Origin of the sequence: Deefgea chitinilytica, assembly GCF_016881405.1 — a bacterium.
In the GTDB taxonomy this organism is placed as follows: Bacteria; Pseudomonadota; Gammaproteobacteria; order Burkholderiales; family Chitinibacteraceae; genus Deefgea; species Deefgea chitinilytica.
Genome location: NZ_WOFE01000001.1, coordinates 1,095,761 through 1,153,431, shown reverse-complemented (window position 1 = coordinate 1,153,431; position 57,671 = coordinate 1,095,761). Strand labels below are relative to the sequence as shown.

51 protein-coding genes (2 of these 51 running past the window's edge) are annotated in these 57,671 nt (G+C 49.3%); 26 read left to right on the top strand and 25 right to left on the bottom strand.

Annotated features, from left to right (window positions below):
• The 7 genes in view from GM173_RS05155 to GM173_RS05125 are tightly spaced (at most 20 nt apart) and all read right to left on the bottom strand, a layout consistent with a single transcriptional unit that may run on beyond the window.
• On the bottom strand, positions 1 to 769 hold the 5' portion of the coding sequence (locus GM173_RS05155) for a respiratory chain complex I subunit 1 family protein (RefSeq protein ID WP_203570232.1). Its footprint begins 155 nt before the window's first position; the window shows 769 of its 924 coding nt (coding positions 1-769); the start codon lies at positions 767 to 769; the stop codon falls past the left edge of the window.
• Positions 766 to 2,451, bottom strand: a complete 1,686-nt coding sequence (locus GM173_RS05150; RefSeq protein ID WP_239078258.1) for an NADH-quinone oxidoreductase subunit D-related protein — start codon at positions 2,449 to 2,451, stop codon at positions 766 to 768. The genes GM173_RS05155 and GM173_RS05150 overlap by 4 nt, the downstream gene beginning before the upstream one ends.
• A gap of 17 nt (positions 2,452 to 2,468) precedes the next feature.
• Positions 2,469 to 4,331 carry a proton-conducting transporter transmembrane domain-containing protein gene (locus GM173_RS05145; RefSeq protein ID WP_203570231.1) on the bottom strand — a complete coding sequence of 621 codons (1,863 nt, stop codon included), beginning with the start codon at positions 4,329 to 4,331 and terminating at the stop codon, positions 2,469 to 2,471.
• A complete protein-coding gene (locus tag GM173_RS05140) occupies positions 4,331 to 4,819 on the bottom strand; it encodes a hydrogenase maturation protease (protein ID WP_203570230.1) in 489 nt (162 codons plus the stop codon). The genes GM173_RS05145 and GM173_RS05140 overlap by 1 nt, the downstream gene beginning before the upstream one ends.
• Positions 4,816 to 5,694: an FAD/NAD(P)-binding protein gene (locus GM173_RS05135; protein ID WP_203570229.1), complete on the bottom strand. Its 879-nt coding sequence runs from the start codon at positions 5,692 to 5,694 to the stop codon at positions 4,816 to 4,818. The genes GM173_RS05140 and GM173_RS05135 overlap by 4 nt, the downstream gene beginning before the upstream one ends.
• Entirely contained in the window at positions 5,694 to 6,764 is a 1,071-nt protein-coding gene (locus GM173_RS05130; RefSeq protein WP_239078256.1) for a 4Fe-4S dicluster domain-containing protein, read from the bottom strand. The genes GM173_RS05135 and GM173_RS05130 overlap by 1 nt, the downstream gene beginning before the upstream one ends.
• Before the next feature lie 20 nt (positions 6,765 to 6,784).
• Positions 6,785 to 8,695, bottom strand: a complete 1,911-nt coding sequence (locus tag GM173_RS05125; protein WP_203570228.1) for a molybdopterin oxidoreductase family protein — start codon at positions 8,693 to 8,695, stop codon at positions 6,785 to 6,787.
• A 545-nt stretch (positions 8,696 to 9,240) separates the two neighbouring features.
• On the opposite strand from GM173_RS05125, the gene hypA reads away from it, so the two are divergent.
• The 7 genes from hypA to hypE all read left to right on the top strand — a co-directional run bounded on the left by hypA (position 9,241) and on the right by hypE (position 16,529).
• Positions 9,241 to 9,582: a hydrogenase maturation nickel metallochaperone HypA gene (gene hypA / locus GM173_RS05120; protein WP_203570227.1), complete on the top strand. Its 342-nt coding sequence runs from the start codon at positions 9,241 to 9,243 to the stop codon at positions 9,580 to 9,582.
• Between the two features lie 365 nt (positions 9,583 to 9,947).
• Positions 9,948 to 10,796 carry a hydrogenase nickel incorporation protein HypB gene (gene hypB, locus GM173_RS05115; RefSeq protein WP_203570226.1) on the top strand — a complete coding sequence of 283 codons (849 nt, stop codon included), beginning with the start codon at positions 9,948 to 9,950 and terminating at the stop codon, positions 10,794 to 10,796.
• 6 nt (positions 10,797 to 10,802) lie between these two features.
• On the top strand, positions 10,803 to 13,130 hold the full coding sequence (gene hypF, locus GM173_RS05110; protein ID WP_203570225.1) for a carbamoyltransferase HypF: 2,328 nt from the start codon (positions 10,803 to 10,805) through the stop codon (positions 13,128 to 13,130).
• Between the two features lie 157 nt (positions 13,131 to 13,287).
• Complete coding sequence (locus tag GM173_RS05105; protein WP_203570224.1) at positions 13,288 to 13,527, top strand: HypC/HybG/HupF family hydrogenase formation chaperone; 240 nt, start codon at positions 13,288 to 13,290, stop codon at positions 13,525 to 13,527.
• 9 nt (positions 13,528 to 13,536) lie between these two features.
• Complete coding sequence (gene hypD, locus GM173_RS05100; protein ID WP_203570223.1) at positions 13,537 to 14,667, top strand: hydrogenase formation protein HypD; 1,131 nt, start codon at positions 13,537 to 13,539, stop codon at positions 14,665 to 14,667.
• Positions 14,668 to 14,764: 97 nt separating this feature from the next.
• Positions 14,765 to 15,466 carry a hypothetical protein gene (locus GM173_RS05095; protein ID WP_203570222.1) on the top strand — a complete coding sequence of 234 codons (702 nt, stop codon included), beginning with the start codon at positions 14,765 to 14,767 and terminating at the stop codon, positions 15,464 to 15,466.
• Between the two features lie 19 nt (positions 15,467 to 15,485).
• Positions 15,486 to 16,529, top strand: coding sequence for a hydrogenase expression/formation protein HypE (hypE, locus tag GM173_RS05090; RefSeq protein ID WP_203570221.1), 1,044 nt, complete (start codon positions 15,486 to 15,488; stop codon positions 16,527 to 16,529).
• 109 nt (positions 16,530 to 16,638) lie between these two features.
• Here hypE and GM173_RS05085 read toward each other — a convergent pair whose 3' ends face one another.
• The 4 genes from GM173_RS05085 to GM173_RS05070 form a co-directional block, all read right to left on the bottom strand.
• Entirely contained in the window at positions 16,639 to 18,864 is a 2,226-nt protein-coding gene (locus GM173_RS05085) for a two-component system response regulator (RefSeq protein ID WP_203570220.1), read from the bottom strand.
• 117 nt (positions 18,865 to 18,981) lie between these two features.
• The gene (locus GM173_RS05080) at positions 18,982 to 19,452 is read right to left on the bottom strand and encodes a regulatory protein RecX (RefSeq protein WP_203570219.1); all 471 of its coding nucleotides are present in this window, start codon (positions 19,450 to 19,452) and stop codon (positions 18,982 to 18,984) included.
• 44 nt (positions 19,453 to 19,496) lie between these two features.
• Positions 19,497 to 20,540, bottom strand: a complete 1,044-nt coding sequence (gene recA, locus GM173_RS05075) for a recombinase RecA (RefSeq protein WP_203570218.1) — start codon at positions 20,538 to 20,540, stop codon at positions 19,497 to 19,499.
• A gap of 66 nt (positions 20,541 to 20,606) precedes the next feature.
• Entirely contained in the window at positions 20,607 to 22,451 is a 1,845-nt protein-coding gene (locus tag GM173_RS05070; protein ID WP_203570217.1) for a sensor histidine kinase, read from the bottom strand.
• A gap of 201 nt (positions 22,452 to 22,652) precedes the next feature.
• Between GM173_RS05070 and GM173_RS05065 the strand changes: the two genes are divergently transcribed.
• Positions 22,653 to 23,912: a D-amino acid dehydrogenase gene (locus GM173_RS05065; RefSeq protein WP_203570216.1), complete on the top strand. Its 1,260-nt coding sequence runs from the start codon at positions 22,653 to 22,655 to the stop codon at positions 23,910 to 23,912.
• 108 nt (positions 23,913 to 24,020) lie between these two features.
• Here GM173_RS05065 and GM173_RS05060 read toward each other — a convergent pair whose 3' ends face one another.
• The 9 genes from GM173_RS05060 to fliW all read right to left on the bottom strand — a co-directional run bounded on the left by GM173_RS05060 (position 24,021) and on the right by fliW (position 35,228).
• Positions 24,021 to 24,842, bottom strand: coding sequence for a thymidylate synthase (locus GM173_RS05060; RefSeq protein WP_203570215.1), 822 nt, complete (start codon positions 24,840 to 24,842; stop codon positions 24,021 to 24,023).
• Between the two features lie 63 nt (positions 24,843 to 24,905).
• Complete coding sequence (locus GM173_RS05055) at positions 24,906 to 26,990, bottom strand: ATP-binding response regulator (RefSeq protein WP_203570214.1); 2,085 nt, start codon at positions 26,988 to 26,990, stop codon at positions 24,906 to 24,908.
• A gap of 81 nt (positions 26,991 to 27,071) precedes the next feature.
• Positions 27,072 to 27,632 (bottom strand): transcription elongation factor GreB, encoded by a 561-nt coding sequence (gene greB, locus GM173_RS05050; RefSeq protein WP_203570213.1) that lies wholly within the window; start codon positions 27,630 to 27,632, stop codon positions 27,072 to 27,074.
• Positions 27,633 to 27,690: 58 nt separating this feature from the next.
• A complete protein-coding gene (locus tag GM173_RS05045; RefSeq protein WP_239078254.1) occupies positions 27,691 to 28,962 on the bottom strand; it encodes a pseudouridine synthase in 1,272 nt (423 codons plus the stop codon).
• 112 nt (positions 28,963 to 29,074) lie between these two features.
• Complete coding sequence (locus tag GM173_RS05040) at positions 29,075 to 29,536, bottom strand: hypothetical protein (RefSeq protein WP_203570212.1); 462 nt, start codon at positions 29,534 to 29,536, stop codon at positions 29,075 to 29,077.
• 153 nt (positions 29,537 to 29,689) lie between these two features.
• On the bottom strand, positions 29,690 to 32,257 hold the full coding sequence (gene mutS, locus GM173_RS05035) for a DNA mismatch repair protein MutS (protein WP_239078252.1): 2,568 nt from the start codon (positions 32,255 to 32,257) through the stop codon (positions 29,690 to 29,692).
• Between the two features lie 53 nt (positions 32,258 to 32,310).
• Entirely contained in the window at positions 32,311 to 33,723 is a 1,413-nt protein-coding gene (tilS, locus tag GM173_RS05030) for a tRNA lysidine(34) synthetase TilS (RefSeq protein WP_203570211.1), read from the bottom strand.
• Positions 33,692 to 34,660 carry an acetyl-CoA carboxylase carboxyltransferase subunit alpha gene (locus GM173_RS05025; protein ID WP_203570210.1) on the bottom strand — a complete coding sequence of 323 codons (969 nt, stop codon included), beginning with the start codon at positions 34,658 to 34,660 and terminating at the stop codon, positions 33,692 to 33,694. Before GM173_RS05025 ends, tilS begins: the two co-directional genes overlap by 32 nt.
• Positions 34,661 to 34,814: 154 nt before the next feature.
• Positions 34,815 to 35,228 (bottom strand): flagellar assembly protein FliW, encoded by a 414-nt coding sequence (gene fliW, locus GM173_RS05020; RefSeq protein WP_203570209.1) that lies wholly within the window; start codon positions 35,226 to 35,228, stop codon positions 34,815 to 34,817.
• Positions 35,229 to 35,447: 219 nt separating this feature from the next.
• Here fliW and flgM point away from each other — a divergent pair, with 219 nt between their 5' ends.
• The 9 genes from flgM (at position 35,448) to GM173_RS04975 (ending at position 42,971) form a co-directional block, all read left to right on the top strand.
• Complete coding sequence (gene flgM, locus GM173_RS05015; RefSeq protein WP_203570208.1) at positions 35,448 to 35,735, top strand: flagellar biosynthesis anti-sigma factor FlgM; 288 nt, start codon at positions 35,448 to 35,450, stop codon at positions 35,733 to 35,735.
• Positions 35,735 to 36,205, top strand: a complete 471-nt coding sequence (locus GM173_RS05010) for a flagella synthesis protein FlgN (RefSeq protein ID WP_203570207.1) — start codon at positions 35,735 to 35,737, stop codon at positions 36,203 to 36,205. Before flgM ends, GM173_RS05010 begins: the two co-directional genes overlap by 1 nt.
• A 633-nt stretch (positions 36,206 to 36,838) precedes the next feature.
• Positions 36,839 to 37,534 (top strand): ABC transporter ATP-binding protein, encoded by a 696-nt coding sequence (locus GM173_RS05005; protein WP_203570206.1) that lies wholly within the window; start codon positions 36,839 to 36,841, stop codon positions 37,532 to 37,534.
• On the top strand, positions 37,531 to 38,934 hold the full coding sequence (locus tag GM173_RS05000; protein ID WP_203570205.1) for an ABC transporter permease: 1,404 nt from the start codon (positions 37,531 to 37,533) through the stop codon (positions 38,932 to 38,934). Before GM173_RS05005 ends, GM173_RS05000 begins: the two co-directional genes overlap by 4 nt.
• 23 nt (positions 38,935 to 38,957) lie before the next feature.
• Positions 38,958 to 39,149 carry a LiaI-LiaF-like domain-containing protein gene (locus tag GM173_RS04995; RefSeq protein ID WP_203570204.1) on the top strand — a complete coding sequence of 64 codons (192 nt, stop codon included), beginning with the start codon at positions 38,958 to 38,960 and terminating at the stop codon, positions 39,147 to 39,149.
• Positions 39,142 to 39,921, top strand: coding sequence for an outer membrane lipoprotein-sorting protein (locus GM173_RS04990; protein WP_239078250.1), 780 nt, complete (start codon positions 39,142 to 39,144; stop codon positions 39,919 to 39,921). The genes GM173_RS04995 and GM173_RS04990 overlap by 8 nt, the downstream gene beginning before the upstream one ends.
• Positions 39,921 to 41,162 carry a hypothetical protein gene (locus tag GM173_RS04985; protein WP_203570203.1) on the top strand — a complete coding sequence of 414 codons (1,242 nt, stop codon included), beginning with the start codon at positions 39,921 to 39,923 and terminating at the stop codon, positions 41,160 to 41,162. Before GM173_RS04990 ends, GM173_RS04985 begins: the two co-directional genes overlap by 1 nt.
• A 13-nt stretch (positions 41,163 to 41,175) precedes the next feature.
• The gene (locus GM173_RS04980) at positions 41,176 to 42,231 is read left to right on the top strand and encodes a sensor histidine kinase (RefSeq protein WP_203570202.1); all 1,056 of its coding nucleotides are present in this window, start codon (positions 41,176 to 41,178) and stop codon (positions 42,229 to 42,231) included.
• Positions 42,232 to 42,236: 5 nt separating this feature from the next.
• The gene (locus GM173_RS04975) at positions 42,237 to 42,971 is read left to right on the top strand and encodes a LytR/AlgR family response regulator transcription factor (protein WP_203570201.1); all 735 of its coding nucleotides are present in this window, start codon (positions 42,237 to 42,239) and stop codon (positions 42,969 to 42,971) included.
• Positions 42,972 to 43,025: 54 nt separating this feature from the next.
• Here the strand turns inward: GM173_RS04975 and pssA are convergent, their stop codons facing one another.
• From pssA to xseA, 4 genes are all read right to left on the bottom strand, one after another.
• The gene (pssA, locus tag GM173_RS04970) at positions 43,026 to 44,369 is read right to left on the bottom strand and encodes a CDP-diacylglycerol--serine O-phosphatidyltransferase (protein ID WP_203570200.1); all 1,344 of its coding nucleotides are present in this window, start codon (positions 44,367 to 44,369) and stop codon (positions 43,026 to 43,028) included.
• 159 nt (positions 44,370 to 44,528) lie between these two features.
• The gene (locus GM173_RS16180) at positions 44,529 to 46,577 is read right to left on the bottom strand and encodes a glycosyl hydrolase family 18 protein (RefSeq protein WP_275412322.1); all 2,049 of its coding nucleotides are present in this window, start codon (positions 46,575 to 46,577) and stop codon (positions 44,529 to 44,531) included.
• Positions 46,578 to 47,297: 720 nt separating this feature from the next.
• Positions 47,298 to 47,594, bottom strand: a complete 297-nt coding sequence (locus GM173_RS04960; RefSeq protein WP_203570199.1) for a hypothetical protein — start codon at positions 47,592 to 47,594, stop codon at positions 47,298 to 47,300.
• 383 nt (positions 47,595 to 47,977) lie between these two features.
• A complete protein-coding gene (gene xseA / locus GM173_RS04955; protein ID WP_203570198.1) occupies positions 47,978 to 49,339 on the bottom strand; it encodes an exodeoxyribonuclease VII large subunit in 1,362 nt (453 codons plus the stop codon).
• A 401-nt stretch (positions 49,340 to 49,740) separates the two neighbouring features.
• Between xseA and GM173_RS04950 the strand changes: the two genes are divergently transcribed.
• From GM173_RS04950 to GM173_RS04910, 9 genes are all read left to right on the top strand, one after another.
• Positions 49,741 to 50,349 carry a MotA/TolQ/ExbB proton channel family protein gene (locus tag GM173_RS04950; RefSeq protein WP_203570197.1) on the top strand — a complete coding sequence of 203 codons (609 nt, stop codon included), beginning with the start codon at positions 49,741 to 49,743 and terminating at the stop codon, positions 50,347 to 50,349.
• Between the two features lie 158 nt (positions 50,350 to 50,507).
• Entirely contained in the window at positions 50,508 to 50,933 is a 426-nt protein-coding gene (locus tag GM173_RS04945) for an ExbD/TolR family protein (protein WP_203570196.1), read from the top strand.
• An 82-nt stretch (positions 50,934 to 51,015) separates the two neighbouring features.
• Positions 51,016 to 51,513, top strand: coding sequence for a hypothetical protein (locus GM173_RS04940; RefSeq protein WP_203570195.1), 498 nt, complete (start codon positions 51,016 to 51,018; stop codon positions 51,511 to 51,513).
• Between the two features lie 458 nt (positions 51,514 to 51,971).
• Entirely contained in the window at positions 51,972 to 52,997 is a 1,026-nt protein-coding gene (gene lpxK / locus GM173_RS04935) for a tetraacyldisaccharide 4'-kinase (RefSeq protein ID WP_203570194.1), read from the top strand.
• Positions 52,998 to 53,177 carry a Trm112 family protein gene (locus GM173_RS04930; protein WP_203570193.1) on the top strand — a complete coding sequence of 60 codons (180 nt, stop codon included), beginning with the start codon at positions 52,998 to 53,000 and terminating at the stop codon, positions 53,175 to 53,177.
• Positions 53,178 to 53,179: 2 nt separating this feature from the next.
• A complete protein-coding gene (gene kdsB / locus GM173_RS04925; RefSeq protein ID WP_203570192.1) occupies positions 53,180 to 53,956 on the top strand; it encodes a 3-deoxy-manno-octulosonate cytidylyltransferase in 777 nt (258 codons plus the stop codon).
• A gap of 176 nt (positions 53,957 to 54,132) precedes the next feature.
• Entirely contained in the window at positions 54,133 to 54,789 is a 657-nt protein-coding gene (adk, locus tag GM173_RS04920; RefSeq protein ID WP_203570191.1) for an adenylate kinase, read from the top strand.
• 122 nt (positions 54,790 to 54,911) lie between these two features.
• Entirely contained in the window at positions 54,912 to 55,343 is a 432-nt protein-coding gene (locus GM173_RS04915) for a BLUF domain-containing protein (RefSeq protein WP_203570190.1), read from the top strand.
• Between the two features lie 98 nt (positions 55,344 to 55,441).
• The gene (locus tag GM173_RS04910; RefSeq protein ID WP_203570189.1) at positions 55,442 to 56,686 is read left to right on the top strand and encodes a 6-phosphofructokinase; all 1,245 of its coding nucleotides are present in this window, start codon (positions 55,442 to 55,444) and stop codon (positions 56,684 to 56,686) included.
• A gap of 49 nt (positions 56,687 to 56,735) precedes the next feature.
• Here GM173_RS04910 and miaA read toward each other — a convergent pair whose 3' ends face one another.
• Positions 56,736 to 57,671, bottom strand: partial view of a tRNA (adenosine(37)-N6)-dimethylallyltransferase MiaA gene (gene miaA / locus GM173_RS04905; protein WP_203570188.1) — the 3' portion only. It continues 6 nt past the right edge of the window; only the last 936 of its 942 coding nucleotides appear in the window; its start codon lies off the right edge, out of view; it ends in the stop codon at positions 56,736 to 56,738.

The following is a 57,671-nucleotide window of genomic DNA, read 5'->3' as shown; positions in this document are numbered from 1 at the left end:
GATCGACTAAATAAAACCCTGAGCCCAGTAGTGGCACAAACATCGCAATGGGCAGATAGGCATAAAACATTTGCTTGAGCATCATGTAGTACTTGAACAGCGCATAATTTGGGCCGCTGTACTCGATGAAAGGGCCACCGAGTAGTTCTTGTTCGGCTTCAGCAATATCAAAGGGCTGTCGAGCGACAAAAGCTTGTAGGGCAAACAAGCTGACTGCGATCATGACTAGACCGGGCAAACCAAAAGCGGCCATTGGTGTGCCGTAGATGACGGCGGTTAAATCAAGGCTGCCTGTTTTCAATACGCCAAGTAGCAACACCATGAAAAGAATCGGTTCGACCATGATCATCGTGGTCATTTCGCGACTGGCACCAATCAGCGCGTAAATGTTCTTGCTAGCAAAAGCACCGAGCAGGACCGCCACTCCGCCCAGTGTTAGCAAATAGACTAGCGAGATTGCATCGGCATATGGGGTCAAGGCTGTCGCGCGGCCAGCGATAGGTAGGATCGCGATCACACACAAAATCGACGCAAACGCGATCAATGGTGCTAATCGAAATGGCAAAATACCCGCCGAATCAATATTCTCCTTGCCCAGCAACTTGAACATATCGTAATACGACTGTGCCAGCGGCGGTCCTTGGCGACTTTGTACGCGCGCCATCACGCGGCGTACCACGCCATCGAAAAAGGGAGCAACGGCAAGAAAGAGCACCAGATTGCCGATGACCTGTAGGATGCCGATGAGGATTTCGGTAAATGGGCTCATTTTTTCATGCTCTCCAGATGTTTTCTCGACATGGCATCGAGCTCGGTCTTGCTGATCGAGCTGGATTTACCGGTTTGTAAATCCACAACTGCAACGCGATCGGTACAAGAGAAGCAAGGGTCGATACTGCCCATAATGATGGGGAAGTCTGCAAACTGCTCATCCAATAGCATCAGTGGTACGGCTTGCAAATTGGTGAAGGTTGGGGCACGTACGCGCCAGCGCTCGGGGCGATTGTTTTCACCGGTAATGACGTAATGCACCGATTCACCGCGAGGTGCTTCAACTACGGTGATGGCATGGCGTTGGGCAGGGATGTGGTCTTTGATTTCAACAAAAGTCTCACCGCCCGGCATTTTATCGAGACATTGACGGATAATTTTGATTGCTTCAAAGGTTTCCACCACTCGCACCACTAAGGTCGACCACACATCGCAGCCATCGAGTACCGGTACTTCGAATTTCATTTCATCATAAGCGGCATACGGGTGATCACGGCGAGCATCAATATCAACGCCACGCGCGCGGGCGACCGGGCCGATCAAATTCCAATCAATCGCTTGTTGCTTGGTAATCGTGCCGACGCCCTTGGTACGTTTATGAATTGAGCTATCATTTTCGATGGCACGATAGATGACTAGTAGTTCTTCTTCGATTTTTTTGACGACATTCAGAATATCTTCGGCGATATCTGGCGTGATGTCGCGCCGTACGCCACCCACTAAAATCATGCCGTAGGTTTTGCGATTACCAGTCAGCCGCTCGCACAGCCACATGATTTGTTCACGCACGCGCCACGCTTGCATAAAGACGGTGTCAAACCCGATCAAGTGACCGGCAACGCCAAGCCACAGCAAATTGGAATGGATGCGCTCGATTTCGAGCATCAAGGTGCGGATAAATTCGGCGCGGCGTGGGATGACAATCCCAGCTGCCGACTCGACGGCCTGCGAAAATGCGGTGGCATGCACCGAGCCGCAGATACCGCAAATGCGCTCAGCGATGTATGGCACTTCGTTGTAGCTGACTTGCGTTTGGCAGAGTTTTTCAATGCCGCGATGGGTCATAAAGCCACGGTAATCGCAGCCTTTGATCGTTTCGCCATCGACATAAACTGCAAAATGTTCGGGCTCATGCAAGCTGGGGTGGAAGGGGCCGACCGGAACAATCGTGGTTCCTGGCGGCGCTTCGTCCAGTTGATAGGCAACGTCTTCTGCGCCCTGTGGGACGAAATCATGCGGCACGTCTTTGCGTAGCGGATAGATGCCTTCCGGCCAGTCATCGGCTAAAACTAATTTTTTGGGTTTAGGGTGACCCGCAAAGCGTAACCCCAACAGGTCGGTGACTTCGCGTTCAGACCAGCCTGCAGAGGGCAAATCAGGTGTAACCGATTCCAATACAGGATCATCAGCGGGGGCAGCAGCGCGGCAGCAAATAAAGCGGTTACTATCATCAAGTGCAAAGGTATGTACCATAACCAGAGTATTATCAAGGCTTATATTGTCATACCCAACACTGCATAGGTAGCGAGCCCCAGCATTACTAATGATCTGACAGGCTTCGCGAAATACCGAGCGTTTCACATCAATGTAAATGGTGCGCTCATCGGTTTTTTCGACGCAGACCACCTCATCGCGCAGACGGGCGAGGAGTTTGGCTTCCAGTTCTTTTCTTATCGACATGGTATTACTCCGAAAAATCAGACGCCGCGCACATTGCCGCCAGTCCATTTCATGAATTTCTTAAACGCGTCAAAGATATGGCTGCTGCGATAGCGATTCATATTGTTTTGCACTTGATAGCCACACAGCCAAACCGGCGCGGTACGCGTTTCGGCACCGCCTGCTTTGCGCAGCCACACTGCAAACAGCAGAGCCACACCCAACATCGCCATCATGATCAGTGGTAGCGAGAACGCGACTGCGGAACCATGAGTCGAAAAATTAATCCCTGAATAGCTTTGTGATAGGGAAGCGAAAACTTGAGGCGTGCCGAGCGTGTGAGTGAGAACGCCCTCTGACGTCGCCAGAACTCGCGCAAACAGTTGCACAAAGAGCCAAGGAAAGAAACCCTGCGCAAGGCAAATTGCGGCCAGCAGCAATTTTGGAGCCAACATGATTTTGCTGACTTCATGGATATCGTTTTTCTCATTCCATTGCACGCCGACCGAGGTAAAGGTCATGCCGTAGAGCTTCACATAGGTTGCCAGCGTCATTGCGCTGGTAACGAGCGCGATCACGCCGAAGATCACGAAAATACCCGCGGCTTTACCTGATAATAGCGCCGAGCCAACAATCGCCCATTTGCTGGTGAAACCAGAAAATGCTGGTACGCCTGAGACTGCAATCGCCGCAACCCCTGCGATGATGGCGGTGATCGGCATTAGGGCAAACAGACCGCCGAGCTTGTCTAAATCTTTGGTTCCTGTGGTGTATTGCACACTGCCAACGCAGAGAAAGAGCAGACTTTTGAAGATGGCGTGATTCAAAACATGCAAGAAGGCTCCGAGCATCGCCAGCAGCGCTAGAGTGTGCAGCGCATTATTGGCACCCAGATAAAATCGAGCGCAACCGATGGCCAAAATGATGTAACCGATTTGGCCTATCGAGCTATACGCATTCAGGCGCTTGGCGTCGACTTGCTTGAGCGATTGCGACGTACCGATAAACAGCGTGATCACGCCGATGACGGCGACGAGCATGCCCCACGCTTGCACTTCCTGCGCAGGCATTGAATCAGGCATCATCCAAAACAGCGTGCGGATCATGCCAAAGATGCCTGTTTTGAGCATTAAGCCGGAGAGCAGCGCGCTAATCGGTGACGGTGCTACCGAATGCGCATCAGGCAACCAAAGTTGACCCAGCGGAAACATACCGGCTTTCATGCCAAAGCCCAGCAAGGTCAGCGCTAGCACCAGCGTACGTAGACCTGCATCGGCCATACCCAGTTGCTCAGCGATGTGGTGCACAGGCGTACCCCACCCGCAGTCCGGCACGATTAGCCCTGCAGTCAACACGGCCAGCCATGCTAATTGCATCAAAATCAGATATTTATTGGCGCTTTTGACAATAACGGGATCTTTATAATCGAAGCGAATCAAGAAAAACGATGCAATGGTCATCATCTGCCAAGCCACCGTAAATCCTGTACTTAAATCATCCACACTCACCAGCGCGATCATGCCAGCGATGAAAATGGGGTAGCAGAAAAAGAAACTACGCAGGCTGTAATGGCGATAGTGATCCATTTCCATATAGCCGATGCAGTAAAAAGCGGTGATCGTAGCGACTATCGAAATCAGCGCCATAAAGACGGCAGAAAAACCGTCAACCATCAAAGGAATGGCCAATCCGCCTAAATGAAGATCAAACATCGCAGGTGCAGCGCCACTGCCGAGTACTTGTACCGCGACGCTAGTCAATACGATCGCAGCAGCCAGCGTAGCCAGAAAATTCAGCATGCCAGCCCATTGCCGCTTGCTCGCGAGCATCGGGGTGACTACGGCCGAGCACAGCAAAATGAGGATGCCAATTTGCAAGTTTTGGTAGATGTGGTGATCCATTACTGACTCCCTCCTGCGTGCTTGGCGACCAGTGCAATGACGGCCGCGGCGCTATCTTGAATGTTTTGAGTCATTTGTAAGCCAAAGTCGATGTTTTCTGCTGCGATACCGAGTAGGTAGACTGGTTTGCCATGGCGCTCAAGCAACTCGCCCGCCATCGCGAGAGCCAATTTGTGGGTGGAATAACCGCCACTGGCCTCCATATCAGCGAGCCGCCCTAGTACCAAGGAGCCTGTCTCTTGCCCGCTGCCCTGTACGGCATCGATTAACAACACATGTTTTGCTGCGCTGTCGGCAATGCGGAACACGTGGTTTTCGATGACATCTTCGACATTGATGACCTGGTGTGTGGTGTTGTGTGGCAAAGTGGCGGCGAGCTGATCGGCAATAAAACAGCCGACCGCATCATCGCCGCGCAAGGTATTACCAATGCCAACAATGCTGGTGGGCTGCGCCAAAATTTGGGCAAGATCGGAAGCGAAGCTCATATCTGCTCACCCAAGGTTTTAATTTGCCGATAGGTGTAAACCGGGCCATCGGTGCAGACGAGTGTTCTGCCTACGGCGCAGTGCTGGCACTTGCCGATGCCACATTTCATTTGGCGTTCGAGCGTAGAGATAATCGAGTCCTCGCTCATGCCGCGCTTTAAAAATTCGCCGATCACGCTGTTAAACATTACCGGTGGGCCGCAAACAAAGGCCACGCTATTGTCGACGGGCACATTGGCTTTTTCGATCAACTGATTGACGTAACCGACTTCGCCTGACCAGTTATCTTCGGGGCGGTCGATGGTGATGAAGGTTTCAAACCCTGCGTTTTGTTGCCAAATTTTGATGTCTTCTTGGTACATCAAATCTTTTGCGCTTCTTGCGCCGTAGAGCAAAATAATGCGGCCAAAATCTTCGCGGTGTTGCAGAGCGTGAACAATCGAACTGCGCAGCGGAATCAAGCCGATCCCGCCAGCGACGTAGATAATGTTTTTGCCTTTAATGTCTTCAAATGGAAAGCCATTGCCGAATGGACCACGGACGCCAAGTTTGTCGCCCACACGCAGTGCGTGTAGTGCATTGGTGACCTTGCCGACGGCGCGTACTGAGATATGGAAACGGTCGTTTTCGGGGCTTGGCGGTAGCGAAACGGCAAACTCACCCGCGCCAAATACCGTGCACATAATGAATTGGCCCGACTTGATGCGAAATTCACGTTCGACGTCTTTATTGGGGAAGGACAGATAAAAAGTCTTCACCTCCGGAATTTCATCGCGGATTTCATCGATATTGACGACTTCAGGGATCGTGACGATGGGGCAGAGACCTGTCGTTTTGCAGTTGCCGTGCTCGTGATTGCCATGGCAGTTAGACATCAGATTTCCCCTCCGGTGATTTCGCGGCGGATGTATTGCACGACATTGGGCAAACCAATATCTCCCGGGCAGACCCATTGGCAGCGACCGCAGCCAACACAGCCGGGGCGTAGGTATTTTTTCGATTGTGAGTAAGATAATTTGCAGAAAAAACGCTTATTGCGGCGATCTTCTACGGGTTGGCGCGGATTATGGTCGCCGGCCATTCGGGCGTAGCCTTCAAACGAACAGGAGTCACGCATCCTTAGCCGCTCGCACTCGCCACAGGCTGTTTGCGTGTCTTCGATATTGAAGCAGCTACAGGTCGGGCAAACGAATGAACATGCGCCGCATTCCAAACATTGGTCACCAATGTATTCCCAGGTTTCCTGTTTCACAAAACCGGTCGTGATACGGTTCATCACACGTGAAACCCACGCTTTATTGTCGGTTGCCATTTCTGGAAATAGATCGATGCAGCGCTCAACGACTGCTTTTTGTTCGACGAGGTGTTGCGCGTTGGCGGCTTTCCAGTGGTGTGCATCAGCTAGCGCTTGGCCTTTTTCACTGCCCACTTTCAGTAGGTAGCCTTCTTGCAGCTTGGTTAAATCCAAGTCGTAACCTTCCTCGGCATCAGGCCCAGAGTGCGTACAGACGCAAAAACATTGGGGGAAGGGGTGAAGGCAAGTATTGCTAATGAGTAGACATTGCCGACGATGCGTCAGATACACATCATCGACAAATTCTTGCCCTAGAAAGAAACGATCTAGCGCTTGAATTCCGGCTAAATCACACGGTCTGAGCCCAAATAATACTTTGGGTTTTTCAAAATACTGCTTTGCCATGTCGACGCTTTGCGTTTGTGCGTCGTATTTGTATTTCAGGATGCGTTCCATTTGTGGGAACAGAATTTCTTTCACCGGCATGGACGGAATCGGCGCTTCCAGATTCAGAGCCGCGATGTCACCGAGCTGATCGAAAAAGACTTGCTGGCTGTGTGGCTCAACTTGCGGGCCATAGACATCGTAGGTGGCCTGTAGCTCGGTAGCGAGCTGCCTGATTTCCTGCGCTGATAAAATATACATAGACATCTTGGATTCCTCGCCGCGCTTTATTCTTGAATCTGGATCGGGATCACGCTTTCTTCGCCGGCTGCGTAGGCGTTTTCATACGGCAGCAGGAAGTCGGAAATCATGTTCTTGATGAAATAAGGAATGTAGGCGGTGCCGTTTTGCACATCGGGCGAAATCTTGACCGCAATTTTCATCTGTGTACCGATGCTGGAACGCACATTCACGATCCATTTGTCTTTGACTTTGAGTTGGCTGGCGTCTTCGGGAGAAATTTCGATATAGCCTTGCGGGTAAAGCCACAGCGTCTGGTCGTATTCGCGGCGCGGTACGATGGTTTTGCGCATTAGATTATTTTGATGCCAGTAGTGCTGCGCCTTGCCGATCATCAGCGCAAAGGGGAATTCGGCGGTGGTAGGCGATTCCCAGTATTCGACATTGATCGCGTTAAACTTGCGTTTGCGCGAATTGGGAAACGCTTTCGGATTCCAGTGTTGACCAAAGCCTTTGCTTAATCCCGCATGGCTCAATTCAGCGTAGCCTTTGGTATGTGCTGCTAGGTCATTAAATACATTGGCTGTATCGCTATACCCAAATTCAATTCCTGAGGCTGCGGCAATTTGTTGGAATAGCGCCCAGCCCGGCAACACGCCATGTGGGTTGTTCACATTCTGGTGCGTGATTTGTACGCGGCGGTCTGATGCGGTGTAGGTGCCGTCGGTTTCGTTGTAAGCGGGCAGCGGGAAAATCACATCGGCCAAATCCATAAATGCGCTTTTGTAGGCACAGGCATAAGCCACGAAATCCAGATTGGCGATGCGCTCTTTATCGCGGATGATGCCGTCGTCGTGATCGATGACAAATAGCACCTTGATTGGCGAATCGGGCGTGGCCAGCGCTTTAAACACGCTATTACCGAGTTCGCCCGACATACCCATATCAAAGCTGCCTTGTAAATTGCTAATCCCTGCGACCGGAATCACCGCTGAGTGTTCGTGATCCATGCGGTCGGTCAATAGCGCTAGATTGGTAATCGCGTCGATGGTTGGGCGATCCAAACCCGAAATCCCACTGGAAAATAAAATCACAATCGATTTGGCGTGCTCGAGATGTTTGGCTTCTTCTTCGATGTCTTCATAGCGAATGCCGCTGGCGCGTTCGAGCGCCACTGACGAGATACTGCGTAGCGAGGCCACATATTCGGCGTAGCCCGGTAATTGGTCGATATTGGCTTTGCGATCATGGTTGATGGTGCGAATCGCTAGCAATGCTTTGGCCAGCGCATTGACCAGCAAGCCTTTGGTGCCCGGTTTTTGTTGGTAGTGTTTCGTTGATAGTTTGGCGATTTGAGTTCGTGAGCTGCACAAGGTCACTACCCGAGCGCCACGGCGCTGTGCCGCATGGATATTGCCACCGATCACGGGATTTTGCCGTGTGATATCAGTGCCGACGACCAAAATATAATCGGCTTTGTCGATACTCGTTAGGCTGCCATGTGCGCCTGGATAGCCAAAAGCGTGTTCCAGCGAAGCCATACTCTTACGATGCCCAGCTTCAGCACCAATACCGCGTAAGTCGGTTTTGAATACTTCACGGCACAGTCGATTCAGTGCATAGCCATCTTCATTAGAGGAGCGCGCTGAGGCCAGCACGCCAATCTCGCCTGCAGTGCCGTCAAATTGCTGCATGCGCTCGGTGACGAGGGCAATCGCTTCGGCATAGCTTGCTGGGCGCAATTGGCCGTTTTCACGGATCATCGGCTCGGTGATGCGCTCATTGGTACTGAGCAATTCATTCGAGTGCCAGCCGCGAATACAGAGCTTGCCCTTGCTGACTGGATGCGCAATCAGCGGAGCTACGCCATAGACCTTCTGACCATCCGTCTTTAGGAATTGCCCACAACCTGTGCCGCACAGATTGCAGACACAAGGTTTATAGTTAGCGAGATTCATAAGTCAACGAGCCTTTACGTAGAAAGATTGTCGTTATTTCTCTTGTAGGAAAAGCCAAGTGCAGTCGCCGCGTTGCGGTGCGTATGGCTGCTGTCAAGTCGATCAAATATCGTTTGATTACAAGTACTTTTGCTTTTCCACTGATACCTTATTCAACTGGGCGAGGGGTGTGATCGGTACCAGCTGTAGTGAAAAAGTTTAGTGCTACATTTTTTTCAGAGCTTGTGCGAAGTCAAATAAAGTGCGGTTCGACTTTTAAAAAACTCACAACTTGCGCTTTATTACAATTGGACTTATTACCACTGAGCCTACCTCGTTGGTGGTAATCCCAAATAGGCTGTGCTGTGCAGGCCGATTTGCGGGTTAAGGGATTGGTGGTGCAAGTGTCTGTCGCAATTAAGCAACTCTTTCCGTAATTAGAGTGCATGCTGTAGCGAGATCGGCCTGCGGGTGATGCTGATGGCCAATCAATGATTTGGCGCAACGATTTCTCAGTAAGGACTTGCTAGGCTGTTGAAATCGCGCGTTGAGTCAAAGGCAAATCCATGCATGAATTGAGTCTGGCTGAAAACGTCATTCGTATTGTTGAATCCGCCGCGAAACAGTCGCGCGCTCAGCGGGTTACGCGGGTGCGGTTGGCGATTGGTGTCTTGGCGCATGTTGATGCCGATACCTTGCAATTTTGTTGTGGACTGGCTGCACGGCAAACGATGCTGGAGGGAGCAGAATTTAGCGTCGAACGCACACAGGGGCAGGCGCATTGCAATGGTTGCGAACAAAACGTTGTGTTGGAACGTGTGGGTATCCCGTGTCCGCGGTGTGGTAGTTTTGATTTACAGGTGATTGCGGGTGAAGAAATGCAGGTGTTAGATATTTCTATTTCTTAGTCTGGTTTTGTTTAGTTTATGTGTTGAGGGTTTTAAGTGCCTTCGGCACGATGTTTTACAGTCGCAGTCCGCGACGGGGACACCCTTTTCTTTGCGTCGCCAAAGAAAAGGGTGGAAAAGAAAGGCGACCCGGGCGCGCATCGGTCCCCGATGCCCTCGATCGATCGTGAGCCAAACGATAAAACTGTTTGTCTCTCTCCTCACTCGGTGCGCTTAAACGGGATTTGAAGCTCCAGCCCGACGAGCGCGATTTATTATCAACACGGATTAGAAGTATTGCCATTTTGTTGTTGGTATGTGGTTGTAGAAATTAATTAATAAAGCTTATATCTATATACCTACTGTATTTGTATGAGGGCTTGAATATGTGTACCACTTGCGGTTGTGGACATGGCGAAACGACGATCAATGGCATTGCTCCGGTGCGGCGTAAGCGCGCAGCTGGTGCAGCTGTGTTTGGTTACCGCGTGCCAACTCATGCTGAGCACGCTGAACCGACTGTTGGCCCGCTGGGTGCCGCGCATGCTCCAGAGGTCGATCCCGAGCGCACCATCCGGCTTGAGCACGATATTTTAGCGAGCAATGACGCGCTGGCTGAACAAAATCGTCAGCGTTTTGCAGCGCAAGGCATCTTCGCGCTCAATCTGGTTTCCAGCCCCGGCTCGGGCAAAACGACTTTGCTGGTTGAAACGATTAAGCAATGGCAAGGGCACACTGCGGTTGCGGTGATCGAGGGCGATCAGCAGACCGCCAACGACGCCGATCGCATCCGCGCGACGGGCGCACCAGCGGTGCAGATCAATACCGGTAAAGGTTGCCACCTCGATGCGCATATGGTGGCGGGCGCGATTGATACTTTGGCAGATGAACAAGCGCTGATGGATAACAGCCTGCTACTGATCGAAAACGTCGGCAATTTGGTTTGCCCTGCGGCATTTGATTTGGGCGAAGCGCATAAAGTGGCCATTTTGTCGGTGACTGAAGGCGAAGACAAACCGCTGAAATACCCCGATATGTTCCGTGCGGCCGATTTAATGATTTTGAGCAAAACCGATTTGCTGCCCTATCTGGATTTTAACGTCGATGCGGCAATCAGCATGGCACGACAAGTGCGGCCAAATCTCGAAGTAATTTGCCTCTCGACCAAAACGGGCGAGGGCATGGATCAATGGCTAGCGTGGCTGAAAGCCGGTTGCCGCCAAGCTCAGCAATAATTGATCATGCGCCAGCAAATCAGAATACGCGGTATAGTGCAGGGGGTGGGGTTTCGCCCCTTTGTGTATCGCTTGGCGCTTGAGCTGGGCGTAACCGGCTGGGTGCGTAATGACGGGCAAGGCGTTACGATAGCAATCGACGCTGCGCCTGATTTGCAAGCTGAGTTTGCGCGCCGTTTGCGCTTTGATGCGCCGCCGCTGGCTGCAATCGACGATCTTCAGATTACGCCGCTTGCACTCAACGAGCCATTCCCCGATTTTCGTATTCTGGATAGCGGCCTTGATGGTGAAGCTAACACCGCCGCGACCATCGGTGCAGATAGCACAATTTGCCCCGCCTGCCTTGCCGAGCTGTTTGACCCCTGCAATCGCCGTTATCGCTACGCGTTTATCAATTGCACCGACTGCGGCCCGCGCTATACGCTGGTGTCGCGCCTGCCGTACGACAGAGCCAATACCAGCATGGCGGGCTTTGCCCAATGTACGCCATGCCTGAGTGAATATACCAACCCACTACATCTGCGCTTTCACGCTGAACCCAATGCCTGCCCCGATTGCGGGCCACAACTGCAATTGCTTGATGCGCACGGCGAGGTCATTGCAGGTGATGCGATTGAGCAAACCTTGGCCTTGCTGACTGCAGGCAAGATCGTCGCGATTAAAGGCTTAGGCGGTTTTCATCTGGTGTGCGATGCACGTAATCTAAAAGCCATCGCTACGCTGCGCGAGCGTAAAAATCGTGAAGAAAAACCGCTGGCGATGATGGTGGCTAATATCGCTTCGCTGGCGGGCATAGCCAATGTGACTCAGGCCGAGCAAGCGTGGCTAGAAAGCGGGGCTAGGCCGATTGTGTTGCTGGAAAAAGCGGCTGGCGTGGATGAAATACTTGAGGGTATAGCGCCGCAGTTCAATTCAATTGGCGTGTTACTACCCTATACACCAATCCAGTATCTACTCTTTCACGAAGCCGCAGGCCGCCCGGCGGGTGTGGCGTGGTTGCAGCAGCCTCAACCGCTCGCGCTGGTAATGACCAGTGCCAATCCGCATGGCGAGCCCTTGGTGATTGCCAATGATGAAGCAATCACTCATCTGAGCGGTATTGCCGATGCCTTTTTGATTCATAACCGCGATATTGTGATTCGTTGCGATGACAGCGTTTTGCGCGTTGATGCACACGGTGCGCCGCAGTTTATCCGCCGTGCCCGTGGCTATACGCCACGCGCAATTTCTCTAGCGAGTCCGTTTGCGAACACTGCTGAACCCGTGCTGGCGCTGGGCGGATTTTTCAAAAATACGCTGTGCGTGACGCGAGGCGAGCAAGCGTATTTATCGCAATACATCGGCGATATGGATCGTGTCGCCAATTGTTTGGCACTGGAAGCCGCGAGTGATCATCTACTGCATTTACTGCAAGTGCAGCCGCGCCGCATCGCACATGATCAACACCCCGATTTTTTCAGCACCCAGCTCGCGCAATGCTTGGCCGCAAAATGGGAAACCCCGTGTATTGCCGTTCAGCATCATCACGCACATATCGCGGCGGTGCTGGCAGAATATCATTTGAATGAACCCGTGCTTGGCCTTGCGCTCGATGGGGTTGGCCTTGGCGAAGATGGCACGGCGTGGGGTGGTGAATTATTATTGGTCGATGGCGCTGATTTTCAACGCCTCGGCCATTTGCGCCCGATAGCAATGCCCGGTGGCGATAAAGCAGCGCGCGAGCCGTGGCGAATGGCCGCAGCGGCGCTGGCGATGCTGGGGCGGGGCGACGAGATTGCGACGCGCTTTGCTGCGCAGACGGGAGCAGAATTGATCGCGCAACTGCTGGCGCGCAAACCAGCTGTCACAACAAGTATGGGGCGCTATTTTGACGCCGCCGCAGGTTTGCTGGGCATCACGCCGGTAATGAGTTTTGAGGCGCAAGCGGCGATGCAGCTGGAAGGGTTGGCGACCCAATACGGTGACTGTCCGACAGAAGATGGATTATTTGAGCTGGCCGACATCACAACGCCAACGGATACCTACTCACAATTAGATGTGTCAGCGTTGCTGGCGCGGCTGGCCGATTGTCGCGATGTCGTCTACGGTGCGGCAATCTTTCATGCTGTGCTAATTGAAGCACTGGCCGATTGGGTGACGCTCGCTGCCGAGCGAACCGGCATCCGAGTGGTCGCGGGTGGTGGTGGCTGCTTTCTCAATGTAGTGTTAATGCGCGGCCTGCAAGCAGCGCTAGCAAAGCGTGGTTTATGTTTGCATACCAATCAGAGCGTGCCGTGCGGTGATGGAGGCTTGGCATTGGGGCAAGCTTGGGTGGCGCAACGTACAGTGCTGTAAAAACAGTGGCGATACTGACAGCCCCGTGAGGCTGTTCGAGCACTTAGCGTACTGTTGCTTTCGTGTTGGTATTGATGTTTTTTGAATTTGCATCAAACTTTTTGAATGATTGCTGTGCTTCAATCATTTGAGAACGCTATTTCAGCAAGGAATTGCCATGTGTCTAGCTATCCCCGCACGTGTGACCGAATTACTCGACGGCGATCAGGCACGGATCGAGTTGGGCGGCGTGCATAAAGTGGTGTCGATTGCGCTGGTCGAAGAGGTTGCCGTTGGCGATTATCTGATCGTGCATGTCGGCTTTGCCATCGGCAAGCTCGACCCTAACGAAGCGGCGCAAACACTGGCGCTGTTTGCCCAGATGGGCTCGTACGTCGCCCCAGCAACCCTGATTTGAGTGGCCGCGATGAAATATGTAGACGAATTTCGTGATGGTGAGCTAGCGCGTGGTTTGGCCAATGCAATTGCCAAAGCCACCGATCCGGCGCGCACCTATCGTCTGATGGAGTTTTGCGGCGGGCATACGCATGCGATTTCGCGTTATGGCCTGCTCGATTTGCTGCCCGACAATGTGCGAATGATTCACGGCCCCGGTTGCCCCGTGTGCGTGCTGCCGATCGGCCGCATTGATAGCGCGATTGCGCTGGCGACGCAGCATGAGGTGATTTTGTGCACCTACGCCGACACAATGCGCGTACCAGCTAGCGGCGGCTTGTCGCTATTTAAAGCCAAAGCGCAGGGCGCGGATATTCGGATGGTGTATTCGTGCGATGACGCGTTGCGCATTGCGCAAGAAAACCCAAGCCGCGAAGTTGTGTTTTTTGCGATTGGTTTTGAGACGACCACACCGCCAACCGCCGCGATTATCTTGCAAGCGGCGCAGCTCAATCTGACGAACTTCAGCGTGTTCTGCAATCACGTGCTCACGCCGGCGGCGATGGTGCACATTATGGAATCCGAAAAAGACCCCGCAGCCGTGGCCATCGATGGTTTCGTCGGCCCCGCGCACGTCAGCACCGTGATCGGCTCGGCGCCGTACGAAGCGTTTGTTGAGCGCTATCAGCGCCCCGTGGTGATCGCCGGATTTGAGCCTCTCGATGTGATTCAAGCCATCCTGATGCTGGTGCTGCAAATCAACGAGGGCAGGGCGGCGGTTGAAAACGAATTCACCCGCGCCGTGACGCGCGAAGGCAATCGTAAAGCGCAGGCCATGTGCGCGCAGGTGTTTGAAATGCGCGAGAGTTTCGATTGGCGCGGGTTGGGCGAAGTACCGCACAGCGCGCTAAAAATCCGCCCCGAATTTGCCCAATTCGACGCTGAACTGCGCTACCAAATTGCGTATCTGCAAGTGCCCGATCACAAAGCCTGTGAATGCGCTGCGATATTGCGCGGCCATAAACGTCCGGCGGATTGCAAAGTGTTTGGTACAGTTTGCACACCCGATCATCCAATTGGCGCATGTATGGTGTCGTCAGAAGGCGCATGCGCGGCGCATTATACTTATGGGCGTTTTAGGACTCAGGTGGTGACGGTGTAATTCGCTCTGTGTAATCACCGAGCCTCATATTGAAATGCGCTCGAAAATATTAGAACCGCTATTTTATTCATCATGCTGAATGCTCGAGAGGGTTGAGATGCTATTGAAAGAATGGAGTGCGCAACTTCAGCAGTTGCGTGAGTTAATAAAAGACCCCGCACAGCACCTGCAAGCAATTGAGTGTGCACAAGTACTCCATGCGCAGGTTTTTACTAGCGAAATGTCTGGAAATGTAGAATTGACCTTCGAAGATCAACTTTGGAATGGTTTGACTGATTGGGCAGCAAGGCATGGTGTTAATTCAAAAGGCCGAACGGTGGTCTACGGCATATGGCACTGCACTCGTATTGAAGACATCACGATGAATCTTTTACTTGCAGATGCTCCGCAAGTCTTTCATGTTGGATCCTGGGGGCAAAGGATGAATTTTTCCCTTGCTAATACGGGGAATCAGTTGAGTTCTGCAGAGATTCTGCAGATGAGCGATGACATTGATCTGGTGCAGTTGCGTGAATATCGGCAAGCGGTGGGCAGAAATACGCAACAAATTATAAGCAGATTACCGCTTGGAAGTTTGAAACAAAAAATACCAGCAAACAAGATCGAACGATTACGGCAAGAGAAGACTGTATCAACAGATCCAAGTGCAAGTTGGCTGATTGAGTATTGGTCTTCAAAAACAGTTGGTGGTTTGTTGTTGATGCCTGCTACAAGACACCATGTGATCCATCTTAATGAGTCGGTTGCAGCAAAAAAAGAAGGATTACGCCGGGAAAAAGCGTTAGCCAAATCCATTTAGTAATACCACTAGGCCCATTATGAAAACCTACACCCGACCCCTCGATTTCAAGCATGGCCGTGTTGATATGACGCATGGCAGTGGTGGCCGCGCGATGGCGCAGTTGATTGATGAATTATTTGTCAAACACTTCGCTAACGATATGCTGGCCGAGCAGGGCGATGGGGCGTGTTTTGCCTTGCCAGCGGGTGCTGGGCGCATGGTGATGGCGACCGATAGCCATGTGGTGTCGCCGCTGTTTTTTGCGGGGGGCGATATTGGTTGTTTGTCGGTGCACGGCACGATTAATGACGTGGCGATGATGGGTGCCAAGCCCTTGTATCTGAGTGCGAGCTTTATCTTAGAAGAAGGTTTTCCGCTCGCGGATTTGCAGCGCATCGTGATCTCGATGGCCAACGCGGCGCGTGAGGCGGGCGTGGCGATTATTACGGGTGACACCAAGGTGGTCGAAGAAGGTAAGGGCGATGGTGTCTTTATTACGACGACGGGGATTGGTATTGTGCCTGAGGGTATTGCCCTGAGTGCATCAAATATCAAGGTTGGCGATAAGATACTTGTCTCAGGTATGCTCGGTGATCACGGAGTGGCGATTATGTCGCAGCGCGAAAACTTGACTTTCGAGACGACGATTCAATCCGACACCGCAGCGCTGCACGAGCTGGTCGCTGCAATGCTGGATGCCGTACCGAATCTGCATGTCTTACGCGACCCAACGCGTGGCGGGCTGGCGACGGTATTGAATGAATTTGCCAAAGCCAGCGGCCATGGCATGGTAATTCATGAAAAATCTATTCCTGTTCGTGCTGAAGTCGCCGCAGCCTGCGAGCTGCTGGGGCTTGATCCTTTGTACGTTGCTAACGAAGGCAAGTTGGTCGCGTTTTGTGCCGCAGAAGACGCCGAGGCCTTGCTGGCCGCAATGCGCTCCCACCCGCTTGGGTGTAATGCGGCGATGATTGGTGAAGCAATTGCCGACGAGCACGCCTTTGTACAAATGAACACCGCTTTCGGTGGTCGTCGCATGGTTGACTGGCTCAATGGCGAACAATTACCGCGGATATGTTAATTACATGAATCATACGGTTTATTGTCACGACTTGAGTCTAATCATAGGGCTGAATGCTTATTGCTCTCGATGCAATCCATGATTTTTAAATGGATTAGTTAACTACCTGTCATACAGCAACATAGCGCCCGGTTTCTTTGAACCAGAGTGTTAATGAGTTGGCGGGAGCAGGTTTGGCAAACATGAAGCCTTGTGCTTCATCGCAACCTAAAGTGCGCAAAATACTTGCTTGCTGGGGAAATTCGACCCCTTCGGCGATGACACTAATGCCTAATTTATGGCCTAGATTGATTACCATTTCAGCAATACTGCTATCGCTATTATTTAGTGCCATATTTCGAACGAATGCACGGTCAATTTTTAAGCGATCAGCGTTGAGTTTTTGCAAATAAGCCAATGAAGAAAATCCGGTGCCAAAATCATCAATTGCCAGTTTAATGCCTAGTTTTTTGAGTTTTTCAATGGTTTGAATCACCGCATCTGGATTTTTCATTGCAACCGATTCGGTGATTTCAACTTCCAGTAAACCTGTAGGTATGTTGTATTGTTGAATTGCGTTTGCCAATTGATTAATTAAGCCCGGATGATTAAATTGAATCATTGAAACATTGACAGCCATACTGAGGTCATCCAGTCCATCTTTGCGCCAAGCATTTAATTGTTTGCATACAGTTTCTAGAACAAAAGTGCCTAGTTCAATAATTAAGCCAGATTGTTCGGCTAATGGAATAAATTGATCAGGCGGAATGAAACCGCCATCGGGTTGAGGCCAGCGTACTAACGCCTCAACACCAATCACATAGCCCGTCGCTAAATTGATTTGTGGTTGGTAGTACACCGTTAGTTGTTCATTTTTTATTGCTTTTTCAAGATCATGAAGCAAATCAAGTCGTTGCTTCGAAGCCCTGCTCATCGCTGGTGAATACCATAGTAATTCACCACGATTAAATTTTTTCGCTTGGTTGAGCGCAATAGTTACATCTTTTAAGCAACCAATACCAGAAGGGTCGGTGTCCCAAATGTTAGCGGCAGCAACGGTGACGTGGATACGTAATAAATGCGATGCAACAGAAAAAGGCTGAATAAAAATATCTAGAATCGATTGTATTTCTTCTTCTGAAATCGCTCCTGCGATTGCAAATACATCAATTGCGACTCGCGCTAGTAAAAGCGAATCTTTTAAATTGGCTTTGATACGTTGAACAATGCTTTGCAGCAATTGATCGCCAATTAAATGACCAAGCGCATCATTGATTTGTGAAAAATGATCAATATCTACTAATAAGACTGTTTGAGCTTGCTTTTCTGAATATAGTTGACTGAGTTGCGCGACAAATTGAGTTCGGTTTGCGATGTGACAAAGTGGATCTATATATGCTAAGTCTTGCATTTGTTTAAATAATGTCAGATTTTCAAACCCAACCGAAATATTGGTCGAAAAAACTTCGATTAATTGGATTTCTGTATTGCTTAGCGCTCGATTGGTTTCTAGATAAATAGCAGTGTCTTCATCTGCTGGTCGTGGCAAATAAATAATTATGAAGTTATTTTCAAATAGTGATGTTTTTGAGCGGAGTGTGTGTTCAATCGTGTTTGCAATTTCTAGATTTTGAGTTGTCGTTAAGGTTTCGGTTGTGAAATGGGTAAAGTGCCCCGTGCTAGCGAGAATTTGCCATTCGTATTGCGGTTTTTTCCCTTTACGTTTCAAAATCCGATTGCAGATTATGCCTGCTGAAGGTAGTGCTAATAAGCCAGCTAGTTGATTTAAGATTGCATATGCAAATGAATCAATAGATCGTCGCTCAAAAAGAGAAGCTGATGCTTCAATAATCATCTCTAGCCCACGGCGGCTGGTATTGATTGCTCTAATTTGCTGATAAGAACGTATTGCTGTGGTCATCATCGTTAGTAAACGATTTTGAGTTAGTTCTGCTTTGTTTTTGTAGTCATTGATTGCGTAGTCTCTAATGACTTGAAATTCTGGTGCGTAACCGGGATGCCCAGTTCTGAGGATAATCCGTACATCTTGTAGATTAAGCTGATTTCGTACTTGTTTTGCAACTTCTAAGCCTTCTTCATCATTTTCCATAACGACATCGAGCAAAATAACAGCAATATCATGCTCTTGGCTTAGGATTTTGATCGCTTCTTTCCCGCTGTACGCGTGTAAAAACTCAATTTTTCGTTCAACAATAATTGAATTTTTTAAGGCAAATTCTGTCGTGAGATGTACATCAGGCTCATCATCGACGATTAATACACGCCATGTTAAGTCGTTTTCAGCATCATTGTTATTTTCATCAGCAAACAGGATTTGTTCATCATCAACGATCATACGTAAGGTCCCGCTATTTTTTGCTTGGAGATGTCTCAAGATTGAGTGGCATACACTTGATTAAGTTACCTTTCTTCATAGCAGTAAATATAGGCTTTTACTAGACGATCCCGGTGTTTATCCTTCGTCGGTTATCGGCTGAATCTCACCGACTACTTGGTAGACTATGTCTAAACTAAAGCCTTTATTGGCTAAATATCGCAATTGCTTACTTCGTTCGGCGATGTTTTTGGGAGGAGATGGAAATTTTTTGCCTAGCACAGTTTGAGCTTTACTCGCTTCATCTTCACTGATTGCTGATAGCACTTGGTTAATGATCTCACTAGCAACTCCTTTCTCTAGCAGTTCATACTTTAGGCGTTGTGGGCCATAACGTTGACTTCTAAAATACACCCATTGTTCAGCAAAACGCTCATCAGACACCCAGCCCAGTTGTTTGAATTCATCCAATACACTTTTGATTTCTTCGATTGGCGTGTCGGGAAATGCGATTGCTATTTTTGTTTGCAACTCATGTATGGCATGGTCGCGACGGCTGAGTAATTGCAGTGCTTTGTTGCGAATAGATATCATTGTTTTAACATTCAAAAAAAATGGCCACGTCGTGGCCATTGTGGTGTTTGAAAATGAGTTTATTCAGCTAAACCGTCGCTACCTTGTTCCATTTCAATTGGCAAAGTAGCACCAGTCATTTTTTCACGTACTTTACGTGCAATTTCTTCTGCAACTTCTGGATTGTCTTTTAAATATTGACGAGAGTTTTCAAGACCTTGACCTATTTTATTGCCGTTGTAGCTATACCAAGCACCGGCTTTTTCGACGATTTTATGCGTTACACCTTGTTCGATAATCTCGCCTTCACGAGAAATACCTTCACCATACATAATGTCAAATGTAATCACTCGGAAAGGGGGCGCAACTTTGTTTTTGGCTACCTTCACTTTGGTTTGGTTACCAATGACCTCTTCCCCTTTTTTAACAGCGCCGATACGACGAATATCAAGACGTACTGAGGCATAAAATTTGAGGGCGTTGCCGCCTGTAGTGGTTTCAGGGCTTTGGCCTGGCATCATATTGCCGATTTTCATACGCAATTGGTTAATAAAAATAACCAGTGTATTCGTGCGCTTGATATTGGCGGTCAATTTACGAAGCGCCTGACTCATTAATCGTGCTTGCAAGCCCACATGTACATCGCCCATTTCACCCTCGATTTCTGCTTTAGGGGTCAATGCAGCTACAGAGTCGACAACAATAATATCAACGCCGCCTGAGCGAACTAGCATGTCGCAGATCTCTAGCCCTTGTTCGCCAGTATCAGGCTGTGAAATTAGCATGTCAGATACATTAACCCCCAATTTTTGGGCATAAATTGGGTCTAATGCATTTTCTGCATCGATATAAGCGGCGACGCCTCCCAGTTTTTGAATTTCGGCGACTACGTGCAAGCAGAGTGTTGTTTTACCGGACGATTCAGGTCCAAAAATTTCAACGATACGACCGCGAGGTAATCCGCCAACGCCAAGTGCTAAATCTAGGCCTAGTGAACCTGTTGAAACCACTTGAAGGTCGTTTTCAATTTGGTTGTCGCCCATTTTCATGATGGCACCTTTACCAAATTGGCGTTCGATTTGCGCTAATGCGGCGGCGAGTGCTTTGCTTTTATTGTCGTCCATGAAATTTTATTCCAGTGTGTAAAGGGATGAAATCAATTATAGAACATTCGTTCTTTTTTGCAAGCGTCAATTAGTGAGTAATGCATTTGGCAGGGTGAAGTAAAAGGTGGCATTTTCACCTGGTGTTGATTTTGCCCAAACATGGCCACTGTGTCGGCTAATGATCCGCTGGGCTACAGTTAAGCCAATCCCGCTGCCGCTGTGTTGCTCAATCGCATGTAGGCGTAGAAATGGCGTAAAAAGCCGTTTTGCTTGCTCAGGTGCAAATCCAATACCGTGGTCGGAGACAAAAAAGACTTGTTGGCCATTAATTTTTGTATCGCCAAATTCAATGTAGGTAGCTTGGTCTGGCTTGGCGAATTTCCATGCGTTTTCAAGTAGGTTGTAAAGGGCAATTCGGATTAAATGGGCGTCGGCGTTGGCGTAAACGGACTCTTTGATGTTCAGTTCTAAATGACGTTCAGGTTGAAGTAGTGTGATTTCTTCTATGATGTCGTGCACCATCGCGCTCAGATTGATGTTTTCCCTGCGTAGTTCACTCCGAGATAAATCATGCAGCATCAAAAGATCTTCGATCCGATTTGCCATTGCTAAAACGCTGCTGCGAATCCGTAGTAGATAATTACGTGCATTACCATCTAATTTTTCACGGTAATCGTCTAATAGAACTTGGCTAAACCCTTCAATCGTCTTGAGTGGTGAGCGAAGGTCTTGTGTGATTGATCCTGTGAGTATTTCGAGCTCATGATTGCTTGCAACCAGTGCACGTGATCGACTTTCTACGACGTCTTCAAGATGGTGACGATATTGTTCGAGTTGCAGTTCATTTTGTTTGCGAGCACTGATATCAAATAAAAAGCCTTGTAAGTGCGCTCGATTGTTTTCGTCTTTACCCACGGTGGCCAAAAAATGAACCCAAACTTCTTTGCCATTAGCTGATAATAAGCGACATTCAAATTCATGAGCTTGCCCAACAGCAATTTGCTCAGCAAACAATGGATAGGCTAAATGTCTATCGTCTGGGTGTAGATAATTACTTAAAAAAGCTTCGCTGTACCAAACTGAAATAGGAAATCCCAGTAAATGCTCCGCTTGTGGCCCCACATAGGTAAAGCGCCATTCTTCTGGGCGGGCGTCCCATGGAATAAGGCGCGTTGATTCTACTAAGCGCCGGAAGCGGTCTTGACTGACGCGTAGTGCCGACTCAATTTGCTGGCGGCTGATTAAGTCAGCTTCTAGTTGCACATTTTTTTGTTCTAGAGTGCTGACCAAGTGATGAAGCGCTTGTCGGGTTGATTCTAATGAATGGCCCAATTGACCGAGTTCATCATTTCTTTGCCAAATAAAAGCTTGGTTAAGTTGGCGTTTGGCCAAAAGTTGTGATTGTTCGGTGAGTTTTTCCAGTGGGCGTAGTACCCGCGAATTGAGCAAAAATATAATCAGGCCTAGGCTAAAGATGACCTGGATTACTACCGCAAATAGATAAATTCGTAGTTTTTTTGTGATGTTTTGTATGCTAAGGCCATCGGCAAAATTAACTGTAACAATCCCTATCGTATTGCCTTGTTTGATCACAGGGCGTGAAAGCGCCGCAACATTCCCTAATGCACGTTCAGGGTGCTGAATTGCTAAAAATACGCCGAGATTATTGTCATTAATCGTGATGCCCACAATTCGATCGTCGCTCATTAAAGATTCAAGCAGCGGCCGGCCTGATTCAGGAGACAGATTCCACAGCGGCTCTTGCATGCCGAGTGCGAGTACATCACTAAGACGTTGGTGGTCACGGCTAATTTGATTTTTTGTAGTTTGTAATTCGTATTGCAGGCTGATGTAGCCCAAAATCGTGGCTGGGAGGCAAAGTCCAATTAAAATGGCCAAAATAACGGCAGAGCGAAGAGATAGTTTCATTAATGCTTTTCTATATTTGAGCTTTCATCAGCGTACAGTTTAAAACATAGTGCGCTGATTACACACCGCTGTTTATTGCTTTGTTTTTTCATCCAACACATTGAGTTTGATCTGTCGCATTAAAAATCGACAATCCGAAGTCGATACGCGTATTTGCAAGGCATAATGTCAGCATAATAATGGCCTTGGGAGGGCAGTTAAATGCGGATTATTATTCTTGGCGCGGGGGTGATTGGGGTGACTAGCGCGTGGTTTTTAGCGCAAGAAGGCCATTCTGTGACCGTGATTGAACGGGCCCAAGAGCCAGCGCGTGAAACGAGCTACGCCAATGGGGGGCAAGTGTCTGTTTGTCATGCCGAGCCTTGGGCAAATCCTAAAGCACCGTGGAAGACCTTGCAATGGTTGGGTGAGGAAGATGCGCCTTTGCTGTTTCGTTTGAAAATGGATTGGAACCAATGGCGCTGGGGCTTGCGCTTTTTGCAGCAATGCACGAAAGACAAGGCAAAAGCTAATTTGCAAAATTTGGTGCGTTTGGGGTTGTATAGTCGCGATACTTTACAGGATTTGCGGGCTAAGACTGGGGTGGTTTATCAGCAGCGCACCGAGGGGATTTTACACTATTACACCGATCCTGCTGAGTTTGCTGCGGCCATTCCTGCTGCAGCCTTGATGCGCGATGTCGGTTTAGACCGGCAGGTGAAAAGTGCGAGCGAGTGTTTGGCGATCGAACCGGCTTTAGCGAAGTCACGCTATCCGATTGTCGGTGGGACTTATACGCCGAGTGATGAGTCTGGCGACGCGCGTGAATTTACCAATCAACTGGCTGAGCGATGTGTGGCTTTAGGGGTTGAGTTTCGCTACGATTGTCAAATCGAGGCTTTGGAAAAAGTTGGGGATGACGTAAAAGTCGTTCGAGTATCTAGTGCTGCAGAAGGCGTGGAGCGCCTTGCTGCGGATGCCATCGTGGTGTGTTTGGGTAGTTATAGTCCACTGCATTTGCAGCCCTTGGGTATAACGCTGGATATTTATCCGGCAAAAGGCTACTCAGCGACAATTCCTGTGATTGATCCGCAGCATGCACCCACAGTGAGTTTGACTGATGATGGTTATAAATTGGTTTTTTCGCGGCTAGGGGATCGCTTGCGCGTGGCAGGAACTGCGGAGTTCAATGGGTATAATTTGGATCTGAACCCGATTCGTTGCAAGGCTTTGATTGATCGAACCAGTCAGATTTTTCCAGAAGGCATGGATTATGCTGCGGCAGAGTTTTGGACTGGTTTACGTCCGGCAACTCCGGGTAATTTACCGTATATTGGTCAAACTCGTTATCCAAGCTTATGGTTGAATACGGGACATGGCACATTAGGTTGGACAGAATGTTGTGGCTCAGCGCAGGCGATTGCTGATTTGATTGCAGGGCGAAAGCCTGCTGTTGATTATCCATTCGTTAAAGGGATTTAAATCGAAGGGTATCTTCTGCTGTTCTTTGATTATGAAGCTCTAGGTAGATATACCTAATAAATAATAAAGCCGGCAAACGCCGGCTTTTTATTACGCGTGCTAATTTGCTTACACTGCGACGGGCGCTTTAATAGCAGGGTGAGGGTCGTAGTTTTCTAAGGTAAAGTCTTCAAACTCGAATGAAAATAAATCCATTTTTTCTGGGTTGAGCTTCAGTGTCGGTAGTGGCCGTAGTTCACGACTGAGTTGCTCTTTGACCTGCGCAAAATGATTGCTATAAATGTGGCAGTCGCCACCTGTCCATACGAAATCACCTGCTCGCAAATTACACACTTGAGCCAACATCAGTACTAGCGTGGCGTACGAGGCAATATTAAATGGCACACCAAGGAATAAGTCGGCGCTGCGTTGATAAAGTTGGCAAGATAGTTTTCCGCGTTGATCAAGTTCACCCGGCTGTGCCGGTGCTACATAAAATTGGAAAAACGCATGGCAGGGCGGCAGTGCCATGTTTTCAATTTCACCTACATTCCACGCCGAAACGATAATCCGGCGTGAATCTGGGTTGTTTTTAAGTGTTTGAATGACTTCGCTGATTTGATCGATGTGGCGACCGTCCTGAGTGGGCCAGCTGCGCCATTGCGAACCATAGACTGGGCCTAGCTCACCGTTAGCATCTGCCCATTCATCCCAAATGGTGACACCGCGCTCTTGCAGCCATTTTACATTGGTTTCGCCACGTAAAAACCACAGCAATTCGTTGATGATTGATTTTAAATGCGTTTTTTTGGTGGTAACTAAAGGGAAGCCTTCGGCCAAATTAAAACGCATTTGATGACCAAAAATCGATACGGTGCCGGTGCCGGTGCGATCTTCTTTGACGACACCATGATCAAGCACGTGTTGTAGTAAATCGTGGTATTGGCGCATGGGAACTCCAGTAATAAACCCTGCTATAAGCAGGGTTTTGTATTGTCTTAATCGACGCTTATTTTACAGTACGACCGAAGCAGCGTCTTTAGCTTCTGCTGGAGGGAGCGAAATAATAAAGGTCGAGCCATGACCAAATTGGCTTTCGCAGCGAATATGGCCATTCATTGCTTCAATTAGCCGCTTGGCAATAGATAAGCCTAATCCTGTGGTGTGCTCTCCACCCGTTGGTCGAGCAGAGAGGCGGCTAAATTTCTTGAATAGCATCGAGGTTTCGTGCGGCGCAATGCCCGGGCCTTGATCTTTAACGCTGATTTCTATATCGCAATCACGTTGCGTGACGGTCAGGGTGATTTCTTTTTCGTGTGGTGAGTATTTGACTGCATTTGAAATCAAATTGTCCAAAACTTGCCATAAGGCTTGTCGATCAGCAATGACGCTCAGCCCTGAGCGGGTAAAAGTGCATGTTTGGTTTTTATTTCTCAGTCGCTCTTCCCATTCTGCGATTGCTAATTCAATTAAATTGTCGATCTGAATGGTTTCTAAATTAAGGCGAATTGATCCCGTTTCTAGCGCATTATGATCAATTAGATTGCTGATAATGTTTTGTATGCGTCCTGCCAGCTGATTAATTCCATTGAGGCGGTCTTGAACTTTCTCGGTTGGCCATTCATTGAGGCGAGCTTTTAATAGTACCGACATGCCTTGAATGCTGGCCACTGGGTTTTTAAGGTCATGCGCAGCAATCGTTAGTAGTTCGTTTTTCTCGTGATTCAGGTATTTAAGTGCTTCGTTCGCAGCTTCCAGTTGCAAGTTGCGCGTAGCAAGTTCCTGCGTTCGGTCACTGACCAAGTCTTCTAAATGATGGCGATGAGTTTGTACTGTATGCGCCATTTCTTCAAAAGTGCGGGCGAGCTCACCGATTTCATCATCGCGATGTGTATCAAGTTCTTTGGTCTTGCGTCCAGCGGCTAGGTCTTTAATGGCGTTTTTGAGGCGGCTGAGCGGACGAATGACGTCAGTCTTGAGTACCCAAGCCAATAGTCCTAATTCAATTGCCAGTGCAATTAAGCCCAAAAACAGCACCATGCTGGCTGCAATTGCGGCTTTGATTTGCAGTAGATTTTTTGGATAAACCGTTACGAACATCCAGTTCGTGCTTTTGATGGGGGCGATGCCGAGCCAATAGTTGCCATCGCTGCTTTCAACGAAACGATCTAGCGGTTGAGCTTTGATCAAGGCGGTATAAAAAGCCTTGAGAGGCGTATCCGATGTCGCAATATTGAATGCGCCTTGCTTGCTTTGAATTTGCTGCATGTAGTTTGGATGGGAAATTAAATTGCCATCACGAGTGACAATAAAATTATAGGTACCAGGGATATTAACGGTATTGGTGCGGGCAATCAGTTGAGATAGCAATACATCTTGGCCAACGCTGCCGATGTATTTGCCGAGGTAGTCAATCGGCGTAACTACTGAAACCATCCATTCGAGCGCTTGCTTGTCGTAATAGATGCCACTCCATTTACTGGTTCGTTGTGGATTGGCGGCAGGGGTGGCGAGCATTTCGGGTTCGAGCGTCTCTGCAAAATCTGCCACTGAGCCATTACGTGCATAGTTGAGTTGTGGCAAGAACATCAGGCTCGCGTCTGAAACATTTAAATCAATGAATGTATCGTAGTAGCGATTTGAGTACGCAGGGCCATATTGCGAGAGCAGATGGTAGCCGAGGACGACTTGGCGTTTGAATTCGGGGGTGAGCTTGGTAGTCGGCAAAATTGCGACGGTGGCGCGATGTTCGAAATCATCGTATTCATACTTGATGCGCCACATGCCATCTTTATCTTGACGTAATAACTGATTGAATTCGGTATCTGCGTCGACGCCTTGCGCTAAGGTGTAACGGCGAATAAATTCATCGCGAATCAGTCGCGTATTATCTTCTGCATTGAGAAAAAGCTCACTTTCAATTTGGCTTCGGGCATCAATATATTTGGCTAGACTAGCCAGAGCTTCTTCTTGTAGCCGTGTGTAACTGTAGTAATAACTAATCGCAGAAACTGCGAGCGCTGCCAGTGTGATGCGCAAAGCCATATTGCGCAGCACTCGCCGATAAAAACTGCCCGTTTTAGATTGAAATAAGCTCATAAGCCCTACAATACAATAGTCTGATAATGCAGGGCAAAGATTCGACAGCCTTGGCTAAGGATTGTTGGGTTTTTTACCCGTTTATTCTGTTGGTGTAATGATTTCGCAATACTGGATTTCGATGACTTCGAGTTCTTGTATTCCAGCGGGAGTACGCAGTAAAACCACGTCGCCTTCACGCGCTTTTAGCAGGGCGCGAGCAACGGGGGAGGTCCAGCTGATGTGATTGAGTGTCGCATTGGTTTCATCAACGCCGACGATGCTAACGGTTTCGCGTTCACCATTGTCTCGTTCAAACGTGACTGTGCCGCTAAAAAAAACTTGATCGGTAATTTCGCGGCTACAAGGGTCAACCACCTCGGCAATTTCGAGTCGTTTAGTTAGAAAATGAATTCGTCGGTCGATTTCACGCAAACGGCGTTTGCCGTATTGATAGTCTGCGTTTTCAGAACGGTCGCCATTGCTGGCCGCCCAATTAATCATTACGGTCAGTTCTGGTCGCTCTTTATTGACGAGTTGGAATAATTCGTTTTTAAGTCGCTGCCAGCCATGTGGTGTGATGTAATTTTTGCTGCCGGAAGGAATGATGAGGTCGGCGGGAATCACTTCATCATCAAAATGAGAGTCAGGTTTGTTATGCATGGTTTTGGTGGGTATTGCTCGCTAGGTATTTTGTATCAAAGTCTAGCGGGCAATACGTTTAGTCTTTGATTTGTCCCATGATGGTCAGGCCAGCCCAGCGCATTGCGGCTAAAACTTCTGTTTCAGTCAATTCGTAGAACTCACCTCGTTTGAGGCGACCCGGTAGGCTAAACATACCAAACCGCACCCGAGTAAGACGGCTTACCATGATGCTGAAGTGCTCAAACATCCGGCGCACTTCACGATTTCGGCCTTCTTTGATAATCACGTGATACCAGTGGTTGCTGCCTTCTCCACCGCGGTCTTCGATGCGGGTAAAGTGCGCTTCGCCATCATCAAGCATCACGCCTTGCGTGAGTTCTTTCATTTGCTCGGGCGTCAGTTGACCGTGGACGCGAACGGCGTATTCACGTTCTACTTGGAAGCTCGGGTGTGTCATACGGTTAGCAAGTTCGCCGGATGTGGTAAATAGCAATAAGCCGCTGGTGTTAAAGTCTAAACGGCCAATTGCAATCCATTTGCTTGAATGGACGCGGCGTAAGCGATCAAATACGGTGACCCGGCCTTCAGGGTCATCGCGGCTGACGAGTTCGCCTTCTTGTTTGTGGTACATGATGATACGCGCCATGCGGTCTGGCCATTTTAAGGCGACGCGTTTTCCGTCAATCCGAACTTCGTCACCTGGGGCAACTTTGCTACCGAGTGTGGCAATTTTTCCGCCTATCGTTACGCGCTCAGCTTCGATGATTTCTTCCATGTCGCGGCGTGAGCCTAGGCCGGAGTAAGCCAGTACTTTTTGCAGGCGATCTTCATCGATTTCACTGCTGGCAAGGCGTTTTTCACGCAGAATTTGTTGGAATGCAAGTTCTTGTTGCGATCCTTGGCGCTGCTTCATTCGCTTGGCGCGTTTGACGTTCTTAGGTCCCTTGTCGCTGTGATGCACGATGCTTGTTTGTGTTGTCGCTTCCGTTTTGTCGACGGTTTTAATCCCTTGAACTTCGCGAGCGCCAGCCGTTTTCGCAATCGCTTGGGCAATCATCCGGCTCATGCCAACGGTTGAGTTGCCGCGTTTGCGAGTACCTGTCGCTGGTGTTGATGAGCGGCCGGTGTCGGGTAGGTTTTGCGCCCGATTACGCGCGGCTTCACTGGCAGAAACGACTTTTTTCTTTGCTGCGCCGAGTTTGCTTGTGGGGGATTGCATCGATTGCGCTGCCGTTTTTTTTACAACGGCGTTACCACGACTGCCCGCCTTATTGGCGCTACGGAGTTGGTCGCTTGCACGGCCTTCACGGATAGCGGGCTGCGGACGGCGGGCTTTTACTGTTTTCATCGGGTATTCTTCTTTGTTCTATAAGCATTAATTATAACTGTTTTGGCTTGACGCTGCTTAGAAATGCAAATAGCCGCTGCGCGCGGCTATTGTTTCGGTGATATGGCTGGTTTCAGTGTGACGGGTTGGTTTTTAAGGTGAAAAAAGCAATACCGCCCAAGCTGGTTAAACCAAAATTAAAAACTTGGGTCGACATATCGTCATTATCTGGACCCAGCTCGAGTTTTCTTTGGATTTCGAATAAAACTTCTAATTCTTTAAACCATTTGAGCAACCGCGTATTTTCGTTTAAATAAGCTTCAATTGCGGCTTTGTTGGGATGATCACCGACGACTTGAATTTTGCCTTCCGCAGCGCTTTGTAATTGAAAGGCGGGTGGGACTTTGATTTGGGTATAAGCCAGCAAATGACTGGCTAGATCTTCGCCAAATCGGCGTACCTCGCTGGTGGCGCTGTTTTTTAAATCAGAAAGTTGAATTCCCGCTGATTCATCCGGATTGTTGCTTAGACGAGCTACGTCTAACAATGCAGTGCCAAGGTTGTCGCGGTGCGGTTGGGTGGTATCGGTGGCCACAGTCATTTCCTTTAGTCAGCAATATTTTGATGATTTAATCTAGATGTTTTGCAGTGTTTTTGCTTGGTAAATTTTACATTTATTGATTAGGATCTAGCGGCGTTAGGTTTAACGGTCGCATTTGCGCGGCGGGAAAACAAATGCCAATAGCTCCTAAATGAGTTCTTGTAAGCGATAAATGAGTAGCAGCGCATCGCGTGGGCTGAGTTCATCAATGTTGACTGCTTCAAGCGCCTCAATAACGGGATGAATTTCAGTATCAATCTCATTTGCATAATTATTAGCAGCAAATAGATCGGCTTGCGGACCATTTGATAGACTGTTTTGTTCTAAGTCTAGCAATTTTCGCTTGGCAAGTCGCACAACGTCGCGTGGCACGCCTGCTAGGCTTGCCACGGCGATGCCGTAGCTTTGCGAAGCAGGGCCGTCTTGCACTACGTGTAAAAATACAATTCGGTCTTTGTGTTCCACCGCATCCAAATGCACGTTACTCACTTGCGGGTAGTCTTGGGCGAGTCGGGTGAGTTCGAAATAGTGCGTCGCAAACAACGTGTAGCTCCGATTTTTCTCGATCAGCGAACGCGCGATGGACCAAGCGAGCGCCAAACCGTCGAACGTTGACGTGCCGCGGCCGACTTCGTCCATTAGCACCAAGCTGTATTCATTGGCGTTGTTAAGGATATTTGCCGTTTCGGTCATTTCAACCATAAAGGTTGAGCGACCACCGGCTAAGTCGTCGCTCGCGCCAATTCGCGTGAAAATACGATCGATGCGACCAATTTTGGCGCTTTGGGCGGGTACATAGCTGCCGATATGCGCCAGCAACACAATCAACGCCACCTGCCGCATATACGTTGATTTACCGCCCATATTGGGGCCGGTGATTAGAAGTAATTTACGGGCGAAGTGAAAATCGGCGCTATTAGGAATGAAATCATCAATTTGCTCTTCAACCACTGGATGGCGACCTGCTTCGATATTCAGTACGGCTTCATTGCAAAATGTAGGAGGGGTATAGGCTGCAAGCTGAGCACGTTGGGTGAGGCAGACTAATACATCTAATGTCGCTACGGCTTGCCCAGCGAGACGCAGCGTCGCTAAATGCGCTTGCAGTGATTCAATCACCCCGTCGTAGAGTTGTTTTTCTAAGGCGAGTGCGCGCTCATTCGCTGAGAGTGCTTTTTCTTCAAACGCTTTGAGTTCTGGTGTGATATAGCGCTCGGCATTTTTCATCGTTTGGCGACGACGGTAATCATCGGGTACTTGGTCGAGGTATGAGTTGGTAATCTCAATAAAAAAGCCAGCTACACGATTATACTCCACCCGCAAGTTGGCGATGCCGGTGCGTTCGCGTTCGCGCTGTTCGAGTGCAGTCAGAAAATCACCGCAATTACTTTGGATATTGCGCAGCTCGTCCAGTTCCGCCGAGAAGCCATCGGCAATGACGCCGCCTTCACGAATTAAGACGCCGGGTTCGGTTTGAATTGCTGCGCTGAGTAAAGTTGCGACAGCGGGTTCTGCTTGCAGCGCCGCAGCCAGTCCACGAAATAGCCCGCTGTGCGGTAGTTGCTCGGCAATATTGGGCAAAATTAATAAGCTGCTGCGTAAACTCGCCAAATCGCGTGGGCGGGCGCTTCGCAATGCAATGCGCGATACGATGCGCTCAATATCGGCGATTTCGCGCAAATTGTGCTGCAACTGTTCGCTATTACCTTGTTCGAGCAAGGTAGTGATCGCGTTTTGACGCTCTAAAATTTTGCTGTGGCTGCGCAGTGGGTGGTGTAACCAATGCGCGAGCAGGCGTGAGCCCATGCCGGTGGCGCAATCATCAAGTAGCGAAAATAAGGTCGGTGCAGCTTCGCCGCGGATAGTCTCGGTGAGCTCTAGATTGCGTCGTGTTGCGGCATCGAGTTCGATGTACTGACTTTGGGTTTCCACGCGCAAACCCGCCAGCGCAGGTAGCGCGCCGCCTTGCGTGCTGCGTACATATTCGAGTAGAGCGCCTGCTGCTCCGAGCGCAAGCATCGTGTCTTCAACGCCAAAGCCTGCCAAATCATGCACTGAAAAATGGCGCGTGAGATTGCGTTTGGCGCTGTCGTTTTCAAATTGCCACGTTGAAATGCGGCGCACCGGAATGCGTAATTGATCGAGCAGTGCGAGTTCCGTGCCTTCGGGCACCAAGATTTCAGCGGGGCGCAGTCGCTCAAGCTCTGATCCGATTTTTTCGACTTCCGAATCCATTAGCGCAAAATCACCCGAAGCGAGCGAGAGCCACGCCATACCGATTTTGCCTTTGATAAAGCGAATCGCTAATAATCGGTTTTCTTGTTTGTCGTCGAGTAGCGCGGCATCCGTCAACGTGCCGGGGGTTACCACGCGCATGACTTTGCGCTCTACCGGCCCTTTGCTGGTGGCAGGGTCGCCAACTTGCTCACAAATCGCAATCGACTCGCCGAGTTTAACGAGCTTGGCCAGATACGGCTCGAGCGAGTGAAACGGAATGCCGCACATTTTAATCGGCTCGCCGGCGCTGCTGCCGCGCGTGGTGAGCGTAATATCGAGTAGGCGAGCGGCTTTGACGGCGTCGTCGTAAAACAATTCGTAAAAATCACCCATGCGATAAAACACTAATTTGTCGGTGTGATCGGCTTTGAGCGAGAAATATTGCGCCATCATTGGGGTGTGCGTGGGGACGGCTGGATCTTTACTGCTTTTTGCCATGATGAATTCCGTTTTATTGCAGGTATATTGTTCAATGAATTGTTTAATTTTGCTTAGCTGTCTATACCCTGAGTGGGGGGGCTAGGCGTCCAAATAGGCAGCCAGCCCATTTGATCCGCGCTTGCTTGAAAATCGGCGTGTACGCCCAGGCCTGGCATCGCGGCGAATTGTTGATTGATATAAATCAGCGGGGTGGTTTCGCGTAGCCACGGTGCGATGCCTAATGCTTGGCATTGAGCCTTGAGCGAGCGAGTGGGGCGATTACGGGCAAGTTTTAAGCTTTCGCCGCCAGAGCGACCCGCGATGCGGTAGCCATTGGTCAAAAAATGCTCGGCAATGCCGTGTTCATCTTGTACCCACTCCAGCGTGCCAAACCAGTCAGTAATATGTGGCGCATCGTTCAATTGCCGATTTTGCTCAGGGCCAGCAATTAGGCTGGCGCGTGTGATGTGCAGTGCGCCGCGATAGCGGCGAATCGCGGTGTTGCGCCAAACCAGTGCAGGGCAGGCGTCTGCTGCCGCTGAAAATGCCACGCGCAATAGTTCGTCAAACGCGCGTAATTCGAGGTTGAGGCCGTGGGTGGTCAGCCAGTAGTGCAATAGATTGCGCTGGCGGGCTGGGCTTAGCTTTTCAAGTTCGGCCAAGATGAGCGCGTCATGCTGGCTGCAATGAATCAGATCATCTTGTGCGCGTTCGAGCAAAATGGTCGATGCATCGGATTGGTGTATTGCGCTGCGAGCTATGGTTGATATTGCTTTGGGGTTAATACTCTCTAGTAAAGGTACTAGTTCGTGGCGAATTTTATTGCGTTTGAAGTCGGTGTTGCTGTTACTTTCGTCTTCTATCCATTTCAATTTATGTAGTTGAGCGTATTGCAGTAGCTCGGTATGGGGGAGCTGCAAGAGTGGGCGAAGTAAGTCTATTTGCGGATTGAGTGGTCGCGATACCGGCATCGCCGCCAAGCCAGCAGGACCGCTGCCGCGCAGTAAATTAATCAGCAAGGTTTCGCTTTGATCGTTTTGATGATGGGCAAGTAAAATGGCGTCGCAGGGCTGTTTGGCAAAAACGGCATAGCGCGCTTTGCGGGCACCGCCTTCAATGCCTTGCCCGTGTAAGTTGGTGAGCGAAACATGCGCAATTTGGCATGTGGTGCCTAGTTGTTGGGCGATTTGGCTGGCGTGTTCAGCCCATGCGTCAGCGTTGGGCGATAATCCGTGGTGCACATGGATTGCGCTGAGCTGAAAGTCTAGCTCAGCTTGTTGTGTGGATAACCAGTGCAGGAGTACGGTTGAGTCGAGTCCACCGGAAAAACCAACGCAAAGGCGCAATGGTTCTGGTGGCTGTGATTGAAAACGGGGGCGTTGGCCCCCGTTGCGACAAAACTGAGTGAGAATGGTCTGTGCGTTAGACCAGGCTTCACTATTTAGCGCCGCATTAAGCGGCGGCTTGTTCTTTAAATTTGCCATATTCCATCAGACGTTCAAAGCGATCATCAAGCAGTTGATCGATTGACTTGGCTTGTAGGTTTTTCAGGCCGTCAGCAATCGATTTTTTCATCGCTGCCATCATTTGCTGATGGTCACGATGTGCTCCGCCGATCGGTTCATTGATGACTTTATCAACTAAACCCAAGGTTTTGAGACGAGTTGCGGTAATGCCGAGGGCTTCGGCTGCATCGGCTGCGCGTTCTGCGGTTTTCCAAAGAATACTTGCGCAGCCTTCCGGTGAAATGACTGAATACGTGGAATATTGCAGCATTTGGACAATATCGCCGACGGCAATCGCCAATGCACCACCGGAGCCACCTTCACCAATGATGGTGCAGATCGTTGGTACGCGTAGCTTTGCCATTTCAAATAGATTGCGACCGATGGCTTCTGATTGACCGCGCTCTTCTGCCCCAATGCCAGGGTAAGCGCCTGGTGTGTCGACAAAAGTAATCACGGGAATATTGAATTTCTCGGCGAGTTTCATCAGGCGCAACGCTTTGCGATAACCTTCTGGACGAGGCATGCCGAAATTACGCAAGATTTTTTCTTTGGTATCACGGCCTTTTTGGTGGCCAATGACCATTACGCTTTGTCCATTAAAACGCGCTAAGCCGCCAACAATCGCGAGGTCATCGGCAAAAGCGCGGTCGCCGTGTAATTCTTGAAAATCAGTAAAAATAGCTGCGATGTAATCGTAGGTGTACGGGCGCTGCGGATGGCGCGCCACTTGTGAAATCTGCCATGGCGTGAGTTTGGCGTAGATATTCTTAGTTAGCTCTTGGCTCTTTTTTTCTAGGTGCGAAATTTCAACTGAGATATCAACAGCCGAATCATCTTGCACATAGCGAAGTTCTTCGATCTTGTTTTCGAGTTCAGCTACTGATTGCTCGAAGTCGAGGAAGGTCGTTTTCATGCTTCAATACTCCAAAAGCGCCACTGAAAAATAGCGCACGCGCACGGCCAGCCAGTATGGCTGGCGCGAAAATGGCGAATCATACAGCAAGCATCGCCGCACTCCAAGATGCTCTGAGGTGTGCGGTGTATTTTGGTGAGTCAATAATCGAAAATTAAGTGTTTCGGAAAACGATGTCCGCTTTGACGTCGAGTTTTTGTAAGCCTTTGCGGCTTTGTAAATTAATGACTAGTGGTGCGCGGGTGTTCGCACTGATTTGACTGCCATCGGGTCGAGATAAGATTAAAAATAATTTAGCGTCTTCAGCATTTTTTAGCTCAATCAAATCACACTCTTCGTCCGATAGTGTGAGCATATAGTTAAGCCCGAGGCGCTCTGCTTCAATAAGTGTAAACATCGCCGCGCTATCATCGAGAGACTGCAGCCAGAGTACTTGTGGGTCTTGGCTTTCTTCATGCAGTAGTTTGTAATTTTTGCAGTCTTCAAAGCCCGGAATACCGAGCGGAAAGTGAATGATTGTGTCAGGATCGACTTCAATTTGCCCAAATCGGCTTTGAAAAACTTGCATTGAATTTACTCCGTTTCGCGAGGGTAGAAGCTGCAGCATAACGCATTGATTGCGGTGCGGCGTAGTGCATGGTTTTAAATGTTGTTTTGCGGTACGGGCTTGTGTTTTAGCATTTGCTGATAAACAATTGAATTGCTAAAGAATTTCAAACTTATGCCGATAGTTGGCATAATAGGAATATATTGAATGGGCGCCATTTCAATGGCATAGGATGCAATCATGAAAATCGATAACTCTGGCAAAGCCTTGGGCGCGGTCTCTGCCCGACCGCTTGAAGGGCGTTCTGCCGCAAAAGCTGAACAAGCGGCGGAGCAAGATAGCGTGAGTATCAACCCGTTGGCGGCGAAGCTGTCTAATGTGACTGGCGCAGGTAAAAGCGAATCTACATTTGATGCAGACAAAGTCGCAGCAATTCGTCAGGCGATTGCCGAGGGGCGTTTCAGTGTTAATTCTGAGAAGATTGCCGATGGCCTGCTCTCTAGCGTGAAAGAATTGTTGGCGCGTTAATGATTGTGACTCAATCTTCTGAACTATCTAATGCAATTCAAACTGAGCTGCTCGAGGTGGAGCAGCTCGTTGCATTGATGCAACGTGAACAAGAAGTTTTAGTGTCACGTCACTTAGATCAAATTTCACCGATTTTAGAGTTAAAAGCACAAGCTTTACAGCAACTTGAGGTGAGCACGCGTGCGCGTATCGAAATTGCGCAAACATTCAACTTACTGACTGCAAATGATGTGAGTGAGTTTTTGCAGTCTGATGCAACGACCTTGCTGCAATGGCAAGCACTGCAACAACAAGCCAAATTAGCTGAAATGCTCAATCGCAGCAATGCGCAATTGGTGAAGTGCCATGAAGAGGCGAATCACCATTTAATGAGTTTGTTGTCTAAGCAAAAAAATCAAGAAATGGCCTATAGCGCCGACGGTCGCCTCAGTCATCAATCTGGCCTTGGTCGACCTTTGGATCGCGCCTGAGATTGTGCGCTTTCATTCGTTTTGTTTCAATTCAGGTTTTATTAAAAGCAGCTCATTGAGTGGGTATTTCTGGCTAGGCATTATTCAGTCAAGGCTAGGTGTTAATACCCCGCCTATGTTTGGCCATAATCCTGACCCAATCCATTAAAATAATCATATTGTGAGGCAGTGCTTACCCAAGCGATTGGGGCAGTGCTAGCTGCCCGGGTTGAATCAATTCGTGGCCAGCTTGTTGTCGAGCGATTCAGCGAAATAGTCCCCACCCAGCCACCGCGATGTATCAGATCTTCTATTTAACCATCTGCTTTAAATAAATTGAGTTGAAATTTCTTGTGCATCAACCACCGCAGCGGCACGCCGGATGGAGTGAGTAAATCACTGACGATGGGTGGGTCATCATGGTGTATATCTGCGGAGCCGAGGCAAAGGGGAGAGAAGACAGCAGAAATGCATTTTTTTACCGTGTAAGAATCTAATATTAAATCCATATTGCCTGACCAAAACAATCCACGTGCTGCTATTTAATCCTCAAAAAAGGCACTTCACTCCAAAAAATAACGTCTTATCGCAGCAATCCATGCGTTTTATTGGTATGGCATACAGTAAAGGCATTCTTCTTTTAAAGAGTTTGCCATGTTGCCAGTCTCTCTGCGCCAAGTTAGTAAGCGCTACCAACTCGATAGTATCGATGTGCCTGCCTTGGGCAATATCGATCTAGATATTTTTCCGAATCGTTTTACGGTGCTGTCAGGTCCATCGGGTAGCGGTAAAACGACCCTGCTTAATTTAATCGGCTGCGTTGATTTGCCCGATAGTGGCGAAATCATCGTTGCGGGGCAAAAGGTGCAAGCCTTGAGCGATAACGCCCTCGCTGATTTTCGCTTGCAGCATATTGGTTTCATTTTCCAAAACTTCAATTTACTGCCGGTATTGACGGCTTACGAAAATATCGAATATCCCTTGTTGCTTGCCAAAGTGAACGCGAATGAGCGCAAAAAACGCATTAGCGCACTACTCGACGCAGTGGGCTTGAGCGAAAAAAGCAAACATCTACCGGGGCAACTTTCTGGTGGGCAGCGGCAACGCGTGGCGATTGCGCGCGCTTTGGCGACTCAGCCGCAGCTGGTGCTAGCCGATGAGCCGACTGCCAATTTAGATAGCCATACTGGTGCAGCGATTATTGCGCTGATGCGGCAAATGCAGCGTGAATTGGCGGTGTCGTTTGTTTTTTCATCGCATGATCCACAAGTACTGGCGGCGGCAGATGATGCCGTGATGATTCGTGATGGCCAGATTACAGAAATCAAGCGCAGTGCGGAGGTGGTATGAATACGTTCTCTTTAGCATTACGTAATTTGCTGCGTAACCGTCGTCGTTCATTCACAACGCTGTTGGCGATGGTGATTGGTGCGGTAGCGATTCTGATTTTTGGTGGTTACAGCGGCAATATTAATTTGGGTTTGCAAACGGGCTTTGTGCGCGATAGTGGCCATTTGCAGATTCAGCATAAAGATTACTTTTTGTACGGTAGCGGCAATCCGGCGGCGTATGGAATGAAGAACTACGCCCAGATTGTTGAGCTAGTGCGTAATGACGCGGTGTTGAAACCATTGCTCAATGTCGTAACGCCAACGCTCAGCTTGGGGGGTATTGCTGGCAACTTTAATGCTGGTGTATCACGGACGGTGATAGGTCATGGGGTCGTGGTGGCAGAGCAAAATAAAATGCGTTTGTGGAATGAATATGGCTTCCCACAAAAACCGTATCAAATGGCGCTGACCGGTTCTGCTGATAATGCCGTTGTGATTGGCACGGGCGTAGCGCGGGTGCTGCAATTGTGTGAGCCGTTGAAAGTGAAAAATTGCCCACAAAGCACAGAGAAACCGACCGGCCCCGCCGCACCTAACGATATTACCGACTTATCAGCGCTGGAAGCAGAAACAGACGCCAAAATTCAAACTGCCAATAAAAGCGACGCGTCTCCACGGATTGAGCTGCTGGCTGCCAATGTACACGGCGCGCCGAATGTGGCGGGTTTGGATGTGGTGAAAGCTGAGCTGCATGGCGTCAAAGAGCTTGATGATATTTCTGTACTGCTGCATTTAGCGCAAGCGCAAAAATTGGTTTATGGCGGTGATGCACCGCAAGCGACGGCGATTGTGCTGCAATTGAAACGCACTGCCGATATTGCTGCAGCGCAACGACGCCTTGAGCAACTACTGGCGAATGAACTCAAAGCTGAAAATCTGGAAGTACACGATTTTAAAACGCTTAATCCAAGTTATGGCCAGATTACCGGCATGTTTGGTGCGATTTTTGGCTTTATCTCCATTTTGATTGGCGCAATTGTACTGTTTACCGTTGGCAACACGATGAGCATGGCGGTGATGGAACGCACCGTCGAAATTGGTACTTTGCGGGCGATGGGCGTGCGCCGCGATGGGATACGCCGCTTGTTTGTGTGCGAAGGGCTAGTGTTGGGCTTGATTGGTGCTGCGCTGGGTGTGGTATTGGCTTTGGGTTTGGCATATTTGATTAACCATGCGGGTTTAACTTGGATGCCGCCCGGCAACTCAGAGCCTATTGCGCTGACGGTGCGGGTTTGGGGTGAAACCAAGATGATTGTTGGTACGGCGGTGGGTTTGATGTTGGTGGCGGCGCTGTCGGCATGGTGGCCAGCACGGCGTGCCGCGCAGATGAATATTGTTGATGCTTTGCGTCATGTTTAATCGATGAATTTGGGGTGAATATCATGCATAAAAATTTGTTTCCGGCATTCGTATTGATTGGTTTGGGTCTGATGTTTTTGGCGCATAACTTGGGGTTTTGGCCCAGTTTGGGTCAGCTTTGGGCAACTTGGTGGCCGTTGATTTTAATTGCTGTCGGCATCAACCATTTTCTCCGGCCGCATTCGTGTCGCAATCGGGAGCACGCAGATGAATAAATTCATAATGCTACTTTGCAGTCATTTTCTGCTTTTGGTCGCTGCGCAGGCGCTTGCTGCCAGTCCCAATGCGCAAAGCATTTTGAGCGCTAGCGATGCGATCCGTAATCCTGATCAACCGTTTGGGCTGACTAGTACGCTGATTGAATATCGGAATGGCAAACAAATCGATACCTCGACGCTGGCGATTTACGCGCGTGCGGATAAACAAAGCGGGCAATTTCGCAATTTGATTCGTTTTGTTGCGCCACAGCGCGATGCGGGCAAATTGATGCTGAAAAATGGCAATGACCTGTGGTTTTTTGATCCAGCTAATAAGGCGAGCATTCGGATTTCACCGCAGCAACGGCTTTTGGGGCAGGCCGCTAATGGTGATGTGATGACGGTGAACTTGGCGGTGGATTACCACGCGCAGTTGGCTAGTGAAGAAGAGATTCAAGATGGTGAAAAGAAAACGCGCGCCGCCTATTTATTAACACTGACCGCTAAAAATCCAGAGGTAACGTATCACCGGATTGATTATTGGGTTGATCGTTTGAGCTTCCGCCCGATTAAAGCCAAATTTTATTCGGCTAGCGATCGCCTGCTTAAAACAGCGTATTACCGCAAATTTGATCAGCAATTAGGACAAGAGCGCCCCACGGAAACGGTGATTATTGATGGTCTTGATCCGCAGTGGGTGACGGTGCTGCGTAGTAGTGATTTTGCGTTTCGCGATGTGCCTGAAAGCTGGCTGCAGCGTGATTTCTTACCGCGATTTAAGGCGGAATGATGCGAGTGAATTACTTGGCAATGGTCATCGCATGGGCAATCTACCAGCCCGTTTTCGCAGATGATCTGGATGCGCTCAATTTGGCAGATAGTGCCGCGCCGTCGACGGTGAAACCGCGAGACTGGAATTTATTTATAGAGGGTATGTATGGGAATGTTAATTTAAATAATGATCAGGGAAGTATACCTATCGATAGGTTGTCTCTGGATTTGCAAGTCGATACGGCGTTGGCGCCTGAGTTGCGCTTTTACTTGGCGAATCGCTTGGATCTGAATGGCCAAGATTATCAGCACGAAACGGTGAATACCTTAAAAGAAGTGTATTTGAGTTGGCAAATGGCCAGCATTACTGCGCTGGATTTGGGGCGCATCAACCAGCGCAATGGCGTCGCGATGGGTTACAACCCAAGTGATTTTTTTAAAGTCGATGCGCTGCGCTCAGTCGTGTCCATCGCGCCGTCGAGTTTGCGGGAAAACCGACTTGGTGCAGGGATGATACGGGGGCAGTATCTGTGGGAAAGTGGCGCAATCACTGCGCTATTTGCGCCAAAGCTCGGTGATCAGCGCGATTCGGCTACGTTTGCGCTGGACTTTGGTGCAAGTAATCCGCGGCACCGCTGGCAAATTGCAGCAACACAAAAAATCAGTGATGGCCTTGCACCACAGTGGATTGTGTTTGGTGAGCAAGGGCAGTCGCCGCAAGTGGGATTGAATTTATCGTTGCTTGCTAGCGATGCTTTGAGTGTGTACGCCGAATATAGTGGTGGGCGAAGTGCTTCGCTGTTTAATCAATCGAAGCAAATCGATAACCCAACTCGGTTTTATTCGCGCCTTGCTACAGGAGCGACGTATACGTTTCCTGCTAATGTTTCGGTGAATTTGGAATACCAATACAATGGTGCCGCATTAAGTAAGGTCGACTGGCAGGCGCTTGGGCGGCAGCCTACAGCGTATTGGGCTTATCGTAAACATGTGTTTTCAGCGCAAGATATGCCAACGCAACATGCGGCGTTTGCCTTTGTGACTTGGAACGATGCGCTCGTCGCAGATTTAGACTTGAATTGGATGTTTCGCCATGATTTAGTCGATCACAGTCAGCAAAGCTGGCTGGAGGCGCGTTATCATTTTCCGCGGCTTGATTTGGCTTTGCAGTGGCAGTACCAGCAGGGGAGCGCGGCTAGTGTGTATGGGGCATTGCCGCAGCAGCATAGTCTGCAAGCTTTAGTGAAATATTTTTTCTGAGTCCACAACCAAAATGAATTCAATTCGTCAGCATGAAACGGTTTTTTGTAATTGGCGGGCTGATTTGCCCATTTTATTGGGTGTTAACGCAGTAATTGCGTTGCTATTGACCTTGGTGGATGAGCAAGATTCGCTGGTTGATAATTTGATTATTTCCAATAGCATCGGTTTTTGTATTTGGGGTGGCAATGTGCTGCTCTCGTGGTGGGTTGGCGATAGAATGGCTTGGCCGTGGCGAATGGCCTTGGCAACGCCGATCAGCTTATTGGCTGGTTTTAAATTGGGCGCATTGCTGGGGGCGTCAGATGTGCTGGCCATTTTATTGCATCGGCCTACTCTGGCTTGGCGTTGGGTGGCGATTGCGGTGCTGCTTGCGAGCTGCGCGAGCGTTTTTTTTATTGTGCTGTTTCATGCGCAAAAATATCGTGCTGAGTTAGAGTCCGAGCGCCGTGTTCTGGCCGAAGCGCAACAAGCCGAAACCGCCGCGCAATTAGCGATGTTGCAAGCGCAGATTGAGCCGCATTTTTTGTTTAATACCTTGGCCAATTTACAAAGTTTGATCGCCAGCGATCCCGCGATGGCGCAAACCATGCTCAATCATTTGAATGATTATTTGCGCGCCAGCTTGAAACGCACTCGGCAAGCGGCAACCACGCTGGCTGAAGAGCTTGATTTGGTGAGCGCTTTATTGGCAATTCAGTCTGTTCGTCTCGGTGAGCGGTTACAGTACGCTATTCATGTACCTGATGAGCTGCTCCAAGCTAAATTGCCGCCGCTGCTTTTGCAACCTTTGGTTGAAAATGCGTTGGAGCACGGCATAGAGCCAGCGATTGCCGGTGGGCGCGTTGAGATTGCTGCGCAACAGGATGGGGGAAAGCTGCGCATTCGCGTGTTGGATACGGGTTTGGGTTTTAATCTTGCTCATTCAACCGATTCTGGCATTGGTTTGGCCAATATCAGGGCGCGTTTGAGTAAACTCTATGGCACGGATGCCGAGCTGGTACTATCGCCCAATTTGCCGCATGGTGTGATTGCCGAGTTGATTTTTCCTTATGAACAGATGGATTGAACGAGATGCCGACGGCCTTAATTGCTGATGATGAGCCGCTGTTAATTGCCGCACTGACTGAACGAATTCGCGCGGTGTGGCCAGCGTTAGAAATTATTGCGGTTGCCAAAAATGGCATAGAAGCGTTGTCGCTGTTGAGTCAAATGCAGCCTGATTTTGCGTTTTTAGATATTCGGATGCCCGGTTTGACGGGCTTGCAAGTGGCGGAAAATGTGCGAAATACGCGAGTGATTTTTGTCACTGCGTATGATGAATACGCCTTGGCGGCGTTTGAGGCTTGTGCGGTGGATTATTTACTTAAACCGGTGAGTGATGAACGGTTGGCACAATGCATTGCACGCTTGCAGCGCGAGGCCGCACCTAAAGCTGATTGGCCACGCCTAAATCGTGAGTTGACTGCCTCGAATTCGCCCAGTTATTTGCAATGGCTTACTGCGAGTTTGGGCGATACCACTCGTTTGATTGCGATTGATGAAGTGCGTTATTTTCAGGCAACTGAGAAATACACCGAAGTTGTCACGCTGCAAGGGCGATTTTTGATTCGTACTTCGCTTAAAGAACTGCTGCCACAGCTTAATCCACAGCGTTTTTTGCAAATTCATCGCAGTTATATTGTGTGTTTGCCCGCGATTGATCGAATTGAAAAAGACCTGCTTGGTCGGCAGGCGATTTACTTGAAAGACTCAACGACGACGCTGCCGTTGAGTCGCAGTCATGCCGCACAGTTTAGGCAGATGTAGGTTGTATCGCCCTGTAGCTATTATTAATGAATGGCTACAGGCATATACATCTAGTTATAAAAAGCGAGACAGCAATCGATCGGCGCGAATTCTTGAAAGTCGACGCAGTAGTTTTTTGACTTTTTCTGGATAATCGGCCAGCGTTTCTAATTCTGCAAAGTGTGTGATTCGCTGGGTGTGTTGGCGGATTTGTGTTTGCTCAATTTGAGCGCTGGCGGCGAGCTGCTGCTGTGGATCATGGATCAACAAGGCATTTTCTAAATCCAGATTAAACGCGCGTGGGTTGAGGTTATTACCGGTGAGTAATTGGTAATCATCGTCAATCCAAATCCCTTTGAGGTGGTAGCTGTGGCCCACATCATTCCAGAGTAATAAATTCAGTCGTCCTGCGTGGATGGCGGTTTGCTGCGCCTTGGCAAAGCGGCGCAGATTCATTTCATATAAATACGGCAGCGCGCCGATGGTTTTGAACGGTTCGCTCGCGGGAATGAAAAAATCGTTCGCAGTTTTGTCGCCAACAATAATATCGACTTGCACGCCTTTTTTGAGTTGCTGCTTAATGATTTTGGTCACGCTGCGCGGCAAATTGAAGTAGGGCGTGCAAATAACGATCTTACGCTCTGCTGCGGCGATCAACTTTACAATCACGCGATTGAGTGGGTTGCGCTGACCGACGCCAACCAGTGGCGTAATCGCCAGCCCTGTAGGGGTTGGGGTATTCGTTGCGAGTTTGTAACGTGCTGATTTGAGTTGCTGGCGGCATAGGCGTATTGTGCCGCGAATATCTTTGGTGCTAGGAATGCTGGGACGATCAAGTCGATGCACTGCGGTTTGGCTCAGCAAGGCTTCCTGAATAAACTGCACCATGCTGTTGGCGAGTATCTGATTGCGAATTAAGTGGTAGCGGTCAGCGCGATAGCGTTCACCAATATGTAAGTACACATTGTTTAAACTCGCGCCACTGTAAATCACCGTATCGTCAATGACAAATCCTTTTAAGTGCAATACACCGAGCAGTTCGCGTGTTTGTACCGGTACGCCATAAATGGGAACTTCGAGCTGTTGCTGCTGTGCTTCGGATTGATACCAGCCCGCATTGCCCGACTGTGCCGCTGCACCAATCAAGCCGCGCTGTGCACGGTGCCAGTCGACTAAGATCGCAATATCTAAGTACGGTTGGCGTGCTTTGGCGGCGTATAAAGCCGCTAAAATTTCGGCGCCGCCTTCATCATGTTGCAAATACAGCGCTGCGATATAAATACGCTGCTTTGCTTGCGCTATCTGCTCCAGCAGGCGGGTGCGAAATTGGGCGGTTGTGGCTAGGATTTCTATGCCGTTTGCGTCTTGCTGAACACGGGGCAGGGCGCGCAAAAATGCGCGAGGAGATTCAAACAGCATGTTGACCTACAAATGCATCGATATCGCTCTGATATGGGGTGATTTGTGCTTATTTCAAGTTTGAAACTGGATTTTAAAGAATTGCGAGGACAGAAAAAAGCCACCGTTGTGCGGTGGCTTTGGTTAGGGTTGGCTTTGTGAGCCGCTTTTAGTTGAGAATTACTTCACTTCTGCCATCGCTTTGGTGAGCGTTGCATTGGCGTCATCGCCATCGAGCGCCCAGCTGAAATTGCCGCGCAAGCCTTGGGCTTTGACATAATCGTTCTTCAGGCGAATCGTAGTGACGTCGTCATAGCTCCACCAGTCACCTGTTGTGGTGTAGAGGTAGAGTTGCTTAGTGACTGGGTGGTATTTACGCACGCCAGCAGCGTCTTTCAATGCTTTGTAATCGCCGTAACCTGCTTCAGTCTGTACACCAACTTTGCCCGCTGCACGCGTTTTCTTTTGGTACAAGCCATCATTAACGCTGCTCACGCCACCGAAACCACGACCATAGTACGGGATGCCTAAAGTGATTTTGTCACGTGGCATGCCATTCGCAATCAGTTTGGTTAGTGCGTCGTTGATGTTGTAAGTACGGGCAACGCCAACGGTTGGATCAGCTGGATCTGGGTACAGGTGAGAATGGAAGTTGGTCGTGTCGTCCCAATCGCCATGGAAGTCATAGGTCATCACATTGACCCAATCCATCGATTTACTGTATTCAGCTGGTTCGGTTTGGTCGATTTTTTCACTACCAGCGCCAATGGCTGCAGTGAGGTAGTAGTGTTTGCCACCTTGTGTTGCGCCATAAGCATCAAGTTGTTTGCGGAACTCGGCCATCAACAAGGTCAGATTGTGTTTGTCGTTGACTGGGTCAACCACATTGTTGCCAATCCCTTGTACGCCTGGGTATTCCCAATCGATATCGATACCGTCAAATACGCCGGCTGCTGCACCCGCGCCACCGGCTGGATCGCCACCTGATTTTTTCAGGTTACCTTTGAGGTAAACGTCGATACACGAAGCCACCAGCGCTTTGCGGTTGGCATCGGTTGCTGCTGCGGTCGAGAAGAAGCGAGACCAAGTCCAGCCACCCAATGAAATGAAGACTTTCAGATTCGGGTTTTTGGCTTTGAGTTTTTTCAGCTGGTTAAAGTTGCCTTTGAGTGGGCTTTCCCATGTGTCAGCTACGCCATCGACTGAGTCTTTGGCTGCGTAATCCATTTGGTAGTCAGCCCATGCATCGCCACCGTCGCCTGCAGTGTTGCCGTCGTTGGCTTTGTTGATGCCGCTATCACACTTGATGGTGCCATCGGCTTGCTTGTAGATATTGCCAAATGCGTAATTGATGAAGGTGAGTTTTGCAGCTGCACCACTGTCTTGTACGGCTTTGGCAAAGAACGCGCTGTCGTACACGCCCCACTGCGTGAAGTATGAGCCCACTTCACGGCTGCCGACTGGCGCAGGTGTGACGGTTGGCATTGTTGTTGGTGCAACCGTTGGAGCGATCGTCGGTGCGGTCGTTGGCGTTGCAGTCGGTGCTACGGTGGCTGTAGGGGCTACGGTTGGAGCAACTGTTGGTTTCGCTGTCGGCGTGGCGGTCGGTGCTGTGGTTGCTGTTGGCGCTACAGTCGGTGCAATTGTTGGTTTTGCAGTTGGTGTCGCGGTTGGGGCGCTGGTCGCAGTCGGTGCAACAGTTGGAGCTACTGTTGGTTTTGCTGTTGGTGTTGGGGTTGCTGCGCCATTGCATGCACCTAAATCAACCCAAGGTTTGCCCGATCCAGTATTGACAGAAGGCTCATCGCCTTGTGTCCACCAGCTCGCTTTGTAGTTATGGCCATTGGAAGAAACCAGTGCGCCGCCATTGTAAGCTGTGCTGCTATTCCATGCTGCATAGGTGCAGTTGCCCGGCGTTGTCGTTGGTGCGACTGTGGGTGCCAATGTCGGTGCTGTCGTTGGTGCAGCTGTAGGTGCTGTCGTTGGAGCGGCTGTTGGTGCAACGGTTGGAACAGCTGTTGCTGTACTAGCAACTAATTCCCAAGGCCCCCATTGATCTGCGCCGGGCACATTGCCTTGTGTCCACCATTTGGCTTTGTAATCTTTGCCAGCATAAGTTACGACCTCGCCGCCAGTATAAACGGTGGCGCTGTTCCATGCCGTGGCAGCAAAAGCGCTGACCGTGACGAAGGCCATTGCTGCGGGGATTGCGGCTAAACGAAAATTCATTATTGTATTTCCTCTCATCCATATTTTGGTGTTAGATGCTAATACCACTTGTGCTTGGCTTGGCATCCGCTGGTGGCCAGTGTTTTTTCACTACGTAATTTTTCTGGCGCACTACGAGTGTTGCTGAGTCGCTTCTGGATTGTCAAATATTTTTGTTTTTTTTATATATTTCAATAAAATCATATGGTTATTTTGTTTGTTGCTTTGGATTTTGGTTTTTTGTATTTTAGGCGTAAGTTTTTGTAGTGAGATCGACTACAGTTTTAACTGGTATTGTTGGTTTTTTTGTTAAATGCCTATCGTGTAGGAAAAATATTTTTAAATTTTGGGGAACTTTATTTCATCATTGAAATAGGATTGCGTTTCCAATGAATAAGGTACGGGTTAATACCAGTTGCCTAGTTGCATTGGCAGCCGCTAGGAGAGACTCGCTATCAGTGGCAAGTCGTATCTGAGATTGCTTGTTCTGAGCGGTAATAAGTGCGCCATCGGGCGCTGCTGCTTGATTGTGCAGTGTGCTGTTTGTGGTGGATTGCGGAGTGTATGCCTGATCCACAAACTAAACTTCAATAGATCCTAATGTGGGCAGTAGTGAGTAATCAGTTTGCGCATAGAGTTTAGTGCGAGGTTTTTTTGGTTGGGCGGGTATATTGCGCTACCTGAATAAAAATAATGATTGCTGCAATATACCTAATTGGTTTTTGTGTGAGGGATGGTTGCTTATCGTTGCTTATTCGGTCGACTTAAACGCTGATAGAGTATTTCAAGCAAGCTTTTGACCGCATAAAATAATCCACCGCTCGGTGTCGATACATTGTATTCCTTTAATGGATACATCATGCCGCTATTAAATTTCGCGATGGCTTCTTGTTCGCTGTCGGCGTAAATGGTGTCGCCAATGACTTCGAATCCGCGGCTCAGTAATTGTTCTTTGCGCAATAGAAATGCGCCATCGGCCATATCGAGCCATTGGTGCTGATGGTCGTGTTCTGATTTGAAGAATTGGTATTTAGGCATTTTTGCGCTCACTTTGGATTTTGTTTTCAATATGCTTTCAATTGTATGTCGTCTGGTGCTGGCTAACAATCGAGTAAAGTTGCGCTAACCATCGAAAAAAAACTGGTTTTTTTTGCCTTTTGCGTGTGGCTTCGTTGATATGCTGAATGACTCGCCTTGGGGGTGCTTGCGAAAATACAGCTATTTCTCGGTGGTGTTACCGTAGTTCTTCTGCTGGTATTTCTTTGCATTTATTGGTTTAGTTAGCTTTTGCCTGTATACCCACTGGTAAAAATGATCGATCAGCTCATGGCTTGCTAGTCGCTTAAGTTACGCTTGTTGGTCGAGCGCGGCTAAGTGGCGCAGCCTTGCCCGACTGATGAGGGGAGCTGCCGTTCACTGGTTTAAATCGGCAGCTCATGTTGTTGCTGCACGCCTTGGCTGACGTTGACGGTGATGTTGCCATCGGCAAACTGCACCGCCAAGACTTCACCGGCGCGTACTGCGGTGGCTTGGCGTACTAGGCCGCCGTCGCTGCGGCTAACCAAGGCATAGCCACGCGCCAGCACGGCTTGCGGATTCCAAGGTTCTAGTTTGAGTGCGGCCTGTTCAATCTGCTGCCGTTTCATTTCGATTTGCCGCTGCATGGCACGTTGCAGGCGGATTTGCAGTTGCGATAGCTGTTGGCGATTCCGTTCGAAATTGGGCTGCTGATGCGCCAAACTCATCGATAAGCGCAGTAGTTTTTGACTGCGTTGCTGGAGTTGTAGCTTAAAGCTGTGCTGCAGGCGCTGACGTAAATACTGCAATTGTTCTGCTTGTCTCGCGAGCTTTTGTCCTGGATGCTGCAAGCGGCGGCCAAGTTGATCCAGTTGCAGCATCTTATTATGTATGTCGCGCTCGAAAGCGCGCACCAAACGTTGTTGCTGATGATGCAGCAAATTGAGTAATTCTTGCCGATTCGGGCTGACGAGTTCCGCTGCGGCGGTGGGGGTCGGCGCGCGCAGGTCGGCGGCAAAATCGCTAATCGTAAAGTCAGTTTCGTGGCCGACGCCACTCACTACCGGCATATTACAGGCGGCAATCGCGCGGGCGACGATTTCTTCATTAAACGACCACAGATCTTCCAAGCTGCCGCCGCCACGGCAGACAATCAGCACATCAACTTCATCTCGCTCGCTGGCGATACGAATCGCTTTGGCAATTTGCGGTGCGGCGTCCAAACCCTGTACGGCAGTAGGGTACAAAATAATCGGCGTGTTCGGCGTGCGGCGCGCTAATGTGGCTAAAACATCGCGCAAGGCTGCAGCAGCGGGAGAGGTGACAATGCCGATGGCCTTAGGGTATTTCGGTAGCGGGCGTTTATTGTCTTGATCGAACAGGCCTTCCGCAGCCAGTTGCTTTTTTAATGCTTCAAAGCGTTCAAACAATGCGCCAAGTCCCGCAGGGCGCATCGCCTCGACGGTAAGCTGAAAATCGCCGCGCGCCTCGTACAAAGTCACCACGACGCGCGCTTCAACTTGCAGCCCTTCGCGCGGTTGAAAATCGAGTAGTCCGGCTCGATTGCGAAACATTACACAGCGCACCTGTGCGCCTGCGTCTTTCAGACTGAAGTAGCAATGCCCTGAGTCGTAACGCTTAAAATTTGAAATTTCACCGGCCACCCAGAGTTGCGGTAAACCGGTTTCTAGTAGTGTACGCACTCTTCTATTCAGTTGTGTGACAGAAACTACATTGCTTTGTGCTATTGACAAATCAGTATTCACGCGAATTGAGCCTTAAATAATCCACAAAATCCATGTTTATTGCCGTTTGGCATAATAATCGAAAGTTGTAGTTGATGATTTTGTGCTAAGTATTTGAATTTAATAGTTTTGTTGATTTTGTATAAAAATGTAGCAAATTAGAAAAAAGCCGTAAAAATCACAGTTTTATTGCGGTTTTAGAAACTTTCCCACAAAGTTACCCACAGGATCTGGGGGTAACCCGAAAAATCTGAATGATATCTGGGGCTTGGTGTGTATCGCTACGCCAGTCTATCCTTTTCCTTGTCTTGTAACTGCGCAGGGGGACGCACTTGTGCGCTATAGCTCTTCCCCTCGCGCGGGATTCGGGCTAAAGTTACGCGGTTTTGTTGTTGTCCACTATCATCACAAGGTTTTTATCTATGCTCGCTATCATCGAGGCCGCTGGCTGGCCAATCTGGCTCATTATCGCTGCTTCTGTCGCGACGGTGACCATTATTATCGAACGTTTACTCACGCTACGTAAATCCTTAGTGTTGCCACAAGGCACGCTGGTTAAAGTGGTGCAAGAGTATCGCAGCCAAGGCGTCACCGCTGATTCATTGACTAAATTGTCGGCTTCGAGCCCGCTTGGTCGGGTGTTGGCAGCGGGTTTAAAAAACGTGAAAAGCTCACGTGAAATCATGAAAGAATCGATTGAAGAAACCGGCAGCGCTGTCGCGCATGATTTGAATCGCTATTTATCGACGCTTGGTACGCTGGCTGCGGTGACGCCGCTACTGGGCTTGTTTGGTACTGTGATCGGTATGATTGAAATTTTTGGCTCACAAGCCCCAACGGGCGCGGGCAATCCTGCGGCATTGGCGCATGGTATTTCGATTGCGCTGTATAACACCGCTTTCGGTATTATGGTGGCGGTGCCTGCTTTGATGTTTTATCGCTTTTTCGTCAGTAAAGTGGATGACTTTATCGTCGAAATGGAGCAGCAAGCGATCAAACTCGTCGAAATCGTCCACGGCGAACGCCACTAAAAGAGCGTGTTTTAAAGTGCTGCGCATCCCGTGATAGCGGGTCGCGCGGTGCTCGGAATCCTCATGTACTTTGTGTACATTCCGGTTCCTGCGCTCCGGGCTCCCTACTCTGACGGGCGCTCGCTACTTTAAAAAACGCTCTTTGCGGATGTAAAAATATGAAATTCAATAAAGGCCGTCGTGGCCGTGTCGAGCCAGAAATTAACTTCATTCCGCTGATCGACGTGTTGTTAGTGATTTTGATTTTCCTGATGGCAACGACGACATATTCGAAGTTTGCTGAACTGAAAATCAATCTACCAACGGCAGATGCTGAAAAGCAACTTGAGCAACCGCAGTCGATTCAGGTGGGGGTGTCAGGTGCTGGTCAATTTATGATCAACGGCGAACCCGCGCAATTTAGTAGCCCCGACGACTTCGCCATCCAACTGCGCCGCGCAGCGGGCAGCAACGCCGACCCCATGATCGTCATCAGCGCCGACGCCCAAACCAGCCACCAGAACGTCGTGAACGTGATGGAAGCGGCAAGGGTGGCAGGATATGGCAAACTGACGTTTGCGACCCAGACGACTGGGCAGAAGTGATTTAGATGGATGTGAAAAACGGCGCTGAAGGCGCCGTTTTATTTTTGGTTGTGTGTTCTTATTATTAAAGGGCTAATGCTAAATGGCTTTAGGAAACTCCGACTGGATTGCAATATGCTCAGCCTTTGTTGCTCTTTGTTCCCTCGGACTTACTTGCTGGCAAGCGGATCTTGCCAGAAAACATAATCATTTATCGGTAAAACCTTTATGTGATTTTGAAGTTAATAAAATAGGAGGTGAGTTTCGCATTAGCATTGCCAATCATGGTTTGGGGGGCGCTAAGTTATTTATACCAACCGTTTATTGGAGTGGGGATAGCGTACTTGTTGGAAAAGAGCTTATTGAATTAATCCAAAAAATATCGGTTCTAGCTGACAATGACTGGAGTCTGAATTCACTTGATGAAAGTGCTTTTCTTGGTCCTGGACAAAAATTAGATCTTTTAGTATTACATCAGGTTAGTTTTCAAGGCTATGTTGCATTAGACAAATTTTTCTCAGCGGCAGAAGTTAGATTGAATTATGAATGCTTATATCAAAATCAATATGAAGCAAAAATAGTATTTGATTCACTCCCTTAATTTGTAAGCCTTGTAGGGTGCGCAAGGCTTTATTTGCGCACGCGGATTCGGTGATGCATGATTATCTCGATGCTCATTTCATCGCATTTGGTGCGCAAATCCCCGTGGGATTTTCACACCCTACGGTCGTGATGTATTTGCTTTTACGCTTTTATTATTAATGCTTAGCTAGCAATACATCTGATTTGTTTCTTGATCGTTGATCAGGAGCTTGATATCCCGTTAAAACGAACACCGAGCGAGGAGAGAGACAAACAGTATTATCGTTTGGCTCACGATGAGAGAGGGAACGGCGGAGCCGGGTTCGTCTCGGGTCGCCTTTCTTTGCTGACTTTCTTTGGCGAAGCAAAGAAAGTCAGTGCCGCGCGGCATGAGCGCGACAATGTGAATAAGAACGCTAAAGCATATTCTGGTGTGCAAATCCCTGCGGGATTTTCACACCCTACGATGATTAACCCATGAATATTGAATCCTTCCTCAACCGCATCTGGTACAAGCGCCTTTCAATCTGGGCGATTTTGCTGTGGCCGCTGTCAATGCTGTTTGCGCTACTCGCCAACCTGAACAAACTGCTCTACCGCAGCAAAATTAAACCGACCATCAAACTCCCTGTCCCCGTCATCGTCGTCGGCAATATCACCGTTGGTGGTACAGGCAAAACGCCATTAACAGTGTATTTGGCGCAGGAACTCACCCAGCTCGGCTGGAACGTCGGTATTGTTTCTCGTGGGTATGCGCGTACAGAAATTGATAAAGATTCGCCACAAGAGGTTACCCCTCACAGTAACCCCGCGGAGGTTGGGGATGAGCCGCTGCTGTTGGCACGGGGGACTGGCGTTCCGGTGTTTGTTGCGCGGCAGCGTGCAGTCGCGGGGCAGGCGTTATTGGCGGCACATCCGAGCGTCAACGTGCTTCTGTGTGACGATGGTTTGCAGCATTACGCTTTAGCGCGGGATTTGGAGTTGTGTGTGATCGACGGCGCACGCGGTTTAGGAAATGGTTTACGCTTGCCCGCAGGGCCGCTGCGCGAAGCGCGCGCCAGACTCAAAACAGTCGACGCGATTGTATTAAATGGTAACCATTGTTTGGATTGGCTTGGCGAGCAATACCCTCCGCAATACGCATTGAGTTTGCAAGCGCAAGCGTGTTATCAATTAACGCATCCGAATGTGCAGCGCACTGCCATCGATTTTGCTGGCGAAACGCTGACCGCGATGCCCGGTATCGGTAATCCAGCGCGCTTTTTTGCGACCTTGCGTGATTTGGGTTTTCGCTTTGCTGAGCAGGCGATGCCGGATCATCATGCCTTTTCAGTGCAGGATTTACCCGCCAGCGGCGCGATCATCGTGACCGAAAAAGACGCGGTGAAGCTTTCTGCCTTAAATTTGGGCGCAGACGGTGATAGAATCTGGGTTTTGCCAGTGGCCGCACAGATTGAACCGAATCTGGCTGACTGGTTAGACGAACAATTAAGGAAGCTCTAAATGGACGCTAAGCTACTAGAAATTCTGGTCAGCCCTGTTTCAAAAGGCCCGTTGATTTACGATAAGGCCAAGCAGGAATTGATCTCCAAAGCGGATCGTTTGGCTTTTCCAATTCGTGACGGTATTCCGGTGATGCTAGTGAGCGAAGCGCGCGAGCTTAGCGCCGACGAGTTGGCATAAACATGAGCTTTGTCGCGATTATTCCTGCACGGATGCAATCGACGCGTTTGCCCAATAAGCCGCTGGCTGATATTGCGGGCAAGCCGATGGTGGTGCGCGTGGTTGAGCAAGCGCTGCAATCGGATGCCAATATGGTGGTGGTGGCTTGCGATGATATGGCGATTCAAGATGCGGTGACGGTGGCGGGCTATGCCTGCATGCTCACGCGCAACGACCATCCATCGGGAACGGATCGCCTTGCCGAAGCGGTGGATCGGCTTGAATTGCCGGACGATGCGATTGTGGTCAACGTGCAAGGTGATGAGCCTTTGATTGATCCTGAGCTGATTAATTCCGTGGCCGCTCATTTGGCGAGTGACGCCAGTTTGGCAATGGCGACGGCGAGTCACAAAATTGAAACTGCTGAAGACTTCTTTAACCCGAATGTGGTGAAAGTGGTTTGCAATGCTGCGAGCCAAGCGCTGTATTTTAGCCGAGCGCCGATTCCGTGGGATAGAGATGGTTTTGCTGATGATAATGAAGATGTTGATTGGGTATTGCCAGCTGAGCTAAACGCACAAAGGCATATCGGCCTATACGCTTATAGGGCTGGTTTTTTGCGGGCGTACTCAAAATTGAGCGCATCGCGGCTGGAAGACATCGAAAAGCTTGAACAACTGCGCGTGCTTTGGCACGGCTACAAGATCGGCGTTTACCTCGCGGCACAAGCGCCAGCGGCGGGGGTGGATACGCCAGAAGATTTAGAACGCGTTCGCGCGGTATTTGCTGCGAAGCTTTGAAAATAATAAAAACAGGATCACGAAAGGCACGAACACAATTCAAAAACACGAAGATGAGTAATGTTAGATTTAAAGTTCTTTTTCGTGTATTTCGGTCTTTTTTGTGCTTTTTGTGATCTCCTAAGTATTTGAATTTCGTTGTTAATAATATTTCACTCAAACCACAGGAAAACACGATGCGATTAATTCTTTTGGGCGCTCCTGGCGCTGGTAAAGGCACTCAAGCTAACTTTATCCGTGAACAATTTGGTATTCCACAAATCTCTACGGGCGATATGCTGCGTGCTGCGGTGAAAGCAGGTACACCACTGGGTTTGGAAGCCAAAGCGATTATGGATGCGGGTGGTTTGGTGCGCGATGACATCATCATCGGTCTAGTGAAAGAGCGCATTGCTCAGCCAGATGCGGTAAAAGGTTTCTTGTTCGACGGTTTTCCTCGTACGATTCCACAAGCGGAAGCGATGGTTGCAGCCGGTGTTGAGATTGATTACGTCGTTGAAATCGATGTTCCAGATGCAAATATCGTTGATCGCATGGCTGGTCGCCGTGTGCACGTGGCTTCTGGTCGCACTTACCACATTAAATACAATCCACCAAAAGTGGAAGGTATCGATGATGAAACAGGCGAGCCTTTGGTGCAACGTGATGACGATAAGGAAGAAGTTGTACTCAAACGTTTGGGCGTGTATCACGAGCAAACTGAAGTATTGGTTGGTTTTTACGGCAAAATGGCTGCTTCTGGCGATGCGACTGCACCAAAATACATCAAAATTGATGGCACCCAAGCAGTTGAAGTAGTGCGTGAGCAAACATTAAAAGCACTCGGCGCCTAATCGCTACTTTGCTTATGAAAAGCCACTTTGTTCGCAAAGTGGCTTTTTTATTTGCACTCAAAGTGCTTGGGGTTTTGGTCGGTTTTAGCTAAAAATCAAATAGATAGCCAACGAGGTAAAATATGATTTTAGCGATAAGCTATACCAGTCGTGCCACTGCACTGCATACCGAAGAAATGCGCCTCAAACTGATGCGTGAATGCGAATTACGTAATGTCAATCAAGGTATAACTGGCTTACTTTTGTATCAGGATGGGTATTTTTTTCAGTATATCGAAGGTGTTCCCGAGATAATTCGGCAAGTATATTCAAAAATTCAGCGCGACCCACGCCACCATGATGTGCAATTGCAAAGTGAGGAGGTTCTATTACAGCGGCAATTTCCTGATTGGAGTATGTTTTACCGTGATTACGATTTTATTTACCCACATTTGCAAATGGATCTCGGTGAATTGATGACTTTGGCTAAAGTGATTGAGGCCTTAGACGAGAAGCCAGAATTGCGACAAGTCATGTTTGATTTTCTTAAGAAAAAACATGATGGCATTTTTTAGCGATTCAGTTGGGTGCAGGCGTCCATCATGATGGAAAATCCCTATCGCGATTTTTGTTGCAACGCGCAAAATAAAGTTCCTTCTTGTGGGAGTTAGCCATGCCAATGAATGCCTTGTATGCCCAATCCGGAGGTGTAACGCCGGTGATTAATGCGTCCGCCGCGGGCGTGATTACTGCCGCACGGCTGTACCCAAGCCATATTGGCCGTGTATTTGTGGCCAAAAATGGGATATTGGGCGTGCTGAATGAAGAGCTGATTGATACGGCGGTGTTAAGCAATGGCGATTTGGCGCAGCTCAAAGCCACTCCAGGTGGCGCATTTGGTTCTTGTCGACACAAAATCAAAACCGAAGCAGAATTGGCGCGGATTTTGGCGGTGTTTAAGGCGTGGGATATTGGCTACTTTTTTTATAATGGGGGTGGTGATTCGGCTGATACTTGCCTGAAAGTTTCTGAACTTGCTGAAGCGGCTGGTTATCCATTGTTGGCGATTCATGTGCCGAAAACCATCGATAATGATTTACCGCATACTGATAATTCGCCTGGGTTTGGTTCGGTCGCCAAGTATGTGGCAACGTCAGTACGTGAAGCTGGCTTGGATGTTAAATCAATGGCGGCCAGCTCAACCAAAGTGTTCATTCTCGAAGTAATGGGGCGACATACCGGTTGGATTGCCGCCGCTAGTGGCTTAGCCGCACGCGCTGAGGGGGAGCCGCCGCATTTGATTTTATTGCCGGAAGTTCCTGTTGATGAAGGGCGTTTACTGGCTGCCGTAGAAAATACGGTAATGAGGTATGGCTATTGCGTCATTGTTGCTGCTGAGGGTGTACGAGATACCCATGGTGAGTTTCTATCAGAAGCGGGTGGAAAAGATGCTTTTGGGCATGTGCAATTAGGTGGGCTTGCGCCGTATTTGGCTGGACTTATTAAAACGCACTGTGGGTTTAAATGCCACTGGTCAGTTGCGGATTATTTACAGCGGGCCGCACGGCATACAGCGTCGGCGACTGATTTGGCGCAGGCGATTGCGGTCGGGGAAGCGGCAGTGAAACTGGCAGTGGCGGGGCAAGGAGGGATGATGGCAACGATTGAGCGTTTGAGTGATGTGCCGTACACCTGGGATATTGGTGCCGTGCCGCTGGGTGTTGTGGCCAATTGCGAAAAGCCATTGCCGCCCGAATATATCGCCGCCGATGGCTTTGGGATTACCCCCGCTGCACGCCGTTATTTTGCGCCATTGATTGCCGGTGAAGCGCCGCCACCTTACGTCGATGGCCTACCTGACTATGGCGCGTGGGTATGGTCAATCGAAGCGCCGTGTTTGCCGGTGTTTAAATTTTGAACAGCACTTCTTATAACCGGTTTTTAGCAATAACTAAGCAATTGTGCTTTTATTTGATGAGCCACTTTTGTACGTCATTGCAGATTAGGTTTGCTGCTGTGGTTCGTAGACAATCAACTTCGATTAAATCATTCATTCCCCTTAACCATGTTAATTGGCGTTTTGCCAACTGCCGAGTCGCCGCGAGGCCTTTTTCGCGGCAAGTGTTCCGGTCGATTTCGCCTTCTAAATATTCCCACGCTTGTCGGTAGCCGACGCAACGCATTGATGGTAAATCGAGGCTGAGTAGATATCTTTCGCGCAGCATTTTGACTTCGTCGAACAAGCCGCCATCTAGCATTTGGTCAAAACGTAATGCAATTCTTTGATGCAATACCGCGCGGTCGCTCGGTATGAGCGCAATCTTGAGTAGATTGTAGGGAAGTATTTCTCTAGCAGGTTCAGCCAATATGGCTGACATGGCTTTACCTGAGAGTAAACAAACTTCTAAAGCGCGTTCGATGCGTTGGGTGTCTGTGGGCTCTAAACGCGCAGCAGTGATTGGATCGAGTGCGGCGAGCTTGCGGTGCATTGCCGGCCAACCGATTAAATCCGCCTCAACGTGCAGTTGTGCGCGCAGTTCGGCATTGGCGACGGGCAAATCATGCATGCCTTGTTCCAGTGTATTGAAATACAGCATCGTGCCGCCTACTAGTACCGGTACTTTGCCGCGTGCGGTGATGTCTGCCATTAGCGCTAATGCATCAAGGCGGAATTGGGCGGCGGAGTAGACTTCGGTGGGATCAATAATGTCGATTAAATGATGCGGTGCGCGTTCAAGTTCAGCTTGAGTCGGCTTAGCGGTGCCGATATCCATGTCTTTAAATACCAAGGCCGAGTCGACTGAAATTAGCTCAACGGGCAAGCCAGATTCCAGCAAATGCATCGCCGCTGCCGTTTTGCCGCTGGCGGTGGGCCCCATAATGAAAATGGCGGGTGGGTGTTG

Coding starts and splice junctions, on each gene's coding strand:
- GM173_RS04990 (WP_239078250.1), top strand. CDS start 39,142: ATGAATAAATTCATAATGCTACTTTGCAGTCATTTTCTGCTTTTGGTC.
- GM173_RS04940 (WP_203570195.1), top strand. CDS start 51,016: ATGGCTTTAGGAAACTCCGACTGGATTGCAATATGCTCAGCCTTTGTT.
- hypD (WP_203570223.1), top strand. CDS start 13,537: ATGAAATATGTAGACGAATTTCGTGATGGTGAGCTAGCGCGTGGTTTG.
- hypB (WP_203570226.1), top strand. CDS start 9,948: ATGTGTACCACTTGCGGTTGTGGACATGGCGAAACGACGATCAATGGC.
- GM173_RS05085 (WP_203570220.1), bottom strand. CDS start 18,864: ATGATCGTTGATGATGAACAAATCCTGTTTGCTGATGAAAATAACAAT.
- GM173_RS05130 (WP_239078256.1), bottom strand. CDS start 6,764: ATGTCTATGTATATTTTATCAGCGCAGGAAATCAGGCAGCTCGCTACC.
- GM173_RS05150 (WP_239078258.1), bottom strand. CDS start 2,451: ATGTCGATAAGAAAAGAACTGGAAGCCAAACTCCTCGCCCGTCTGCGC.
- tilS (WP_203570211.1), bottom strand. CDS start 33,723: ATGGCAAATTTAAAGAACAAGCCGCCGCTTAATGCGGCGCTAAATAGT.
- fliW (WP_203570209.1), bottom strand. CDS start 35,228: ATGCAAGTTTTTCAAAGCCGATTTGGGCAAATTGAAGTCGATCCTGAC.
- GM173_RS05065 (WP_203570216.1), top strand. CDS start 22,653: ATGCGGATTATTATTCTTGGCGCGGGGGTGATTGGGGTGACTAGCGCG.
- GM173_RS05025 (WP_203570210.1), bottom strand. CDS start 34,660: ATGAAAACGACCTTCCTCGACTTCGAGCAATCAGTAGCTGAACTCGAA.
- GM173_RS04960 (WP_203570199.1), bottom strand. CDS start 47,594: ATGCCTAAATACCAATTCTTCAAATCAGAACACGACCATCAGCACCAA.
- GM173_RS04910 (WP_203570189.1), top strand. CDS start 55,442: ATGCCAATGAATGCCTTGTATGCCCAATCCGGAGGTGTAACGCCGGTG.
- GM173_RS04980 (WP_203570202.1), top strand. CDS start 41,176: ATGAATTCAATTCGTCAGCATGAAACGGTTTTTTGTAATTGGCGGGCT.
- GM173_RS05095 (WP_203570222.1), top strand. CDS start 14,765: ATGCTATTGAAAGAATGGAGTGCGCAACTTCAGCAGTTGCGTGAGTTA.
- GM173_RS05010 (WP_203570207.1), top strand. CDS start 35,735: ATGATTGTGACTCAATCTTCTGAACTATCTAATGCAATTCAAACTGAG.
- GM173_RS04945 (WP_203570196.1), top strand. CDS start 50,508: ATGAAATTCAATAAAGGCCGTCGTGGCCGTGTCGAGCCAGAAATTAAC.
- GM173_RS05055 (WP_203570214.1), bottom strand. CDS start 26,990: ATGAGCTTATTTCAATCTAAAACGGGCAGTTTTTATCGGCGAGTGCTG.
- GM173_RS04995 (WP_203570204.1), top strand. CDS start 38,958: ATGCATAAAAATTTGTTTCCGGCATTCGTATTGATTGGTTTGGGTCTG.
- GM173_RS05125 (WP_203570228.1), bottom strand. CDS start 8,695: ATGAATCTCGCTAACTATAAACCTTGTGTCTGCAATCTGTGCGGCACA.
- hypE (WP_203570221.1), top strand. CDS start 15,486: ATGAAAACCTACACCCGACCCCTCGATTTCAAGCATGGCCGTGTTGAT.
- greB (WP_203570213.1), bottom strand. CDS start 27,632: ATGCATAACAAACCTGACTCTCATTTTGATGATGAAGTGATTCCCGCC.
- GM173_RS04950 (WP_203570197.1), top strand. CDS start 49,741: ATGCTCGCTATCATCGAGGCCGCTGGCTGGCCAATCTGGCTCATTATC.
- GM173_RS04915 (WP_203570190.1), top strand. CDS start 54,912: ATGATTTTAGCGATAAGCTATACCAGTCGTGCCACTGCACTGCATACC.
- GM173_RS04985 (WP_203570203.1), top strand. CDS start 39,921: ATGCGAGTGAATTACTTGGCAATGGTCATCGCATGGGCAATCTACCAG.
- lpxK (WP_203570194.1), top strand. CDS start 51,972: ATGAATATTGAATCCTTCCTCAACCGCATCTGGTACAAGCGCCTTTCA.
- GM173_RS05145 (WP_203570231.1), bottom strand. CDS start 4,331: ATGGATCACCACATCTACCAAAACTTGCAAATTGGCATCCTCATTTTG.
- GM173_RS05070 (WP_203570217.1), bottom strand. CDS start 22,451: ATGAAACTATCTCTTCGCTCTGCCGTTATTTTGGCCATTTTAATTGGA.
- GM173_RS05060 (WP_203570215.1), bottom strand. CDS start 24,842: ATGCGCCAATACCACGATTTACTACAACACGTGCTTGATCATGGTGTC.
- adk (WP_203570191.1), top strand. CDS start 54,133: ATGCGATTAATTCTTTTGGGCGCTCCTGGCGCTGGTAAAGGCACTCAA.
- recA (WP_203570218.1), bottom strand. CDS start 20,540: ATGGACGACAATAAAAGCAAAGCACTCGCCGCCGCATTAGCGCAAATC.
- flgM (WP_203570208.1), top strand. CDS start 35,448: ATGAAAATCGATAACTCTGGCAAAGCCTTGGGCGCGGTCTCTGCCCGA.
- hypF (WP_203570225.1), top strand. CDS start 10,803: ATGCGCCAGCAAATCAGAATACGCGGTATAGTGCAGGGGGTGGGGTTT.
- GM173_RS05000 (WP_203570205.1), top strand. CDS start 37,531: ATGAATACGTTCTCTTTAGCATTACGTAATTTGCTGCGTAACCGTCGT.
- GM173_RS04930 (WP_203570193.1), top strand. CDS start 52,998: ATGGACGCTAAGCTACTAGAAATTCTGGTCAGCCCTGTTTCAAAAGGC.
- kdsB (WP_203570192.1), top strand. CDS start 53,180: ATGAGCTTTGTCGCGATTATTCCTGCACGGATGCAATCGACGCGTTTG.
- mutS (WP_239078252.1), bottom strand. CDS start 32,257: ATGGCAAAAAGCAGTAAAGATCCAGCCGTCCCCACGCACACCCCAATG.
- GM173_RS05045 (WP_239078254.1), bottom strand. CDS start 28,962: ATGAAAACAGTAAAAGCCCGCCGTCCGCAGCCCGCTATCCGTGAAGGC.
- GM173_RS05105 (WP_203570224.1), top strand. CDS start 13,288: ATGTGTCTAGCTATCCCCGCACGTGTGACCGAATTACTCGACGGCGAT.
- hypA (WP_203570227.1), top strand. CDS start 9,241: ATGCATGAATTGAGTCTGGCTGAAAACGTCATTCGTATTGTTGAATCC.
- GM173_RS16180 (WP_275412322.1), bottom strand. CDS start 46,577: ATGAATTTTCGTTTAGCCGCAATCCCCGCAGCAATGGCCTTCGTCACG.
- GM173_RS05135 (WP_203570229.1), bottom strand. CDS start 5,694: ATGTCTAACTGCCATGGCAATCACGAGCACGGCAACTGCAAAACGACA.
- GM173_RS04975 (WP_203570201.1), top strand. CDS start 42,237: ATGCCGACGGCCTTAATTGCTGATGATGAGCCGCTGTTAATTGCCGCA.
- GM173_RS05140 (WP_203570230.1), bottom strand. CDS start 4,819: ATGAGCTTCGCTTCCGATCTTGCCCAAATTTTGGCGCAGCCCACCAGC.
- pssA (WP_203570200.1), bottom strand. CDS start 44,369: ATGCTGTTTGAATCTCCTCGCGCATTTTTGCGCGCCCTGCCCCGTGTT.
- GM173_RS05005 (WP_203570206.1), top strand. CDS start 36,839: ATGTTGCCAGTCTCTCTGCGCCAAGTTAGTAAGCGCTACCAACTCGAT.